General features: G+C 73.2%; 61 protein-coding genes and 2 pseudogenes (1 of these 63 running past the window's edge). 25 read left to right on the top strand and 38 right to left on the bottom strand.

What is annotated here, in order from left to right:
- The 7 genes from BGP03_RS11365 to BGP03_RS11395 all read right to left on the bottom strand — a co-directional run.
- Window positions 1-1,070, bottom strand: a 1,070-nt coding sequence (locus tag BGP03_RS11365; protein WP_299736250.1) for an MSMEG_0565 family glycosyltransferase, incomplete at its 3' end; no start/stop codon positions are given.
- Window positions 1,067-2,617 carry a protein FdrA gene (locus tag BGP03_RS11370; RefSeq protein WP_299736253.1) on the bottom strand — a complete coding sequence of 517 codons (1,551 nt, stop codon included), beginning with the start codon at window positions 2,615-2,617 and terminating at the stop codon, window positions 1,067-1,069. The genes BGP03_RS11365 and BGP03_RS11370, both read right to left, overlap by 4 nt.
- Entirely contained in the window at window positions 2,614-3,582 is a 969-nt protein-coding gene (locus BGP03_RS11375; protein WP_296372092.1) for a carbamate kinase, read from the bottom strand. The genes BGP03_RS11370 and BGP03_RS11375 overlap by 4 nt, the downstream gene beginning before the upstream one ends.
- A gap of 28 nt (window positions 3,583-3,610) precedes the next feature.
- Window positions 3,611-4,096, bottom strand: coding sequence for an MSMEG_0567/Sll0786 family nitrogen starvation N-acetyltransferase (locus BGP03_RS11380; RefSeq protein ID WP_296372093.1), 486 nt, complete (start codon window positions 4,094-4,096; stop codon window positions 3,611-3,613).
- 72 nt (window positions 4,097-4,168) lie between these two features.
- On the bottom strand, window positions 4,169-4,654 hold the full coding sequence (locus BGP03_RS11385) for an MSMEG_0572/Sll0783 family nitrogen starvation response protein (RefSeq protein ID WP_296372096.1): 486 nt from the start codon (window positions 4,652-4,654) through the stop codon (window positions 4,169-4,171).
- A 42-nt stretch (window positions 4,655-4,696) separates the two neighbouring features.
- The gene (locus BGP03_RS11390) at window positions 4,697-4,966 is read right to left on the bottom strand and encodes a hypothetical protein (RefSeq protein WP_296372097.1); all 270 of its coding nucleotides are present in this window, start codon (window positions 4,964-4,966) and stop codon (window positions 4,697-4,699) included.
- 3 nt (window positions 4,967-4,969) lie between these two features.
- The gene (locus BGP03_RS11395; protein WP_296372099.1) at window positions 4,970-6,322 is read right to left on the bottom strand and encodes an FAD-dependent oxidoreductase; all 1,353 of its coding nucleotides are present in this window, start codon (window positions 6,320-6,322) and stop codon (window positions 4,970-4,972) included.
- A gap of 82 nt (window positions 6,323-6,404) precedes the next feature.
- On the opposite strand from BGP03_RS11395, the gene BGP03_RS11400 reads away from it, so the two are divergent.
- The 3 genes and pseudogenes from BGP03_RS11400 (at window position 6,405) to BGP03_RS11410 (ending at window position 8,387) form a co-directional block, all read left to right on the top strand.
- Complete coding sequence (locus BGP03_RS11400; protein WP_296372101.1) at window positions 6,405-7,811, top strand: DUF1116 domain-containing protein; 1,407 nt, start codon at window positions 6,405-6,407, stop codon at window positions 7,809-7,811.
- A 375-nt stretch (window positions 7,812-8,186) separates the two neighbouring features.
- Window positions 8,187-8,231: pseudogene (locus BGP03_RS11405) on the top strand (hypothetical protein); the annotation flags it as partial.
- A gap of 15 nt (window positions 8,232-8,246) precedes the next feature.
- Window positions 8,247-8,387 (top strand): hypothetical protein, encoded by a 141-nt coding sequence (locus BGP03_RS11410; protein ID WP_298799833.1) that lies wholly within the window; start codon window positions 8,247-8,249, stop codon window positions 8,385-8,387.
- A gap of 121 nt (window positions 8,388-8,508) precedes the next feature.
- Here the strand turns inward: BGP03_RS11410 and BGP03_RS11415 are convergent, their stop codons facing one another.
- Window positions 8,509-9,147, bottom strand: a complete 639-nt coding sequence (locus BGP03_RS11415; RefSeq protein ID WP_298799834.1) for a carboxymuconolactone decarboxylase family protein — start codon at window positions 9,145-9,147, stop codon at window positions 8,509-8,511.
- Window positions 9,148-9,152: 5 nt separating this feature from the next.
- A complete protein-coding gene (locus BGP03_RS11420) occupies window positions 9,153-9,725 on the bottom strand; it encodes a VOC family protein (RefSeq protein WP_296372107.1) in 573 nt (190 codons plus the stop codon).
- A 108-nt stretch (window positions 9,726-9,833) separates the two neighbouring features.
- Here BGP03_RS11420 and BGP03_RS11425 point away from each other — a divergent pair, with 108 nt between their 5' ends.
- The 7 genes from BGP03_RS11425 to BGP03_RS11455 all read left to right on the top strand — a co-directional run bounded on the left by BGP03_RS11425 (window position 9,834) and on the right by BGP03_RS11455 (window position 13,365).
- Window positions 9,834-10,121, top strand: coding sequence for a hypothetical protein (locus tag BGP03_RS11425; protein ID WP_298799836.1), 288 nt, complete (start codon window positions 9,834-9,836; stop codon window positions 10,119-10,121).
- Window positions 10,122-10,160: 39 nt separating this feature from the next.
- Window positions 10,161-10,442 carry a hypothetical protein gene (locus BGP03_RS11430; RefSeq protein ID WP_298799837.1) on the top strand — a complete coding sequence of 94 codons (282 nt, stop codon included), beginning with the start codon at window positions 10,161-10,163 and terminating at the stop codon, window positions 10,440-10,442.
- A 34-nt stretch (window positions 10,443-10,476) separates the two neighbouring features.
- On the top strand, window positions 10,477-10,800 hold the full coding sequence (locus BGP03_RS11435) for a DUF4235 domain-containing protein (RefSeq protein WP_296372111.1): 324 nt from the start codon (window positions 10,477-10,479) through the stop codon (window positions 10,798-10,800).
- 29 nt (window positions 10,801-10,829) lie between these two features.
- A complete protein-coding gene (locus BGP03_RS11440) occupies window positions 10,830-11,276 on the top strand; it encodes a phage holin family protein (protein WP_296372113.1) in 447 nt (148 codons plus the stop codon).
- A complete protein-coding gene (locus tag BGP03_RS11445; protein WP_296372115.1) occupies window positions 11,273-11,563 on the top strand; it encodes a DUF3618 domain-containing protein in 291 nt (96 codons plus the stop codon). Before BGP03_RS11440 ends, BGP03_RS11445 begins: the two co-directional genes overlap by 4 nt.
- A gap of 217 nt (window positions 11,564-11,780) precedes the next feature.
- Window positions 11,781-12,650: a Rieske 2Fe-2S domain-containing protein gene (locus BGP03_RS11450; RefSeq protein ID WP_296372117.1), complete on the top strand. Its 870-nt coding sequence runs from the start codon at window positions 11,781-11,783 to the stop codon at window positions 12,648-12,650.
- A 58-nt stretch (window positions 12,651-12,708) separates the two neighbouring features.
- The gene (locus tag BGP03_RS11455; protein WP_298799841.1) at window positions 12,709-13,365 is read left to right on the top strand and encodes an HAD family hydrolase; all 657 of its coding nucleotides are present in this window, start codon (window positions 12,709-12,711) and stop codon (window positions 13,363-13,365) included.
- A gap of 199 nt (window positions 13,366-13,564) precedes the next feature.
- Here BGP03_RS11455 and BGP03_RS11460 read toward each other — a convergent pair whose 3' ends face one another.
- The 6 genes from BGP03_RS11460 to BGP03_RS11485 all read right to left on the bottom strand — a co-directional run bounded on the left by BGP03_RS11460 (window position 13,565) and on the right by BGP03_RS11485 (window position 19,594).
- A complete protein-coding gene (locus BGP03_RS11460; protein WP_298799838.1) occupies window positions 13,565-13,771 on the bottom strand; it encodes a DUF2945 domain-containing protein in 207 nt (68 codons plus the stop codon).
- Between the two features lie 39 nt (window positions 13,772-13,810).
- Entirely contained in the window at window positions 13,811-14,818 is a 1,008-nt protein-coding gene (locus BGP03_RS11465; protein WP_299736259.1) for a sugar phosphate isomerase/epimerase family protein, read from the bottom strand.
- Window positions 14,818-15,987: a Gfo/Idh/MocA family oxidoreductase gene (locus tag BGP03_RS11470; RefSeq protein WP_298797841.1), complete on the bottom strand. Its 1,170-nt coding sequence runs from the start codon at window positions 15,985-15,987 to the stop codon at window positions 14,818-14,820. Before BGP03_RS11470 ends, BGP03_RS11465 begins: the two co-directional genes overlap by 1 nt.
- Window positions 15,984-17,030: a substrate-binding domain-containing protein gene (locus BGP03_RS11475; protein WP_298797839.1), complete on the bottom strand. Its 1,047-nt coding sequence runs from the start codon at window positions 17,028-17,030 to the stop codon at window positions 15,984-15,986. Before BGP03_RS11475 ends, BGP03_RS11470 begins: the two co-directional genes overlap by 4 nt.
- Window positions 17,031-17,058: 28 nt before the next feature.
- Window positions 17,059-18,003 (bottom strand): ABC transporter permease, encoded by a 945-nt coding sequence (locus BGP03_RS11480; protein ID WP_296372189.1) that lies wholly within the window; start codon window positions 18,001-18,003, stop codon window positions 17,059-17,061.
- Between the two features lie 79 nt (window positions 18,004-18,082).
- Complete coding sequence (locus tag BGP03_RS11485) at window positions 18,083-19,594, bottom strand: sugar ABC transporter ATP-binding protein (protein ID WP_298797837.1); 1,512 nt, start codon at window positions 19,592-19,594, stop codon at window positions 18,083-18,085.
- An 87-nt stretch (window positions 19,595-19,681) separates the two neighbouring features.
- On the opposite strand from BGP03_RS11485, the gene BGP03_RS11490 reads away from it, so the two are divergent.
- A complete protein-coding gene (locus tag BGP03_RS11490) occupies window positions 19,682-20,896 on the top strand; it encodes an ROK family protein (RefSeq protein ID WP_296372135.1) in 1,215 nt (404 codons plus the stop codon).
- A 16-nt stretch (window positions 20,897-20,912) separates the two neighbouring features.
- Here BGP03_RS11490 and BGP03_RS11495 read toward each other — a convergent pair whose 3' ends face one another.
- Both BGP03_RS11495 and BGP03_RS11500 read right to left on the bottom strand, forming a co-directional pair.
- Window positions 20,913-22,106, bottom strand: a complete 1,194-nt coding sequence (locus BGP03_RS11495; RefSeq protein ID WP_296372137.1) for an AI-2E family transporter — start codon at window positions 22,104-22,106, stop codon at window positions 20,913-20,915.
- A gap of 134 nt (window positions 22,107-22,240) precedes the next feature.
- Window positions 22,241-23,095, bottom strand: coding sequence for an SMP-30/gluconolactonase/LRE family protein (locus BGP03_RS11500; protein ID WP_298797834.1), 855 nt, complete (start codon window positions 23,093-23,095; stop codon window positions 22,241-22,243).
- A 143-nt stretch (window positions 23,096-23,238) separates the two neighbouring features.
- Between BGP03_RS11500 and BGP03_RS11505 the strand changes: the two genes are divergently transcribed.
- Window positions 23,239-24,204, top strand: a complete 966-nt coding sequence (locus BGP03_RS11505; RefSeq protein WP_296372140.1) for a YihY/virulence factor BrkB family protein — start codon at window positions 23,239-23,241, stop codon at window positions 24,202-24,204.
- A 111-nt stretch (window positions 24,205-24,315) separates the two neighbouring features.
- On the opposite strand, the gene paaK is transcribed toward BGP03_RS11505, so the two are convergent.
- The 3 genes and pseudogenes from paaK to BGP03_RS11520 all read right to left on the bottom strand — a co-directional run bounded on the left by paaK (window position 24,316) and on the right by BGP03_RS11520 (window position 29,022).
- Window positions 24,316-25,575: a phenylacetate--CoA ligase PaaK gene (gene paaK, locus BGP03_RS11510; RefSeq protein WP_298797843.1), complete on the bottom strand. Its 1,260-nt coding sequence runs from the start codon at window positions 25,573-25,575 to the stop codon at window positions 24,316-24,318.
- Between the two features lie 86 nt (window positions 25,576-25,661).
- The gene (gene paaZ, locus BGP03_RS11515; protein WP_298795397.1) at window positions 25,662-27,728 is read right to left on the bottom strand and encodes a phenylacetic acid degradation bifunctional protein PaaZ; all 2,067 of its coding nucleotides are present in this window, start codon (window positions 27,726-27,728) and stop codon (window positions 25,662-25,664) included.
- A 45-nt stretch (window positions 27,729-27,773) separates the two neighbouring features.
- Window positions 27,774-29,022, bottom strand: a pseudogene (locus BGP03_RS11520) (acetyl-CoA C-acyltransferase).
- 126 nt (window positions 29,023-29,148) lie between these two features.
- Here BGP03_RS11520 and BGP03_RS11525 point away from each other — a divergent pair.
- From BGP03_RS11525 to paaE, 7 genes are all read left to right on the top strand, one after another.
- The gene (locus BGP03_RS11525; protein WP_298795395.1) at window positions 29,149-29,931 is read left to right on the top strand and encodes an enoyl-CoA hydratase-related protein; all 783 of its coding nucleotides are present in this window, start codon (window positions 29,149-29,151) and stop codon (window positions 29,929-29,931) included.
- A 127-nt stretch (window positions 29,932-30,058) separates the two neighbouring features.
- Window positions 30,059-30,604, top strand: a complete 546-nt coding sequence (locus BGP03_RS11530) for a TetR/AcrR family transcriptional regulator (RefSeq protein ID WP_296372193.1) — start codon at window positions 30,059-30,061, stop codon at window positions 30,602-30,604.
- An 84-nt stretch (window positions 30,605-30,688) separates the two neighbouring features.
- Window positions 30,689-31,666, top strand: coding sequence for a 1,2-phenylacetyl-CoA epoxidase subunit PaaA (paaA, locus tag BGP03_RS11535; protein WP_298795390.1), 978 nt, complete (start codon window positions 30,689-30,691; stop codon window positions 31,664-31,666).
- Complete coding sequence (gene paaB, locus BGP03_RS11540) at window positions 31,663-32,028, top strand: 1,2-phenylacetyl-CoA epoxidase subunit PaaB (protein WP_296372148.1); 366 nt, start codon at window positions 31,663-31,665, stop codon at window positions 32,026-32,028. Before paaA ends, paaB begins: the two co-directional genes overlap by 4 nt.
- A gap of 32 nt (window positions 32,029-32,060) precedes the next feature.
- The gene (gene paaC, locus BGP03_RS11545) at window positions 32,061-32,960 is read left to right on the top strand and encodes a 1,2-phenylacetyl-CoA epoxidase subunit PaaC (RefSeq protein WP_296372149.1); all 900 of its coding nucleotides are present in this window, start codon (window positions 32,061-32,063) and stop codon (window positions 32,958-32,960) included.
- A 5-nt stretch (window positions 32,961-32,965) separates the two neighbouring features.
- Window positions 32,966-33,469, top strand: coding sequence for a 1,2-phenylacetyl-CoA epoxidase subunit PaaD (gene paaD, locus BGP03_RS11550; RefSeq protein WP_296372151.1), 504 nt, complete (start codon window positions 32,966-32,968; stop codon window positions 33,467-33,469).
- A complete protein-coding gene (gene paaE / locus BGP03_RS11555; protein ID WP_298795388.1) occupies window positions 33,469-34,614 on the top strand; it encodes a 1,2-phenylacetyl-CoA epoxidase subunit PaaE in 1,146 nt (381 codons plus the stop codon). Before paaD ends, paaE begins: the two co-directional genes overlap by 1 nt.
- Before the next feature lie 38 nt (window positions 34,615-34,652).
- On the opposite strand, the gene BGP03_RS11560 is transcribed toward paaE, so the two are convergent.
- The 7 genes from BGP03_RS11560 to BGP03_RS11590 form a co-directional block, all read right to left on the bottom strand.
- Window positions 34,653-35,285 carry a hypothetical protein gene (locus BGP03_RS11560; RefSeq protein WP_296372157.1) on the bottom strand — a complete coding sequence of 211 codons (633 nt, stop codon included), beginning with the start codon at window positions 35,283-35,285 and terminating at the stop codon, window positions 34,653-34,655.
- Between the two features lie 48 nt (window positions 35,286-35,333).
- A complete protein-coding gene (locus tag BGP03_RS11565) occupies window positions 35,334-35,756 on the bottom strand; it encodes a VOC family protein (protein WP_298795387.1) in 423 nt (140 codons plus the stop codon).
- 104 nt (window positions 35,757-35,860) lie between these two features.
- Window positions 35,861-37,564: a GMC family oxidoreductase gene (locus BGP03_RS11570; protein ID WP_298795386.1), complete on the bottom strand. Its 1,704-nt coding sequence runs from the start codon at window positions 37,562-37,564 to the stop codon at window positions 35,861-35,863.
- A 70-nt stretch (window positions 37,565-37,634) separates the two neighbouring features.
- Window positions 37,635-38,285 (bottom strand): gluconate 2-dehydrogenase subunit 3 family protein, encoded by a 651-nt coding sequence (locus BGP03_RS11575; RefSeq protein ID WP_296372162.1) that lies wholly within the window; start codon window positions 38,283-38,285, stop codon window positions 37,635-37,637.
- A 31-nt stretch (window positions 38,286-38,316) separates the two neighbouring features.
- Window positions 38,317-39,840 carry an aldehyde dehydrogenase family protein gene (locus tag BGP03_RS11580; RefSeq protein ID WP_296372163.1) on the bottom strand — a complete coding sequence of 508 codons (1,524 nt, stop codon included), beginning with the start codon at window positions 39,838-39,840 and terminating at the stop codon, window positions 38,317-38,319.
- Window positions 39,837-41,243, bottom strand: coding sequence for an AMP-binding protein (locus BGP03_RS11585; RefSeq protein WP_298795393.1), 1,407 nt, complete (start codon window positions 41,241-41,243; stop codon window positions 39,837-39,839). Before BGP03_RS11585 ends, BGP03_RS11580 begins: the two co-directional genes overlap by 4 nt.
- Window positions 41,244-41,312: 69 nt before the next feature.
- Window positions 41,313-43,028, bottom strand: a complete 1,716-nt coding sequence (locus tag BGP03_RS11590; RefSeq protein WP_298795385.1) for a thiamine pyrophosphate-binding protein — start codon at window positions 43,026-43,028, stop codon at window positions 41,313-41,315.
- Between the two features lie 126 nt (window positions 43,029-43,154).
- On the opposite strand from BGP03_RS11590, the gene BGP03_RS11595 reads away from it, so the two are divergent.
- The gene (locus BGP03_RS11595) at window positions 43,155-43,817 is read left to right on the top strand and encodes a GntR family transcriptional regulator (RefSeq protein WP_296372165.1); all 663 of its coding nucleotides are present in this window, start codon (window positions 43,155-43,157) and stop codon (window positions 43,815-43,817) included.
- Between the two features lie 57 nt (window positions 43,818-43,874).
- Window positions 43,875-44,294 (top strand): zinc-binding dehydrogenase, encoded by a 420-nt coding sequence (locus BGP03_RS11600; RefSeq protein ID WP_299736267.1) that lies wholly within the window; start codon window positions 43,875-43,877, stop codon window positions 44,292-44,294.
- 122 nt (window positions 44,295-44,416) lie between these two features.
- On the opposite strand, the gene BGP03_RS11605 is transcribed toward BGP03_RS11600, so the two are convergent.
- A complete protein-coding gene (locus tag BGP03_RS11605) occupies window positions 44,417-45,316 on the bottom strand; it encodes a hypothetical protein (protein ID WP_296372167.1) in 900 nt (299 codons plus the stop codon).
- Window positions 45,317-45,327: 11 nt separating this feature from the next.
- Window positions 45,328-47,112: a hypothetical protein gene (locus tag BGP03_RS11610; RefSeq protein WP_298795383.1), complete on the bottom strand. Its 1,785-nt coding sequence runs from the start codon at window positions 47,110-47,112 to the stop codon at window positions 45,328-45,330.
- A gap of 197 nt (window positions 47,113-47,309) precedes the next feature.
- Here BGP03_RS11610 and BGP03_RS11615 point away from each other — a divergent pair, with 197 nt between their 5' ends.
- Window positions 47,310-47,945, top strand: coding sequence for a VOC family protein (locus BGP03_RS11615; RefSeq protein WP_298795382.1), 636 nt, complete (start codon window positions 47,310-47,312; stop codon window positions 47,943-47,945).
- Window positions 47,946-47,960: 15 nt separating this feature from the next.
- Here BGP03_RS11615 and BGP03_RS11620 read toward each other — a convergent pair whose 3' ends face one another.
- Together BGP03_RS11620 and BGP03_RS11625 are read right to left on the bottom strand one after the other, a co-directional pair.
- Complete coding sequence (locus BGP03_RS11620; RefSeq protein WP_296372170.1) at window positions 47,961-48,371, bottom strand: hypothetical protein; 411 nt, start codon at window positions 48,369-48,371, stop codon at window positions 47,961-47,963.
- Between the two features lie 75 nt (window positions 48,372-48,446).
- Window positions 48,447-48,686 carry a hypothetical protein gene (locus BGP03_RS11625; protein WP_298795381.1) on the bottom strand — a complete coding sequence of 80 codons (240 nt, stop codon included), beginning with the start codon at window positions 48,684-48,686 and terminating at the stop codon, window positions 48,447-48,449.
- 118 nt (window positions 48,687-48,804) lie between these two features.
- Here BGP03_RS11625 and BGP03_RS11630 point away from each other — a divergent pair, with 118 nt between their 5' ends.
- On the top strand, window positions 48,805-49,206 hold the full coding sequence (locus BGP03_RS11630) for a MarR family winged helix-turn-helix transcriptional regulator (RefSeq protein ID WP_298795380.1): 402 nt from the start codon (window positions 48,805-48,807) through the stop codon (window positions 49,204-49,206).
- Window positions 49,207-49,333: 127 nt separating this feature from the next.
- Complete coding sequence (locus BGP03_RS11635; RefSeq protein ID WP_296372173.1) at window positions 49,334-49,471, top strand: hypothetical protein; 138 nt, start codon at window positions 49,334-49,336, stop codon at window positions 49,469-49,471.
- A gap of 32 nt (window positions 49,472-49,503) precedes the next feature.
- On the opposite strand, the gene BGP03_RS11640 is transcribed toward BGP03_RS11635, so the two are convergent.
- The 7 genes from BGP03_RS11640 to BGP03_RS11670 all read right to left on the bottom strand — a co-directional run bounded on the left by BGP03_RS11640 (window position 49,504) and on the right by BGP03_RS11670 (window position 53,058).
- Entirely contained in the window at window positions 49,504-49,668 is a 165-nt protein-coding gene (locus BGP03_RS11640) for a hypothetical protein (protein WP_296372174.1), read from the bottom strand.
- A 38-nt stretch (window positions 49,669-49,706) separates the two neighbouring features.
- Entirely contained in the window at window positions 49,707-50,075 is a 369-nt protein-coding gene (locus tag BGP03_RS11645) for an ATP-binding protein (RefSeq protein ID WP_296372175.1), read from the bottom strand.
- 214 nt (window positions 50,076-50,289) lie between these two features.
- Entirely contained in the window at window positions 50,290-50,406 is a 117-nt protein-coding gene (locus BGP03_RS11650) for an ATP-grasp fold amidoligase family protein (protein WP_296372197.1), read from the bottom strand.
- Between the two features lie 175 nt (window positions 50,407-50,581).
- Window positions 50,582-50,908 carry a hypothetical protein gene (locus BGP03_RS11655; RefSeq protein WP_296372176.1) on the bottom strand — a complete coding sequence of 109 codons (327 nt, stop codon included), beginning with the start codon at window positions 50,906-50,908 and terminating at the stop codon, window positions 50,582-50,584.
- Entirely contained in the window at window positions 50,905-51,309 is a 405-nt protein-coding gene (locus tag BGP03_RS11660) for a hypothetical protein (protein ID WP_298795379.1), read from the bottom strand. Before BGP03_RS11660 ends, BGP03_RS11655 begins: the two co-directional genes overlap by 4 nt.
- Window positions 51,310-52,145: 836 nt before the next feature.
- Window positions 52,146-52,376 carry a hypothetical protein gene (locus BGP03_RS11665; protein ID WP_296377453.1) on the bottom strand — a complete coding sequence of 77 codons (231 nt, stop codon included), beginning with the start codon at window positions 52,374-52,376 and terminating at the stop codon, window positions 52,146-52,148.
- 151 nt (window positions 52,377-52,527) lie between these two features.
- A complete protein-coding gene (locus tag BGP03_RS11670) occupies window positions 52,528-53,058 on the bottom strand; it encodes a DUF6328 family protein (RefSeq protein ID WP_296377454.1) in 531 nt (176 codons plus the stop codon).
- A gap of 376 nt (window positions 53,059-53,434) precedes the next feature.
- Here BGP03_RS11670 and BGP03_RS11675 point away from each other — a divergent pair, with 376 nt between their 5' ends.
- Window positions 53,435-54,774 carry the start of a SpoIIE family protein phosphatase gene (locus tag BGP03_RS11675; RefSeq protein ID WP_298795374.1) on the top strand. Its footprint extends 3,556 nt past the window's final position, so the window shows 1,340 of its 4,896 coding nt (coding positions 1-1,340); the start codon lies at window positions 53,435-53,437; its stop codon lies beyond the right edge, outside the window.

The following is a 54,774-nucleotide window of genomic DNA, read 5'->3' on the forward strand; positions in this document are numbered from 1 at the left end:
CCGGTCACCAGCCGCTCACGCAGCGCCGCGTCGTGCACCAGCGACCGCATGGCCCGGGCGAGCGCCACGTCGTCGGCCACCGGGGGCAGCAGGGCGCTCACCCCGTCCTCGAGGTACTCACCGAACACCGGCAGGTCCGACGCGATCACGGGCAGCCCGGCGGCCATCGCCTCCAGCACGGCCAGGCCCCAGCCCTCCTTCACCGACGGGAAGCACAGGGCGTCGGCGCTGTGGTACCAGCACGCGAGCTGCTCCTCGGTCACGGTACCGGCCAGCACCACGTCGCGGCCCAGCGTCAGCCCGAGCCCGGGGAGCTCGGCCAGCGCGGCGGCGCGGTAGGCGGCGTAGTCCTGGAACGAGTGCCCGCCGACCACGGCCAGCATCGCGTCGACGCCCTCGCGGCGCAGCCGGGCCAGCGCGTGGAAGGCGTGGACACTGCCCTTGCGCGGCTCGACGCCGCCGACGCCGAGGAACACGAACCGGCCCTCGGCGCCGATGCCGTCGCGCAGCCCGGCCCGCGCCCCGTCCGCGGGGGCGGGCAGGCGGTCCGGGTCCACGCCGTTGTGCACGACCTCGGCCCGGCGGCCGTACTCGTCGCGCACGATCCGCCGCCACTGCTCGCTGACCACCAGCACGACATCGGGTTCGAGCACGGCCTGGCGCTGGCAGTCCACGAGCGCCTGCGTGGTGAAGTCGTCGACGTGGTGGACGGTGCGCACCACGGTGACCGGGGTGCCGGCGTCGCGGACGCGGACGGCCGCACGGGCCGCGATGCAGTCCTGGGCGTGCACCACGTCGAACCCGCCCGCCATCCCGGCGAGGCCGCCCGCGAGGGTGTCGATCGCCGCGAACACCCGCTCGCCGAGCGTCGTACCGATCTTCGACGGGCCGGGCAGGATCGTGTGCGGCACGGTCGTGGGCCGGAACAGCCCGGCCGCCGGGTCGCCCAGGGCCACGAGCCGGACGTCGGCGCCCTGGCGGTGCAGCTCCTCGGCCAGGCTCAGGGCGTGCACGAACCCGCCGCGCGGCGCGGTGGAGTGGGTCACGATCGCGACGCGCTGCGGCCTCACGGGGTGCCGACCGCGATCTCGGGCCTGCGGGTGGCCAGCGCGGCGGCGACCAGCGACGCCTGGGCGGCGGTCTCCGTGACCAGGCAGCCCGCGTCCGCGAACGCCCGGCGCTGGCGGTCGAGCCCCTGGGGGTCCCCCTCGGTGCCCAGCACGTAGACGACGACGGCGGGCCCGTCGCGGCCGATCTCACGGCACACCGGGGCCAGCTCCGCCGCGGGGTCGGCGTGCGCGCCGTGGCCCAGCACGACGTCGAGGATGATCGCGGCCACGTCGGGCGCGGCCCCCTGCTCGCGCAGCAGCTCGATCCGCGCCTCCGGGTCGATCATGGGGTGCGGACGGCCCTTCGTGTACTCCTCCTCACCCAGGTCGAGACAGGTGTGGGCACCGTCGGGGGCCGGGAGGCCCAGCTCCTTCGCGAGGGGGGTGTTGGAGTGCACCGGGCCCAGCACGTCGGCCAGGATCACGAGCGACTCGTAGCAGAGGGTGCCGCCGGAGAACAGGCCGCGCACCAGGGTGCGGCGGGGGTCCAGTGCGCCGGCGCGTTCGCGCACCCGTTCCAGGAGCCCCTGGGTGAGGTCGGGGACGGTGCCGCCCGCCGCGGTGACGGCTGCGGCGGCGCCGGCCTGCAGGGTGCGGGTGACGGTCACGCCGTCGGGGACGTCGAAACCGTCGCCGATCCCGATCAGGGCCGCCACCAGGGGTTTCCCCGCGGCGGCCGCCACCACCTCGTGCGCCACCGCGGGGTCCGGGGGCTTGGACACGAGCAGGATGATGTCCGTCGCGTCGTCGGCCACCAGGGCGCGCACCGCGGCGAGGGCCATCCGGCCGCCGACGGCCGCGGTGAGGTCACGGCCGCCCAGCCCGATCACGTGCGAGACGCCGACACCCCACCGGTCGACCAGCGCCGCGGCCTCCTGCGCGCCGGTGCCCGCGGCGGCCACCACGGCGATCCGGCCGGGACGGACGACGTTGGCGAACCCGAGGCAGACGTGTCCGAGCATCGCGGTGCCCGCGCCGGGGCCCATCACCAGCCGGCCCAGCCGGTTCGCCCGGTCCTTGAGCTCGATCTCGTCCTCGACGGACACGTTGTCGCTGAACAGCAGCACGTCGAGCCCGGCCGAGAGCGCCTTGTGCGCCTCCAGCGCCGCGTAGTCGCCGGGGACGGAGATCACGGCGACGTTGCTGCCCTCCTGCCGGGCGACGGCCTCGCCGAGCGTCCGCGCCGGTTTCTCCGCGACCGCACCGCCCGGGCCGGCGTCGTGCGCGGCGAACATCGCGGTCTCACCGGCCTCGCGGGCCGCGCCGACCACGTCGTCGGACCCGGCGCGGATCGCGACGAACAGGTCGTTGGCCCCGGCCCCGTCGAGCGGCGCGAGGTCGAAGCCCTCCGCCGCGAGCGTCTCCAGGTTGCCCGGCGTCGCCATCGCCGCCGACGCCCAGTCGACCCCGTCGACGGCGCGCAGCGACCGCGTCCCCGACAGCTGGACGACGGAGTCCACGTAGGTGTCGCGGTAGAGGGTGACCGAGTGGATCACGGGGTGGATCACGGGGTGGCTCCTACGTGGTTCGCGGACACGATGCGGGTGCCCGCCTCGGCGGGATCACCGGGTTCGAGCGAGGTGCGTACCCGGCCGGCGTCGGTGATCACGGCGGTGGTGCCGCCCTCGTCGAGGAAGTCGACGGCGGCGCGGATCTTCGGCCCCATGCTGCCCTCGGGGAACTGGCCGGCCCGCGCGTGCGCCCTGGCCTCGTCCGCCGTCATCACGGTGATCTCCCGCGCCCGGTCGGTGCCGTAGTCGAGCAGCACCCGGGGCACGTCGGTGACGAGCACGAGGGCCTCGGCGCCCAGCGCGCTGGCCAGCCGTTGGGCGGCCAGGTCCTTGTCGATCACGGCGTCGACGCCGCGGTAGGCCGGGCCGTCGGCCAGCACGGGCACGCCGCCCCCGCCGGCGGCGACCACGACCGAGCCGTGGTCGATCAGCGCACGGATCGCGTCGAGCTCGACGATCCCGCGCGGCAGCGGGGAGGCCACGAGCCGCCGGTAGCCCCGGCCGGCGTCCTCCCCGACCGTCCAGCCCAGCTCGTCGGCGCGGCGCCGCGCCTCGTCGGCGGTCATGAAGGGCCCCACCGGTTTGGTGGGTCGGTCGAAGGCCGGGTCGTCCGGGGCCACGACCACGTGGGTCACCACCGAGACCACCCCCGGCAGCGTCCCGCCCGCGGCGCGGTGCAGCGCGAGGGCCAGCAGCGAGCCCAGCTGGCCCTCGGTCATCGCCACCAGCCACGACAGGGGCAGCGCCGGCACCCGGTCACACGCCTCCTGCTGCTGGATCGCGAGGTTGCCCACCTGCGGGCCGTTGCCGTGGACGATCACGACCCGCCAGCCCGCGGCGCGCAGCGAGCACACGGCGACCGCGAGGCGCTCGGCGTTCTCCTCCTGTTCGGCGGCGGTGCCCGCCTGTCCGTTGCGGGTGATCGCGTTGCCCCCGAGGGCGACGACGGCGGTCCTGGGCACGGGTCGCCCCTTCTGCGGGTAGGACGGGTCAGGCCGTCAGGTCGATGTCCATCAGGACGTGGGGCAGCCCGAGGTAGGGCTCGGGCGGGCCGAGTTCGTTCCAGCCCATCCGGCGGAAGAACACCCGGTTGGCCACCTGGACGTGGGCGATCATGCGGCGTCCGCCGTGGGCGGCGGCCGTCGCGACGGCGAAGCGGGTGAGCGGGCCGCCGACGTGGCGGCTGCGGAACTCCGGCAGCACGGCGAGCCGGTCGCCCTGCCAGTCGCCGGAGGGATCGGCGGGGTCGAGCGGGAACAGCCGCACGGCGCCGGCGGGGATCCCGGCGCACCGGCCGAGGACGTGGAAGGTGGTGGCGGCGATGTCGTGCGCGTCGCGGTCGGACGCCCGGAACACGCGCTGCTCCCGGACGAAGACGGCGTGCCGGACGGCGTGGTGGGCGGCCGTCTCCGCGTCGTCCCGCACGATCCCGCACCACACGCTCGGCGCGACGGGGGCGACGTCGATGTCGGTCATCGTGCCTCCCGGCATCGGTGGGCCACGCGGCGGACGGGCCCGTGGGCCCGTCCCGCCGCCCGGCCGGTTCGGCTAGAGCGTCCAGGTCTGGAGCACGAGGGCGCCTTCGCGACGGGCCGTCAGGGTGGCGTCGAGCACGTCGAGCGGGTGCATCGCCTTGACGCCGTCGATGAGGTCCGTCTCGCGCATGCCGTAGAGCGCGGCCATGGCGAAGCGGCAGGCGTAGACCTTCCCGCCCTCCTTCATGAACGTCGAGAGCTGGTTGTTGAAGTTCATGTGCCCGGGGAACGCCTCGGAGCCGACGGTCGGGAAGCCCCGGGTGGCCGACGCCATCAGCACGCCCGGCCCGTAGAGCACCAGGCTGGTGTCGAAGCCCTTCCGGTTGATCCGGGTGGCCGTCAGCATGTTGACGAAACCGACCGAGCCCTCGAAGGGCACGGTGTGCATGAAGATGTAGGCCTTCTCGCCCTCGTTGGCCTGGATGTCGTCGAACAGCTTCTCCTCGTAGTCGACGATGGCGTCACCCTGGTGGGGCCGGTCGCCGATGATCTGAGCCACGGTGTTCTCCTTCTTCCGGTTGCGCTGCGTGGTGGTCGGGGGTCAGACCGCCGGCCCCTGCGGGCGGGGCGGCGGCGCCCACGTCTTGCGGTGGCTGCCGGGCATCGCGCGCATGATGCGGCTGCGCAGCGGCCAGGGCAGCACGCCGTAGGTGGGCGCGAAGACCTTCAGCCAGAAGATCTCCTTCACCCCCCGGGGGGCCCGCGGCGCGGGTGTCCCCTGGGCCTTCGCCAGCTTCTGGTGCGCGGCGATGAGCAGGTAGTGCTCGGAGTTGGAGCGGAGCCAGCCGAAGAACCCCGGTGATGTGGCCACCGGTCAGCCCTTCTTCCTGGCTGCTTCGGCGACCCCGTTGGTGGCGGCCACGACGATCGGCTCGTTCAATGCCCCGATCGCGGGCGAGTACACGTTCTCCATGGTCGAGAGGTCGTGCAGGGTCATCCCGAAGCGGATCGCCTGGGCGAGGAAGTCGGCGCGCTCCTTGATGCCCTCGCCGCCGCCGACCATCTGCGCACCGATGAGCCGCAGGGTGCCCGGCTCGGCGAGCAGCTTGACCTTCACCTTCTGCACGCCCGGGTAGTAGCGGGCCCGGGAGATGCCCTCGGCCACGCCGAGCACGTAGGGGATGCCCAGCGCGGTGGCCGTGGCCTCCCCGAACGAGGCCCCGCCGATCACCCACTTGCCGGCGGGGGTCCCCCACGGCACGTAGACGGCGCGGTAGGCGCGCTCGCCCCCACCGGCGTTGACGCCCGCGGTCTTGCCCTGCGCGTAGGCGTGCGATCCGGTGAGCCCCTGCAGCGGGGTGCGGGTGAGCCCGTGCGGGATCTCCACCGCGTCGCCCGCGGCCCAGACGTCGGGCGCGGAGGTCTTCATGCGCTCGTCGACGATGAGCCCGCCGGTGGACCCGACCTTGATGCCGGCCGCCTCGGCGAGCGCGTTGTTGGGCGTCTTGTGGGTGGAGATCACCACGAGATCGGCGGGGATCTCGCCGCCCGAGGTGCGCACGGCCCGGACCTGGCCCTTGTCGTCGCCGACGAACGCCTCGAGCGTGGTGTTGAAGTGCAGGTGCACGCCCAGTTCGCGCCAGGAGTCCTCGACCGGCGCCATGATGTCGGGGTCGGCCATCATCGCCAGCGCGTACGGGTTGGGATCGATCAGGTGGGTCTCGACGCCGCGGTGCGCGAGCGCGGTGACCATCTCGATGCCGAGCGGGCCGGCCTCGACCACCACCGCGCTCTTCGTCTCCGAGATGACCTTGTCCCACTCCATCGCCCGGCGGATGTTCTTGACGAAGTACAGACCGCCGAGGTCGCCGCCGGGCACGCCGGGGTCGGCGTAGTTCCAGCCGGTGGCAATGATCAGCTGGTCGTACCGGACGACGCCCTCACCGCTGACGGTCACGGTGTGGGCCGCCGTGTCGATCGCCGTCACCGTGGTCTCGTAGTGCACGTCGATGCCGGCGTCGACGTAGGCCTGCTTGCCCGCGAGGAACAGCCGCTCGAAGTCGGGGATCTCGCCGCCGTGCACGTACGGGATGCCGCACGGGCTGTAGGCGACGTCCTCGTTCTCGGTGTAGACGACGACGTCCGCGCCGGGGTCGGCGGCCTTGACGCCACCGGCGGAGCCCAGACCCGCGGCACCGCCACCGATGATCACTGTCTTGCGCGGCACGTCGGTCCACCTCCATCGACTTCACTATGGGACAGAAATATCTCCTATAGTTGATGGAGTGTCAATCCGAGAGGACCTGCCGATGACTCCCCTGGTGCTGCCCGACTCCGTCCGGGTCGTGAACGTCGGGCTGCCGATGTTCGCGACCGCGGTCCGCGACCAGGGCGGCTCCGTCGAACAGGTGGACTGGCGGGTGCCCGCCGACGGCGACCGGGACGCGGTCCGCGCGCTGCGCGTCGTGCTGGGTGACGCCGCGGCCGGGATCGACGAGGCCAACGCCGAGGTCGTCCGCCGGCTCGACCAGGGGATCCCCCAGCTCACGGGCATCGCCACGGCCCGCGACGCGGTGCCCGGGTTCGAGGGTCGGATGCTGCTGCACTGCGGCCCGCCGCTGCCGTTCGCGGAGCACTGCGACCCGCTGCGCCGCTCGATGCAGGCGGCCACCGTCGCGGAGGGTTGGGCCCCGGACGTCGCGCAGGCGCGCGTCCTGCTGGAGAGCGGGGCCGTGGCCCTGGACGCCGCCCACCACCACGACACCGTCGTCCCGATGGCCACCGCGCTCGGGCCGTCGCAGCCCGTACTGGTGGTCGACAACCGCGAGGGCGGGACCCGCGCCTACTCGGCGATCAACCAGGGGCCCGGCGAGGTGGCCTGGTTCGGCCGCGACACCGACGCCGCGATCGCCCGCCTGCGGTTCCTCGTCGACGTCGCCGGCCCCGCCATCGCCGCGATCCTCGACCAGGCCGGGCCCCTCGACATCCTGGCCGTCGCCACCCAGGGCATCACCATGGGCGACGACCTCCACATGCGCACCCAGGCCGCCACCAACCTGCTGACCCGCACGTGGCTGCCCCACATCACCGCACTCCCCGACGCGATCCGCACCCCGTTCGGCGGCTACCTGGCGGGCAACCACCTGTTCTTCCTCAACCTGGCGATGGCCGCGGCCAAGTCGCTGCAGATGTGGGCCGAGCAGGTCAGCGGCTCCAGCATCGTCACCACGATGTCGCGCAACGGCACGACGTTCGGGATCAAGCTCGCCGGGTCGGGCCGCTGGCACATCACGGAGGCACCCCCGGTCGGCGAGGCGCTCTACTACTCCGGGTACGGACCGGACGACAGCGCCCGCGACATCGGGGACAGCGCCGTGCTGGAGCTGACCGGCATGGGCGGACCCGCCGCCGGCGGATCCGCCGCCGTGGCCGCCTTCCTGGGCGGCACCATGGCCGACGCCCGGGCCGCGACCGAGGGCTTCCAGGCCATCTGCGCCGGCCGGAGCAGCCGGTTCACCCTCCCCCCGATGGACTTCGTGGGCACCCCGCTCGGGGTGGACGTGCGCAAGGTCGTGGAACTGGGCATCACCCCGAAGGTCACCACCGGGATCCTGCACGCCACGGCGGGGACGGGGCAGGTCGGAGCGGGGGTGGCGGCCGCTCCGCTCGCGTGCTTCGTGAGCGCGCTCGGGGAGCTGGCCGCCTCGAGGAGCTAGGGTCGGCCCGCTCTCCACCACCGGCCGGTTCGAGCTGCTGCGGATCGTCCTCTCCCGACGGAGGTTCCGTGTCCGACATCCCGGTCAGTGACGCCGACCTGTTCGACGACGAGGCGCGCCTCGACCCGTACCCGATCTACGCGGAGCTGCGGGACCGGGGCCCGGTCGTGCTCATGGCCCGCCACGGCCACTACGCGCTGCCGCGCTACGCCGACGTGCGCACCGCGCTGATGGACTGGCGCACCTTCTCCTCGGCCAGGAGCGTGTTCGTCGACGAGATCGACGGCGTCGCGCTCGGGAAGGGCAGCCGGGTGGCCCTGCTCTACGGCTCGGCCAACCGACGAGCGCAAGTACCCCGACCCGGACCGCTTCGACATCACCCGCAAGCCGTCGGACCACCTCGCCTTCGGCCGTGGCGAGCACGTCTGCGTCGGCATGCACCTGGCCCGGCTGGAGATGAGCGCACTGCTCGAACGCCTCGCCGACCGTGTGGCCCGCTTCGAGATCGTCAGCGAGGAGCCGCTGATCAACAACGGGTTGCGCGGCTTCAAGCATCTCGAGGTGACGATCTCCTGACACCGTCGGTCCCGGCCGTGACCCGTCGATCCATGCGCGCACCGCCGCCGGTCGGTGACGGCGCCCGGGACCGCGGCCCGGTGGGGCGGCCGCGGGTGGGCGCGGGTTCCCGCCCGTCGCGTCAGCCGCCCGCGAGGTCGGAGGCGATGTCGCGGGTTCCGTAGCCCTCGGGCGCGGCGACCTCGACGACGGGATCGGGGCGGTTGTCGTACTCCAGCTGCAAGGCCCGGCTCATCGTCGCGTGCATGTCGTACATGCAGGTGATGTAGGTCAGCTGCAGCACCTGGGAGTCGGTGAGGTGGCTGCGCAGGACCGCGACGACCTCGTCGGGCACTCGACCGCCCTGCAACACCAGCCCGTCGGTGTAGGCGAGCACCGCGCGCTCCAGCGGTGAGAAGCAGTCCGCGGTGCTCCACGCGGGCACGGCGGCGATCTTCTCCTCCGCCACCTCGAGGGCGCGCATCTGCTTGCAGTGCTGGGAGAACACGAACTGGCTGCCCCGCGCCCACCCGGCCCGGCACTGGCCCAGCTCGCGCAGCACCGGGTCGACATCGGAGGCGCGGTAGAGCGCGAACCCGGCGACGGCGTGCCGGAACACCTCCGGCGACTGGGCGAACACCGTCCACCAGTCACCCGGCGTGCCCGTCGCCGTGCCGTGGTCGACGGCCGGGTCCCGGTCGGGGGCGAACAGCCGGTCGTAGAAGTGCAGGATCCGCTCGTCGGTGACCTCGGCCCGGGGCACCTCGCGCAGGCGCGGCACGCCCGTCAGCCCCGTGCCGCGGCGGACACGTGGCGGTCCGCGGCCGTGCGCGGCTCGTGGGACACGTCGGCGTCGGTGAACGCCCTCGTCCAGCACGCGAACTCCAGCAGCTCGCCGTCGGGGCCCTGGAAGTAGAACGACCGCACGTACACGCCCTCGTGGAACCGCCGCGCCACCGTCGACGGGCTGTTGTCGTGGTCGAGGATCGGGCTGACGTCGACGCCCTTCGCCGCCAGCCGTTCCCGATAGGCCTCGAACTCCTCGACCGGCACGTGGAACGCCACGTGGTTCATCGAGCCGACGGCGCTGACGATGTCGCCCTCCCCCGGACGCACGGCGGGCGCGGAGACACCGGGCACCCCGTCCGGCGCGTCGGGGAACCAGAAGAACGCGACGCAGTCGCCACCGCCGCAGTCGAAGAAGAAGTGCTGGCCCCCGCCCGGGATCTCGATGGTCTTGATCAGCGGCATGCCGAGCACGCCGGAGTAGAACTCCACGGTGGCCCGCATGTCGGAGCACACCAGGGCGAGGTGGTTGATGCCGCCGAGGCGGAACTCGGTGTTGGCAGGCACGGTCATGAGCATCTCCTCTGCAGAACCGACCTGACCGTCCTATCAAGTGAAACGGCCCGTGCACAGTCGGCATCCGCGGGCCTGCGGTGGAACAGCTCCCGCGGCGGACTCACCGTGGCCAACGCCGGGTGGGCCCGCTGGGCCCCGGTCAACTTCGCCGCGATCGCCGCGCACCTCGTCGGCGGGGCCGGCGTGCTCGACGCGAACAAGGGCCGGGTCGCCACCCAGCGCGGCGTGGGAGCGTCCACCATCGCGAAGCTGGCCCTGACCGGTGCCGCTCTCGGCTTCACCGCCTACAGCGGCGCACAGGGCAAGAAGCTGCAGGACGCCGGCTCGGTCCGGAAATCGCACCGTCCCAACCACGTGACGCGTCACCGGGTTGGCGAGGGCCCGGCGGGGTAGTCACGTGGTGTCCGTTCCCCCGATCGACGAGGAGACCCCGTGTTCGAGAAGTTGCAGGAGAAGCTCACCCGCACCCGCCCCGACCGTGAGGACGACGTCGCCGGGGACGCCGGACTGGCCCAGTCCCGCGACGTCGGAGGAGCCGGTGACGGTGCGGGCGACGCCGGGTCGACGACGGGTACCGGCACGAGCGAGGAGTTCGTCGGGCGGGTCGCGGGCCAGGACGACGGGGCCGAACGGCTGTCCGGGGCCGAGGCCCGGGCGTTCGGCGCCGACGCGGAGCCCGATCTGCCGTCGCACAGCGACGGTGACGCCCGCTGAGGTATACGGGCCGGCGTGGCGGGTAGCCGTAGCCATGACCACGACACGAACGCCCACCGCCGAACCGGAGATCAGCCCACAGGTCACGAAGGCGGCCACGATCGCCTACAAGCCGTTCGGGCTGCTGTTCAGCGTCCTGGGCGGGGCCCTGGCCAACGTCGCGTTCGGGCAGATCTGGAAGCGCGTCTCGAACGCGCCCACCCCGCCCAACGCCACCGACGAGGCCTACAGCACCCGGGAGGTGCTGCTGGCCGCCGTCCTGCAGGGCGCCCTGTTCGGCCTGATCAAGTCGGCGGTCGACCGCGCCGGCATGCGCGGTGTCCAGCGGCTCCTGCGCAGCAGGGGCCCGCGGGCATGAGCGCGGCGAAACCGGGTACAGGACCCGACATGACCTCATCGACACACGATGCCGACCTCCGCCCGGCCACCGACCCGGCGGCCGGGCCACCGTCCGACGCCTCGACCGGTGAGCTGCTGACACGGCTGTCCTCCCAGGTGACCGCACTGGTCAAGGGCGAACTCGAACTGGCGCGCGCGGAGCTCACCACCAAGGGGAAGCGGGCGGGCGTCGGCGCCGGGCTCGCGGGTGCCGGAGGTGTCGTCGCGCTGTACGGCGTGGGCGCGCTGGTGGCGGCGGCCGTGGCCGCCCTCGCGCTCGTGCTGCCGGTGTGGCTCTCGGCGGTGATCGTCGCCGTCGTGCTGTTCGTCATCGCCGGGGTGCTCGCGCTCGTCGGGCGCAGCAGCCTGCGCAAGGCGGTGCCGCCGGTTCCCGAGGCCGCGGTGGAGAACGTCCAGGAGGACGTCAGCGTGGTGAAGGAGGCGGTCCGGCGATGACCGGGGCGCAGGAGCAGCGGTCCCCCGGGGAGCTGCGCGCCGATCTCGGCGAGCTGCGCGCGGATCTCGGCGAGACCGTCGAGGAGCTCGCCCACCGCGCCGACGTTCCGGCCAGGGCGAAGGAGAAGAGAGACGAGGTCGTCGGGCGCGTCCAGGAACAGGCGGCCACCGCCCGCACGATGGTCGCCGGGAAGGCCCCGTTCCTGGAGGACCCGAAGGTCCTGGCCGGGATCGGGGCGGTCCTCGTCGCGCTGCTGGTGGTGCTGCGCCGGCGGCGTCGAGCCTGAGCGGACCCGACGGGTGCCCCCTCCGCGGAGGGGGCACCCGTCGGCTACCGGGGAGCGGGCAGCACCTCGTCCGCCCGGGTGCGGAAGAACGTCTCGTCGGTGACGAGCGCAGAGGTCTCGATGTGGTTGTCCTCCCTGCACGGCGGTCACCCGGTCCGGCACCAGGAAATCGCAGATCCGGTGTTTGGGCAGGCGCTCGGGCGAGCATCCCCCGACCATGACGATCCTGGACGCGCTCACCGACCGCCTCGAACGCGCCGAGTCGCTCGACGGCCCCGCGGGCGCCGCACGCGACGCGGTGGCCACGGTCCTCACCAACCAGACGGTCAAGGACGCGCTGCACGGCGTCTGGCTGGGCCACGCCCTGCACCCGGCGCTGGCCTCGCTCACCCTCGGGTCGTTCACCTCGGCGGCCCTGCTCGACGCGATCGGCGCCGGTCGCCGCGAGTCCAGTGCGCTGATCACCGCCGGGTTGCTCGCCGCCGCGCCCACGGCCGCCGCGGGATGGGCCGACTACGCCGACGGCCACGAGGAGCAGCAACGCGTCGGCATCGTCCACGCCGCCGGCAACGCCACCGCCGTCGCCCTGTTCGCGACCGCGCTGATCCAGCGCTCCCGCGGTGGGAACGGCCGGCTGGCCTCCGTTCTCGGCGGCACCGTCGCGGGCGCCGCCGCCTGGCTCGGCGGACACCTCGCCTACCGCCAGACACTGGGCCCCAACCAGGCCGAGGCCGTACCACACACCGGCCCCGGCGACTGGCAGTCCCTCGGCGCGCTCGGGGATCTGCCCGACGGGGAAGCCGTCCGGCGCCGGGCCGGTGACGCCGAGGTGCTCGTCGTGCGCCGCGGTGCCGAGGTGTCCGTGCTGTCGGACCGCTGCCCGCACCTGTCCGCGCCGATGCACGAGGGCGAGCTCGACTGCGGCGCCGCGCAGATCACCTGCCCCTGGCACGGCAGCGTGTTCGGCCTCGACGGCTCCGTCGTGCACGGGCCCGCCACCGCGCCGCTGCCCGGCTTCGCCACGCGGGTGGTCGACGGCCTCGTCGAGGCGCGGGTGCTCACCTACCCCGGCGTCCCGGCGAGCTGACCCGGTGACGGAGATCGACACCGACCGGATCGACACCGACCGGATCGACACCGACCGGATCGACACCGCCGTGTTCGATGTCGACGGCACGCTCGTCGACACCAACTACCACCACGCCCTGGCCTGGTACCGGGCCTTCCGCCACTTCGGGATCGTCCTGCCCGTGTGGCGGCTGCACCGGGCCATCGGCATGGGCGGCGACCAGCTCGTGGCCGCCGTCGCCGGGGACGCCGTCGAGGCCGAGCACGGCGACGACCTGCGCTCGGCGTGGGGCGAGGAGTTCGGGCCACTGCTGGGCGAGGTCCGACCCTTCGACGGCGTGCAGGACCTCCTGACCGATGTGCGCGAGCGCGGTCTGACCGTCGTGCTGGCCAGCTCCGGCTCACCCGAGCACGTGGACGCCTACCTGGACCTGTTCGACGGCCGCTCCCTGGCCGCCGCCTGGACCACCAGCGAGGACGTCGACCGCACCAAACCCCAGCCCGACGTCCTGCAGGCCGCGGTGGACAAGGTCGACGGCCACCGGGCGGTCGTCGTCGGCGACTCCGTCTGGGACTTCGACGCCGCCGGCCGCGCCGGATACCCCGGTTACGCCATCCGCACGGGCGGGTTCTCCGTCGAGGAGCTGGAGCACGCCGGCGCACAGGAGGTCTTCGACTCGATCACCGACCTGGGCGACGCCCTGGACCGCACGCGGTTGTCGGGGAGGCGCTGAGATGCCTCAGGACGAGATGCCCCCGGACTCGGTCGGCCCCCCTACTACGCGGCGTTCCGCGACCTCGAGCGCACCGTGCGCGAGTCCACGATGGACGGTCGACGGCACGTGTTCGAGGCCGAGATGAAGCAACGCCGGCGCACCAGGGGGCGACCCGGCCACGGGGCCACTCCCGACGGCTGACCCCGTTCCCGACCGGTCACAGCTTCTGCAGCGCGTCCGGCCTGTGGACGGCCTCGCCCCCGCTCTTGTCACTGCGCACGAGGTACTGGGGCTCGTCCTCGCTCGCCCGCACGGTCCGCCCTCCGGCCTCGGTGTCGGAGGTGATCTTCTCCAGCACCTCGCCCTCGGCGTGCCCGCCGTGGCTGCGCCAGCTGACCCGGTCGCCCTTGCCGAACTCGCTCATGTGCGGTGGGTACCCGGACATCCGGCGGCGAACCGCCGGTCAGCCGCCGCTGCTGAACGCCGCGTCGAACGCCGCCGACGGCGGGTCGAACGCCATACGGCGCACGAACTCCAGCGCCTCCGGGGCCCCGACGAGCCGGTCCATGCCCGCGTCCTCCCACTCGACCGAGATCGGGCCGGAGTAGCCGATGCTGTTGAGCATCCGGAAACAGGCCTCCCAGGGCACGTCGCCGTGGCCGGTGGAGACGAAGTCCCAGCCCCGCCGCGGGTCGGCCCAGGCCAGGTGCGACCCCATCCGGCCGTTGCGGCCGTTGCCGACCTGGCGCTTCGCGTCCTTGCAGTCCACGTGGTAGATCCGGTCCCGGAAGTCCCAGAGGAACCCGACCGGGTCGAGGTCCTGCCAGACGAAGTGGCTGGGGTCCCAGTTCAGCCCGAACGCCGGGCGGTGCCCGATCGCCTCCATCGCGGCGACCGTCGTCCAGTAGTCGTAGGCGATCTCGCTGGGGTGCACCTCGTGCGCGAACCGGACGCCGACCTCGTCGAACACGTCGAGGATCGGGTTCCAGCGGTCGGCGAAGTCGCGGTAGCCCTCGTCCACCATGGACTGCGGCACCGGCGGGAACATCGCCACGGTCTTCCAGATCTTGGACCCGGTGAACCCGATGACCGTGTCGACGCCCAGTGCCGCCGCCGCGCGCGCCGTCACCTGCATCGCCTCGGCCGCGCGCCGGCGCACGCCTTCGGGGTCGCCGTCGCCCCACACCCGCGCCGGCAGGATGTCCTGGTGGCGCTGGTCGATGGGGTCGTCGCACACGGCCTGGCCGGTGAGGTGGTTGGAGATCGCGTACACCGACAGCCCGTGCTTCTCGAGGACGTCGCGGCGGCCCTGCACGTAGGAGTCGTCCTCCACCGCGGCCCAGGGGTCGAAGTGGTCGCCCCAGCAGGCGATCTCGAGGCCGTCGTAGCCCCACTCGCCCGCGAGCCGCGCCACCTCCTCGAACGGCAGGTCGGCCCACTGGCCGGTAAACAATGTCACGGGCCGGGCCATCAGTGGACCTCCTCGATCGCGTGCCAGCTGCTGCCGTTCTCCGCGGACCGCGCCACCGCGTCCAGCACGAGCTGCACCTGCAGCCCGTCGGCGAACGACGGGGTCGGGTCGGTGCCCGCGGCGAGGTCGCGCACCAGGTCGACGACCTCGTGGGTGAACGTGTGCTCGTAGCCCAGCCCGTGCCCCGGCGGCCACCACGCGCCGACGTAGGGGTGGGTGGGCTCGGTGACGAGGATCCGGCGGAACCCCGCGGTGTCGGGATCGTCGGACCCGTTGAAGAACGACAGCTCGTTCATGGCCTCGAAGTCGAACACGAGCGAGCCGGCGCTGCCGTTGACCTCCAGGCGCAGCGCGTTCTTGCGCCCGGTCGCGAACCGGGTGGCCTCGAAGCTCGCCACCGCTCCCCGTGAGAACCGCCCGAGGAACAACGCGGCGTCGTCGACGTCGACGGTGCCCCGCCCCGCCCCGCCGGACGCGGACAGGCCGCTGGACTCCCCGACCAGCGGCCGCTCCCGCACGAACGTCTCCGTCAGCGCGGAGACGCCGGTCAGGAGGTCGCCGGTGACGAACTGGGCCATGTCGACGATGTGCGCGCCGATGTCGCCCAGGGCGCCCGAGCCGGCCCGGCCCTTCTGCAGCCGCCAGACCAACGGGAACTCCGGGTCGACGATCCAGTCCTGCAGGTAGGTCGCGCGGACGTGGCGAACGGTGCCGATCCGGCCCTGCTCCACCAGCCGCCGCGCCAGCGCCACGGCCGGTACGCGCCGGTAGTTGAACGCCACCATGCTCCGCACGCCCCGGGCACGGGCCCGCTCCGCGGCGGCGACCATGGCCCGCGCCTCGTCGACGCTGTTGGCCAGCGGCTTCTCACACAGCACGTGCTTGCCGGCGTCGAGCGCGGCGACGGCGATCTCGGCGTGGGTGTCACCGGGCGTGCAGATGTCGACGAGCTGCACGTCGTCGCGGGTGAGCAGGGCCTTCCAGTCGGTCTCCACGTCGCGCCACCCGAGCTTCTCCGCCGCCGCGGTGGCCGCTATGGCGTCCCGGCCGCAGAGCACGGCCATGTCCGGGGCGAGCGGCAGGTCGAAGAACCGGCCCGCCGTCCGCCACGCCTGGGAGTGGGCCGCGCCCATGAAGGCGTAGCCCACCATCCCGACACCCAGGGTCATGATTCGAAGCCCAACGGCAGGTAGGTGTCGACGTTCTCCTTCGTGACGGTGGCCGAGGCGAGCGTGATGGAGGTCGGCACCTCCTTCTCGACGAGGTCGCCCATCCCGCGGTTCTGCGCCACGAGCCGCGCCAGCGAGACCGCCGAGGACGCCATCGTGGGGGCGTAGGTGACGGTGGCCTTGAGCACGGTGTTGTCGGCCTTGATGTCGCGCATGGCGTTGGCCGAGCCGGCGCCGCCGACCATGAAGAACTCGCTGCGGTTCGCCTGCTTGATCGCGGCCAGCACACCGATCCCCTGGTCGTCGTCGTGGTTCCACAGTGCGTCGAGCTTCGGGGCGGCCTGCATCAGGTTCGCGGTGACGCGCTGGCCGCCCTGCGCGGTGAAGTCGGCCGCCTGCCGCGGCCCGACCTTGTACCCGAACGACGCCAGCGCGTCGGAGAAGCCCTTGCTGCGCGACTGGGTCAGCGGCAGGTTGTCGATGCCCGCGATCTCCCCGATCACCGGGTTGGTCACTCCCCTGGCCTTCAGCTGCTCACCGATGTACGTGCCGGCGCTGACGCCCATGCCGTAGTTGTCGCCGCCGATCCAGGTCCGGTAGGCCAGCGGCGTGTCGAAGACCCGGTCGAGGTTGATCACCGGGATGCCCGCCTGCATGGCCGCACGGCCCACGGAGGTGAGCTGGCTGCCGTCGTTGGGCAGGATCACCAGCGCGCTGACCTTCTTGTTGATCAGCGTCTGGACGGCGGCGATCTGCTGCGTGACGTCGTTGGTCGGGTTCACGGCCTCGAACGTGACGTCCGGGTACTGCTTGGCCTGGGCGGCCGCGTTGTTCGCGATCGCCGCGATCCAGCCGTGGTCGGCCGCCGGCGCGGAGAACCCGATCGTGACGGCGGCGCCGGCCGCGGCGTTGTCGCCCGCCGCGGCGGCCACGTTCGCCCCGGACGCGCCGGGGGCGGCGTTGCTGGTGCAGGCCGACAGCGCGACGGTGGCACCGACGACCCCGGCCCCGATCAGGAACCGGCGGCGCTGAAGATCGGACATGGAGAGCTCCTTCGTGGGAGATCGGGGATCAGGGAGAGGTACGACGGGCCCGGATCTGGATCAGCACCGCGATCACGATGATCACGCCCTTGGCGATGTTCTGGACGTCGGTGTCGAGGTTGTTGAGCACGAACAGGTTCGTGATCGTCGTGAAGACGAGGACGCCGAGGATCGAGCCGATCAGCGTGCCGCGGCCGCCGGTGAGCAGCGTGCCGCCGATGATCACGGCGGCGATCGCGTCCAGCTCGTAGAGGGTGCCGTGGGTGCTCGACCCCGTGGTGGTCAGCGACGCGATCATGATCGCGGCGATGCCGCAGCAGAGACCGGACACCACGTAGAGCAGAACGGTGTGGCGGCGGACGTCGAGCCCGGCCAGGCGGGCGGCCTCGGCGTTGCCGCCGATGGCGAACGTGCGGCGCCCGAACGTCGTGCGGTTGAGCACCACCCACCCGACGGCCACGACCGCCGCGAAGACGAACACCAGCAGCGGGATGCCCAGCAGCCGGGTGGTGGCGATGGCGCCGATCGTCGGGTCGGTGACGATCTGGCTGCGCCGCCCCGAGATCCGCTCGGCCAGGCCCTGGGCGGAGATCAGCATGGCGAGGGTGACGATGAACGGGACGATGCGGCCGTAGGCGATGAGCAGGCCGTTGACCAGCCCGCCGCCCATGCCCACGAGCAGCGCGCAGAGGATCATCACGACCGGGCCGAACGACTGCGTCGCCACCGTGGTGGCCCAGACCGACGCGAGCGCCATCAGCTTGCCCACCGACAGGTCGATCCCGCCGCCGATGATCACGAACGTGACCCCGACGGTGATCACCCCGATGATCGACGCGGACGTCAGGATCGTCAGCAGGTTCGAGGCCGTGGCGAACGTGTCGGCGGTGCCCACACCCACGACGGCGAGGATCACCAGCACCGCGACGAGCCCGAGGTTGCGCCCGGCCCCGCTGTCGAGCAGGCGGTGCAGCGCCGAGGGCCGCGGGGCCGCGCCCGCGGCCTCGACCCTGCTCCGCTCGTCGGCGGCCGGTGCGGTCGTGACCTGGTGTTCAGACACGCGCCTCTCCCTCCATCACCAGGTCCAGGACCCGGCCCTCGTCGAGCTCGTCGCTCGCGGACGTGTGCACGACGCGGCCCTCCCGGACGACGAGCACCCGGTCCGCGAGCCCGAGCACCTCCGGCACCTCGCTGGACACGAGCACGACGGCGACCCCCTGCCCGGCCAGGCGCCGGACCAGCGCGTAGATCTCGCTGCGGGCGCCCACGTCGACGCCGCGGGTGGGCTCGTCGAGCAGCAGGACGTCGCAGCCGCGCAGCAGCCAGCGGGCCAGCACGACCTTCTGCTGGTTGCCGCCCGACAGCGTCGCCGTGCCGCGGGTCGCGTCGGCGGGCCGCACGTCGAGCTGCGCGGTGACGGCGGACGCGGCGTCGAGCTCGGCGTCGCGGCGCAGGAACCCCCCGCGAGCGAAGCGCGACAACACGGGCAGCGAGACGTTGCGGTACACGGGCTCGCCCATCAGCAGCCCCTGGCTCTTGCGCTCCTCCGGGCACAGCCCCATCCCGGCCCGGACCGCTGCCGGGACCGAGCCCCGCCGCAGCTGCGTCCCACGGACCCGGACGGTCCCGGCGGTGGCGCGGCGCGCGCCGAACACGGTCTCGAGGATCTCCGAGCGACCCGAGCCGACGAGCCCGGCCAGCCCGACCACCTCGCCCGCGCGCACGGTGAACGACACGTCGGCGAACTCGCCCGTGCGGGACAGGGCCTCGACCTCCAGCACCACCCCGGAGTCCTCCGGTGCGGCGCGGGAGGGGAAGACGTACTCGATGGACCGGCCGGTCATCAACCGGATGACGTCGGCGGTGGGGGTGGTGGCGGCGGGCAGGTTGCGGGCCACCGTGCGGCCGTCCTTCAGGACGGTGACGCGATCGCCGATCGCGCGGATCTCCTCGAGCCGGTGGGAGATGTAGACGACGGACACGCCCTCGGCGGTCAGCTCCCGGATCACCCGGAACAGGTTCCGGACCTCCTCGGGGTCGAGCACGGCCGACGGCTCGTCCATCACGATCAGGCGGGCGTCGCGGGCCAGCGCCCGGGCCATGCCGACCACCTGCTGCCCCGCTGCGGAGAGCCGGCCCAGCTCGCGGCGCGGCGGGATCTCGGGGTGCCCGAGCCGGCGCAGCAGCGCGCGGGCGAGCTCCTCGGCGTCACGGGGGCGGGTGAAGCCGAACCGGGCGGGCTCGTGCCCGAGCACCACGTTCTCGGCGACCGACAGGCCCGGCACCAGGTCGAGCTCCTGGTGGATCGTGGCGATCCCGGCGCCGTCGGCGGCGTGCGGCGTGGCGAACGAGACCTCGGCGCCGTCGAGGACGATCGAGCCGGCGTCGGGGCGGTGCGCCCCGCCGAGCACCTTGATCAGCGTCGACTTCCCGGCCCCGTTCTGGCCGAGCAGGCAGTGCACCTCGCCGACCGCGACGTCGAGGTCGACACCGTCCAGCGCCCGGACCCCGGGGAAGGTCTTGACGATGCCCCGCATGGTGAGCAGTGCGACCGGCTCCGTCATGGCCAGCAACATAGGAGCGTTGACCAATGACGTACAACGTCCTGATAATGTCGTTTCAGGTCAGAATTCCGACGATATCGAGCCGTGATGCCACTGCCGTCCCCGCTTCCCCCCTTGCGCCTCACCGCACCCGCGCTGTCCGGGCGCACGGACCCCGCCGTCACGCTCAGCACCGTGGCGCGGCTCGTGGCCTCGGGCACCGCCGTGAGCAAGGCCGACCTCGTCCCGGTCACCGGGCTGGCCCGCACGACCGTGAGCGCGGCCGTCGACGAGCTGGTGTCCCGCGGCGTCCTCCGCCCGGACGGCACGCGGCCCACCCCCGGCCGCGGGCGTCCGGCCGACCGGCTGTCGCTGTCACCGCGGGGTGGGCACGTCCTGCTCGCCGACGTCGGCGCGACCGGCGCCCATCTCGCGGTCGTCGACCTGAGCCAGCAGGTGCTCGGGCACACCCACGTCGACGTCGACGTCAAGGACGGGCCGGAGGTCGTCCTCGCGGCGGTGGTGGACTCGCTGGCCACGCTGCGGGCGGGCGCGCCGGTGGCTCCGGTCCGCGCCGTCGTCATCGGGCTTCCGGGGCCCGTCGACGGCCAGCTCGGCACGCCCGTGCGGCCGCCGATCATGCCCGGCTGGCACGCCTACCCCGTGTCGGCGCGGCTGCGGGAGATCTTCGACTGCCCGGTGATCCTCGAGAACGACGTCAACCTCCGCGCCCTCGGCGAGGCCCGTGCCCTGCCCGACGACCAGGCCCCGCTGCTGTTCGTCAAGGTCGGCACCGGGATCGGCGGCGGGTTGATCACCCGCGAGGGCGCGCTGCACCACGGCGCCGACGGCGCCGCGGGCGACATCGGGCACATCCGGGTCCGGGGGGCGCCGGACGTCGTGTGCATCTGCGGGAACGTCGGCTGCATCGAGGCGGTCGCCTCGGCCGACGCGATCGCGCGGCGGCTGGGCACGGGGGCCGACACCGTCACGGTCGCGGAGGTCCGCGCCCGCATCGGCCGGGCCGACCCGGCCGCGCTGGCCCTCGTGCGGGAGGCGGCCGGGCTGATCGGCGAGGTGGTGGCCACCCTCGTGCACTTCTACAACCCGGCCCGCGTGACCCTGGGCGGATCGGTCACCGCGGCCAGCGACGAACTGCTCGCCGGTGTGCGCAGCGTCGTCTACCAGCGGGCGCTGCCGCTGGCCACCCGCAACCTGGTGCTCGCCAACAGCGTGCTCGGGGAGTACGCGGGGGTGGCCGGGGCGATGGTGCTCGGGATCGAACAGGCGCTCTCGGCCTCCGACATCGGCGGGCTCCTGTGAGCGGCAGGGCCGCCGGTCACGTGCTGTCCAGACGCGGCACGAGGACCTCCCGCACGACGAGCAGGACCGCCGCCGCCACGGGGATGGCCACCACCGCGCCGATGACGCCCAGCAGCACGGCGCCCAGCAGCAGGGCGATCAGCGTGAGCAGGGCGGGCACGTGCACGGCCCGGCCGATGATCCGCGGGGTCAGGACGTAGTCCTCGACGACCCGGTACGCCACGAAGAACCCCGCGGTGGCCAGCCCGACCCCCAGCGAACCGCTCAACGCGACCAGGGTGACCACCACCCCCGCCACCGAGGTGCCCACGACCGGGATCACGTCCAGCAGCATCACCATCACGGCCAGCAGCAGCGGGAACGACACTCCCAGCAGCAGCATCCACACCAGCGAGGACGCCCCGGCGATCACCGACAGCACCAGGATGCCCAGCACGTAGGAGCCGACCTTCGCGAACACCTCGTCACCGATCAGGATCACCCGGGGCCGCCGCGACCGCGGCACCAGCCGGTAGAGCCCGCGCCGGATCCGCGGCAGGTCGGCCAGGAAGTAGATCGTCAACACGGTCACGACCACCGTGTCCGCCAGCACCCCCAGCACCACCTCCCCGGCCCCGAGCACGCCGTTGAGGACGTTGCTGGTGACCCCGCTGCCGGTGGCGGCGCCGAGGGTGTTGCGGATGATCTCGACGACGCCGAAGCGCTGGTTCAACGCGCCCAGGGTCGTGTTGCGGTCCTGGATTGCCTGCAGGTAGTCCGGGATCTGCATCGCGAACGCGGTGGCCTGGGCCACCACCTGGGGGATGGCGACCGAGAGGAACCCACCGACCGCCCCGAGCAGCGTCAGCACCACACCCGCCACCGCGACCGGGCGCAGGACGCCGCGCCGCGCCAGCCGCGAGACGGCCGGCTCCAGGCCGATCGCGATGAACAGCGCCAGCCCGATCAGCACGAGCGTCTGCCGCGCGGTGACGACCAGTTCCGCGACCAGCACCGTGACGGCGACCCCCGCGGCGCCCGCCATCCCGACGAAGAACGGCGAGCGGCGGTTCATCGGGCGTCCGAGCCGGCCCAGCGGTTCCGCCTCCGTGCTGAGCGTGGCCGCTGCCGCCTCGGCCGCGGCGACCGGACCCTCCTCCTCGTCGCGGTGGGGCTGGGCGACCAGGCGGTGGTGGCCGTCGGCTGCGTCGCCGTCCGGGATGGTGGTCATGATCGCTCCGCAGCAGAGGGTGCAGGCCGTCGAGGGATGGGCCGCGACCGGTAGTGAACACCAGCCCGCGTCGCTCGGCCGGGTGAACGCCGCGCGCCGCGCCCCGTTCCACCGCCCGCGGCCCGCCGTCCGGCTCAGCCGCCGAACTCCACCACGGGCAGCCCCCGGACTCCGGGCTCCACCACGAACAGCGCCCCCGCCAGGAGCTGGTCGGCCGGGTCGAGACCCTGCCGGGACGTGGTGACGTAGAGCCGGTCCAGCCCGGGGCCGGCGAACGTGCACGCCGTGACCTGCGTGACCGGCAGCTCCACGACGGCGTCGAGCACGCCGTCGGCCGTGTAGCGGTGCACGGCCGACCCGCCCCACAGGGCCACCCAGACGCCGCCCTCGGCGTCGACGGTGAGCCCGTCGGGGAACCCGGGGCCGTCGGGGAGCGTGACGAACGGGCGGCGGGCGGCCGGGCCCGCGTCGAGGTCGAAGACGTCGATCCGCCGCGTCGGGGTGTCGACGTGGTGCACGCGCCGCCCGTCGGGGGTGACGCCGAACCCGTTGGAGATCGTGAGGCCGTCCAGGATGCGCCCGGCCGTGAGGTCGGGCGCCAGGCGGTAGAGCGCACCCGCGCCGGTGCTCTCGTCGTAGGCCATCGACCCGCACCAGAACGCGCCGTCGGGTGTGCAGCCGCCGTCGTTCATGCGCACGCCGGGGTCGTCCCAGAGGTCGCCGAGGTGCCGTTCGACGCGCAGGTCGGCGTCGAGCAGGACGAACCCGCGCTCGTCGGCCAGCACCGTACCGCCACCGCGGCGGGGCCGGAAGGCGGCCGCGACGGTGCCGACGTGGGTGCGCCGGACCACCTCGCCGTCGAGCTCGAGGACGTCGCCGGCGAGCATGTCGACCCAGCGCACCCCGCGGTAGGACGGGTGCCAGACCGGCCCCTCGCCGTGCGTGGCGACCGGGCCGGTGACGGGCACGGCGGTGAGGACGCGAACCATGATCAGACGGTAGCGGGCGCGAGGCTAGGGGGCGGGCTCGGCCCGGTGGTCCGCCGCGGCCGGGCACCACGCGGGAAGATCGTGCTGGCCGAGACGGTACGGCGCGAGGTGTCGCCCCGGGCGCACCGGGTACCTGACCCGACATGACCAGCACACCCACCACCGAGCGGCACCCCGGAGACCGGGCCCGCAGCCCTACCGAGATACCGGCCCGCGGCTGGTGGCAGGTGACCCGCCGCGCGGTCACCGAGAGCGGCGCCGACAACGTGCCCATGCTCGCCGGCGGCGTCGCCTACTTCGCCTTCCTCGCCGTGTTCCCGGCCCTCATCGCCGCGGTCACCCTCTACGGCCTGATCGCCGACCCCGCGACGGTGGCGCGGCAGGTCGAGTCCCTGGCCGCGACGCTGCCGCAGGAGACCCAGCCCCTGATCGCCGACCAGCTCACCGCCGTCGTCTCCGGCAGCGGGAGCGCGCTGGGGATCGGGCTCGTCGTGTCCGTGCTGGCGGCCCTGTGGTCGGCCTCGAGCGGCACCGGCAACCTGATCAAGGCGGTGAACCTCGCCTACGACGAGCAGGAGACCCGCGGCTTCCTCAAGACCCGCGGCCTCGCGCTGCTGCTCACGCTGGGCGCCATCGTCTTCGTCCTGCTGACGCTGGCGCTGGTGGCCGTCGTGCCCCCGCTGCTCGACGCCCTTCAGCTCGGTGTGCTCGGCACCGTGCTCGCCGAGGTGGTGCGCTGGGTGCTGCTCGTGGCGCTCGTCGTCGGCGCGCTGGCCGTGGTGTACCGGGTGGCCCCCGACCGCGACGCGCCCCGGTTCGCCTGGGTCAGCACCGGCTCGGTCGTCGCGGCCGTCCTGTGGATCATCGGCAGCGCCGGGTTCAGCCTCTACGTCGACAACTTCGGCAGCTACAACACGACCTACGGAGCGCTCGCCGGCGTGGTCGTGCTCCTGCTCTGGCTCTACCTGACCAGCTACATCGTGCTGCTGGGCGCGGAGATCAACGCCGAGGCCGAGCGCCAGACCGGTCGCGACACCACCCACGGGCCGGAGGCCCCGATGGGCGAGCGCCACGCCACCGCCGCCGACGAGATCGCGACCGGGCCGTAACGGCGGGCGCGCGCCGACCACCAGCACCGAGGGGCCGTGGGCGGCGGTTCGACGCCTCGCCGCCCGCCCATCGGTTCGCCTCCTCCGACCCGACGACATGGCGGTGCGGCGTCACGTCGTGCGGCGGTCCAGGAGCCGCTGCAGCTTGCCGATCGAGCGTTCCAGGGTGTCCGGGTCGACGACCTCGCAGGTCACCGAGATCCCGACCGACTGCTTCACGGCATGCACCAGCTCGGCGGCGGCCCCGTCGCGCCGCTCGGCCGGGGTGTCCGTGCGGGCCTCGACCCGCACCCCGAGCGCGTCCATCCGGCCCCTGGTGGTCAGCACGAGCTGGAAGTGCGGCGACAGGCCGGGCGTGCGGAGCACGATCTCCTCGATCTGGGTCGGGAACACGTTCACCCCCCGCAGGATGATCATGTCGTCGGTCCGGCCGGTGACCTTGGCCATCCGCCGCATCGACGGACGCGCGGTACCCGGCAGCAACGTCGTCAGGTCCCGGGTGCGGTACCGGATGATCGGCAACGCCTCCTTGGTGAGCGAGGTGAACAGCAGCTCGCCCTCCTCGCCGTCGGGCAGCGGTGTGCCGTCCAGCGGGTCGACGACCTCGGGCAGGAAGTGGTCCTCCCAGATGTGCAGGCCGTCCTTGGCCTCGACGCACTCCTGGGACACACCCGGGCCCATCACCTCGGACAGGCCGTAGATGTCCACCGCGTGCATGTCCATGCGCTCCTCGATCTCGGAGCGCATCTGCTCGGTCCACGGCTCGGCACCGAAGATGCCCACCTTCAGCGACGTCGACGTCGGGTCGATGCCCTGGCGCTCGAACTCGTCGAGCAGGGTGAGCATGTAGCTCGGGGTCACCATGATCACGTCGGGCTCGAAGTCGCCGATCAGCTGCACCTGCCGCGGGGTCATGCCGCCGGAGACCGGGATCGCCGTGGCGCCGAGCTTCTCGATGCCGTAGTGCGCGCCCAGGCCGCCGGTGAACAGCCCGTAGCCGTACGCGTTGTGCACCTTGTGACCCGCCCGCCCGCCGGCCGCGCGGATCGACCGGGCGATCAGCCCGGCCCAGCGCTCGATGTCGCCCTCGGTGTAGCCGACGACGGTCGGCCGCCCCGTGGTGCCGGACGAGGCGTGGATGCGCCGCACCTGGTCCTGGCGGACGGCGAACATGCCGAAGGGGTAGTTCTCCCGCAGGTCGGCCTTGCTGGTGGTGGGGAACCGGGCGATGTCGGCGAGCTCGCGGCAGTCGTCCGGGTGGACGCCGTGGGCGTCGAAGGCCCGCCTGTAGTGCGGGACGTTGTCGTAGGCGTGCCGCAGCGTCCACTGCAGACGCTGCAGCTGCAGCTCCCGCAGCTCGTCGACCGACATCCGCTCGGCCGGGTCCAGGAGGTCGGCGGGCGGTGCGTCACCCAGCCGCTTCGGGATCGTCGGGGTGGTCGGGGGGGTCACAGCCGTCATCCTCCGTCTACGTCGGTCGTCCGGTCGGTGCCGGGGCTCTCCTGCTTCGCGACGAGGGTGAGGACGTCGTAGCGGGCGACCGACTCACCGTCCTGACGGGTGACGTCGGCGTCCCAGCGGACCTCGCCGTAGCCGGCGGAGTCGCGCGGGGTGAGCTGCTTGCAGGTCAGCGTCACGGTCAGCGCGTCACCGAACTTCACCGGTGTCAGGAACCGCAGGTTGTCGACGCCGAAGTTGGCCAGCACCGGCCCGGGATCGGGATCGACGAACAGCCCGGCCGCCAGCGACACGATGAGGTAGCCGTGGGCGACGCGCTCGCCGAACAGCGGGTTCGCTGCGGCGGCCTCGGCGTCCATGTGGGCGTAGAACGTGTCGCCGGTGAACTCGGCGAAGTGCTCCACGTCCTCCTGGCTGACGGTGCGGGGGCCGGCGACGATCGTGTCGCCGGGGCGCAGCTCCTCGAGGTGCTTGCGGAACGGATGAACGTCGGTCTCGCGGCGCTCGGCACCCGCCACCCAGCGGCCGGTGATCGCGGCGAGCGTGTCCGGGTCGCCCTGGATCGCGGTGCGCTGCATGTGGTGCAGCACCCCGCGGATGCCACCCATCTCCTCGCCGCCGCCCGCGCGGCCGGGCCCGCCGTGCACGAGCTGCGGCATCGGCGAGCCGTGACCCGTCGACTCCTTCGCGTCCCGGGCGTTGAGCACGAGCAGCCGCCCGTGCCACGGCGCGACGCCGAGCACGACCTCGCGGGCCCACGCGGTGTCGGCGGTGACGATGGAGCCGGCCAGGCTGCCCTGGCCGCGGGCGGCGTAGTCGATCAGCTGCGCCGTGGACGAGTACGGCAGGATCGTCGAGACCGGGCCGAAGGCCTCCACCTCGTGCGGTTCGGCCCGCTCCGGGTCCCCCACCAGCAGGATGGGCGAGACGAACGCGCCGCGGTCGGCGTCGGCGTCGACCACGTCGACCGTGTCGGGATCGCCGAACACGATGCGCCCGGCGTCGGCGAGGGCCTTCACGCTGCGGCGCACCTCCTCGCGCTGCTCCAGGCTCGCCAGCGCCCCCATCCGGACGCCGTCGGTACCGGGGTTGCCGACGGTGACCTTCGCCAGCCGCGCCGACACGGCCTCGACCACCGCGTCCACCTGCTCCGCCGGTACGAACGCACGCCGGATCGCGGTGCACTTCTGCCCGGCCTTCACCGTCATCTCGGTGGTCAGGCCCTTGACGAAGAGGTCGAACTCGTCGGTGCCGGGCACGGCGTCCGGGCCGAGCGCGGAGAGGTTGAGCGAGTCGGCCTCGGCGGAGAACCGCACCGCGTTGCGGACGATCGCGGGATGCGCCCGCAGGGTCTGCGCCGTGGACGCCGAACCGGTGAACGACACCAGGTCCTGGCCGGTGAGGTGGTCGAACAGGTCCCCGACCGAGCCCGCGACGAACTGCCACGCGCCGTCGGGCAGCAACCCGGAGCCGACGATCAGCTCCGTGAGCTTCGCGGTGAGGAACGCGGTGGGGCTGGCCGGCTTGACGATGCTCGGGACGCCGGCGAGGAACGCGGGCGCGAACTTCTCCAGCGGACCCCACACGGGGAAGTTGAACGCGTTGACCTGCACCGCGACGCCGTGCAGCGGGGTGCAGACGTGCTGGCCGAGAAACGTGCCACCGCGGCCGAGCGGCTCGACGGCCCCCTCGACGTAGACGGTGTCGTTGGGCAGCTCGCGCTTCGCCTTCGACGCGTAGGCGAGCAGCACGCCGATGCCGCCGTCGACGTCGAACTTCGAGTCCCCGAGCGTGGCACCGGTCTGCGCGGAGACGGCGTAGAGCTCGTCGCGGTGCTCGCGCAGGTGCCCGCCGAGGGCCTTGAGCAGGGCCGCACGCTGGTGGAACGTCAGCTCGCGCAGCGCGGGCCCGCCGACGGTGCGGCCGTACTGCAGCGCCCCTGCGAAGTCGACACCGTCGGAGGAGATCCGGGCGATCTCCTCGCCGGTGACCGCGTCGTGCAGCGGCCGGCCCTCGGCGGTGGAGGTGTGCCAGTCGCCGAGGACATGGCTGCGCAGGGTGGGGATGCTCATGGGCTCTCCTCGTCGTCGGGGATGGGTCGTCGGGGATGGTCAGACACGTTCGATGAGCAGCGCGACGCCCTGGCCCACGCCGACGCAGAGCGTCGCGAGGCCCCGGCGTCCGCCCTCGCGGTGCAGGCGGTGGGCGAGCGTGACGGTGATGCGGGCGCCGGAGCACCCCAGCGGGTGGCCGAGCGCGATGGCCCCGCCGTCGGCGTTGACGACGTCGGGATCGAGGCCGAGCCGCCGCACGCACGCGATGCTCTGCGCGGCGAAGGCCTCGTTGAGCTCGACGGCGTCGAGGTCGCCCACCGACCAGCCCGCCCGCGCCAGCGCCTTGTGCGTGGCGGGCACCGGGCCCAGACCCATGACGTGCGGGGCGACGCCGGCGCTGGCGCCGACCACGATCCGCGCGACCGGCGTCAACCCGTGCTCCCGCACGGCCCGCTCGCTCGCGACGACCAGCGCGGCCGCCCCGTCCGACAGCGGTGAGGCGTTGCCCGCGGTGACCACACCGTCGGTGCGGAAGACCGGCCGCAGCCGGCCCAGCGACCCGGTCGACGCGTCGGGGCGCGGGCCCTCGTCGGCGGTGACGACCACCGGGTCACCCCTGCGCTGCGGGACCGTCGCTGCGGGACCGTCACCGCCACGAGCTCGGCGTCCAACCGGCCGTCCTTCGCGGCGGCGCTGGCGCGGGCGTGGCTGCGCACCGCGAACTCGTCGCACTCGGCGCGGGTGATGCCGTCGAGCGCGGCGACCTCCTCGGCCGTCTCCCCCATCGACAGCGTCACCGGGCCCGCGGTCTCGGTGTGCACCGGCGGCGCGGCCTCGTCGAGGTCGCGGAAGCGCGGGTTGGTGAAGCGCCAGCCCAGGGAGGTGTCGGCGACCTCGCCGGGCTTCGCCCACGGCGTGCCGGGCTTGGCCATCACCCAGGGCGCGCGCGTCATGACTCGACCCCACCGGCCACGACGACGTCGGCCTCGCCGGCGCGGATCGACTGCGCGGCGTTCGCGACGGCGGTCAGGCCGCTCGCGCAGAGGCGGTTGACGGTGTAGCCGGGCACCGTCGACGGCAGGCCGGCCAGCAGCACCGCCATCCGCGCGACGTCGCGGTTGTCCTCGCCGGCCTGGTTCGCGGCCCCGAGCACGACCTCGTCGACCGCGTCGCCCGGCACCCCCGCCCGGCGGACGGCCTCGGCCACCACGAGGGCGGCGAGGTCGTCGGGGCGGACGCCGGAGAGGGCACCGCCGTACTTGCCCTGCGGGGTGCGGACCCCGCTCACCAGATACACGTCGGTCATTCAGAGCCGTCCCAGCTGTCGCCCGGCGAACGATCGTTCGGTTGTCGGGGAGGCTAGCATGACCGCGTGGAGACGAACAGTGCCGGAGGCACCGCAGCCAGCTCGACGCACGCCGATCCGGCGGTCCTGGTCACCGCCGACGAGAAGGACCCGGCCGTCGCGATCGTGACACTGAACCGGCCGGCGAAGCGCAACGCGCTCACGATCGAGCTGAAGGAAGCGTTGCTCGCCGCCCTGGAGGGGGTCGCCACGGACGCGGGCGTGCGCGCCGTGGTGCTGGCCGGTTCGGGCAAGTCGTTCTGCGTCGGACAGGACCTCGGCGAGCACGTGCAGGCCCTCGAAGCGGACGCGTCCACGTCGTTCGACACCGTCGGGAGGCACTACAACCCGATCGTCGCGACGATCGCCACGATGCCGAAGCCCGTGATCGCCGCGATCAACGGTGGCGCGGTCGGTGCGGGCCTGGGCTTCGCGCTGGCCTGCGACCTGCGGGTGGCGGCGGAGACGGCCACGTTCGCCACGGCGTTCGCCGCCATCGGGCTGACCGCCGACTCCGGCCTCTCGGCGAGCCTCGTCCACTCCCTGGGCGCGGCGCGGGCCACCGAGCTGCTGCTGCTGGGTGAGTCCTTCGACGCCACGCAGGCGCTGGCCTCCGGCCTGGTGCGGGCCGTGGTGCCGGCCGAGCAGGTGCTGGACACGGCGCTGGAGCTCGCCCGCCGGCTCGCCGCCGGGCCGACCCTCGCCTACGCCGAGATCAAGAAGGCGGTCGCGATCGGCGCGGTGTCCCCGCTCGACACCGTGCTCGAGGCGGAGGGCGCCGCGCAGGCACGGCTGGGCGTCACGACGGACCACAAGGAGGCCGTCGAGGCGTTCCTGGCCAAGCGGCGGCCCACGTTCGAGGGCCGGTGACCGTGGACGGACCGTTCGGGCGGACGCCGTGAGCGCCGCACCGGCCGAGCCCCCGACGTCCCCGGTCCGCACCCGGCGGGCCCGCGGCGAGGCCGGCGCCCGGCGCCCGGTCTACGACGCGTCGTCGCTGCTCGCCGTGGCCGTGGCCGAGTTCAACACCCGCGGCTACGACGCCACCAGCATGGAGGACCTCTCCCGCGCGGCCGGCATCACGAAGTCGTCGTTCTACCACCACGTCAGCGGCAAGGAGGAGCTGCTCAAGGCCGCGCTCGAGCGCGCGCTGGACGGCCTGTTCGGCATCCTCGAGGAACCGGCGGCGCAGGACGGCCCGGCCCTGCTGCGGCTCCAGCACATCATCCGCCGCCAGGTCGAGGTCCTGACCTCGGAGCTGCCCTACGTCACGCTGCTGCTGCGCGTGCGCGGCAACACCGAGACCGAGCGGTGGGCGCTGGCCCGCCGCCGCGCGTTCGACGCGTCGATCGCCTCGCTGGTGGCCGACGCCGTGGCCGACGGCGAGGTCCGGGCAGGAGTCGAACCGTCGCTGGCCGCCCGTCTGCTCTCGGGCACGGTCAACTCGATCATCGAGTGGTACCGGCCCGGCCGCCCCGGCGCGGACGACCTGCCCGACGAGATCGTCCGGATCGTGTCCGTGGGCATCATCCCGCCGTCCTGAGCAGATCCCGGTCGGCCGTGGTTGCGCCCGGCCGGGCAGTGCGTCATCATCAGACGAACGAACATTCGGTTACGGAGGAGTCCCATGACGGTGACCGAGGACCGAACCGGTCCTGAGCTCGACCTGGAAGCCGGTTTCGACCGGACGATCGGGGCCGACCAGCGCGTGGAGCCGCGGGACTGGATGCCCGAGGCCTACCGCAAGACGCTGATCCGCCAGATCGCCCAGCACGCGCACTCGGAGATCATCGGCATGCAGCCGGAGGGCAACTGGATCCTCCGTGCCCCGTCACTGCGCCGCAAGGCGATCCTGCTCGCGAAGGTGCAGGACGAGGCCGGCCACGGCATGTACCTCTACGCCGCGGCCGAGACGCTCGGCGTCGACCGTGAGGAGCTCACCGAGAAGCTGATCTCCTCGAAGCAGAAGTACTCCTCGATCTTCAACTACCCCACGCTGAGCTACGCCGACATCGGCGTCATCGGCTGGCTCGTCGACGGTGCGGCCATCTGCAACCAGGTGCCGCTGTGCCGCTGCTCCTACGGCCCGTACGCGCGGGCGATGGTCCGCATCTGCAAGGAGGAGTCGTTCCACCAGCGTCAGGGCTTCGAGCTGCTGCTGGCGATGGTGAACGGCACCGACGCGCAGAAGGCGATGGTGCAGGAGTCGGTCGACCGCTGGTGGTGGCCGTCGCTGATGATGTTCGGCCCGCCCGACGACGACTCCCCCAACTCCGCGCAGTCGATGGCCTGGGGGATCAAGCGCCACACCAACGACGAGCTGCGCCAGCGCTTCGTCGACATGTCCGTGCCGCAGGCCGCGGCGCTGGGGGTCACGCTGCCCGATCCCGAACTGGTCTGGAACGAGGACCGGAAGTCCCACGACTACGGCGAGCCCGACTGGGCCGAGTTCAAGGCCGTCATCGCGGGCTCCGGGCCGGCCAACGCCCAGCGCGTCGCCCACCGCCGCCGCGCCCACGAGAACGGCGCCTGGGTGCGCGAGGCCGCACAGGCGTACGCCGACAAGCAGGCGGCCCGCGCGCGGGAGCAGGAGGTGCCGGCATGAGCGAGGAGGTCACCGCCGAAGGCGGGCACGGCGCCGTGCCGACCACCGGCGTCGAGACCGGGTTGGGTGAGAAGCCCTCCCGGCGCACCTGGCCGCTCTACGAGGTGTTCGTGCGCGGCAAGCGCGGCCTCAACCACGTGCACGTCGGGTCGCTGCACGCCGCCGACGACGAGATGGCCCTGCACAACGCCCGCGACGTCTACACGCGCCGCAACGAGGGCGTGAGCATCTGGGTGGTCCGCGCCGACGCGATCACCGCGTCGAGCCCGGCGGAGAAGGACCCGTTCTTCGCACCGGCCGGTGACAAGGTCTACCGCCACCCCACCTTCTACGCGATCCCGGACGAGGTGCCGCACCTGTGAACGTCCACCACACCGAGGTCGAGGGGCACGCTGTGACGGACACCGATGGGACCAACGCCTACCAGTCGCTGTCGGAGACCACCGGCCACGACGACCCGCGCTGGGCGTTCGGCACCGGCATCGTCGAGGAGGCCGGTGCGGAGATCACCTCACCGGTACCCGACGGCGTCGACCCGGCCGACCTCGCCGCCTACTGCCTGATGCTCGGCGACGACGCGCTGGTCTACAGCCACCGCCTGTCGGAATGGGTCAGCAACGCCCCGGAGCTGGAGGAGGAGGTCGCGCTGGCCAACACCGCGCTCGACCTCCTCGGCCAGGCCCGCGTGCTGCTCGCCCGCTCGGCCCACCTGACCGGCGGTGACGAGGACTCGCTGGCCTTCCTGCGCACCGACGCGCAGTTCCGCAACGTCGGCCTCGCCGAGCTCTCCGACGACCTCGACTTCGCCCGCGCCGTCGGCCGGATGCTGATCTTCTCGACCTGGCGCCTCGCGCTGCTCGACCGGCTCGTCGGCTCGGCCGACCCGGTGATCGCCGCGGTGGCGGCCAAGGGCGTCAAGGAGCTGACCTACCACCGCGACTACGCGGCCCGCTGGACGCTGCGCCTGGGCGACGGCACCGACGAGTCGCACGCACGGATGCAGGCGGCGCTGGACGCGCTGTGGCCCTACGTCGGGGAGCTGTTCCGCACCTCCGACGAGGAGCGGCGGCTGGTCGAGGCCGGTGTGGCAGTGGATCCGGCGCTGACGCGCGAGGAGGTCGACGCGGTGCTCGACCAGGTCATCACGAAGGCCACGCTGACGCGGCCCGACAAGCCGGCCATCGGCACGATCGGCGGGCGCAGCGGGCGCCAGGGCGTGCACACCGAGCACCTCGGACACGCGCTCGCGGAGATGCAGAGCCTGGCCCGCCAGCACCCGGGCACGACGTGGTGACCGACATGGTGATCGACGTGGCGACCGCGCGCGAGGTCGTCGCCGGGGTCGTCGACCCGGAGATGCCGATGCTCACCCTCGACGACCTGGGGGTCGTGCGCGGCGTCGACGTCGAGGGCGACGCGGTGCTCGTCACGATCACACCGACCTACTCGGGGTGCCCCGCGATCGAGGAGATGCGCCACGACCTGCGCGCGTCGCTGACCCGCGCCGGGTTCGCCCGCGTGGAGGTCCGCACCGTCCTCTCCCCCGCCTGGAGCACCGACTGGATCAGCGACGACGGCCGCCGCAAGCTCGCCGAGGCCGGCATCGCGCCCCCCGGCCGGGCGGCACCGCGGGTCGCCGGCCCCGTCCCGCTGACGCTCACCCCGCCGTCGGCCGCGGTGCGCTGCCCGCACTGCGGCGCGCCCGCCACCGACGAGCTGTCCCGCTTCGGGCCCACGGCGTGCACGGCCCTGCGCCGCTGCCCGTCGTGCCGGGAGCCCTTCGAGCACATGAAGGAGATCTGATGACGGCCGCCACCGAGGTCGGCACCTCGGACATCACCTCGGACATCACCTCGGACATCACCTCGGACATCACCGAGCCGCGCACCGGCGGGTTCCACCCGCTGCGGGTCGCGTCCGTCGAGCGCCTCTGCGACGACGCGGTCGCCGTGACCTTCGACGTCCCGGAGTCGCTGAAGCAGGCCTACGCCTTCAGCCCCGGCCAGTACCTGACGCTGCGCACGGTCACCGACGACGGCGAGGAGCGCCGCTCGTACTCGATCTGCGCGCCGTCGGGCGCGGCCCCGCGGGTCGGGGTCCGGCGGGTGGCGGGCGGGCTGTTCTCGGAGTGGCTGGTGGACCGGCTGGAGGCGGGCGACGAGATCGAGGTCGGCCCGCCCGCCGGCTCGTTCACCCCGCAGCTGGAGGCGGGCACCCACCACGGGCTGATCGCGGCGGGCTCGGGCATCACCCCCGTGCTGTCCATCGCCGCGTCGCTGCTGGCCGCGCACGACGACACGCACGTCACCCTGATCTACGGCAACCGCCGCACCGACACGGTCATGTTCACCGAGGAGATCGCCGACCTCAAGAACGCCCACGGCCCGCGCCTGCACCTGCTCAACGTGCTCTCGCGCGAGCCCACCGAGGCCGACATCTTCAACGGCCGCCTCGACGCCGACCGGATGCGGACCCTGCTCGGCGCGCTCGTCGACGTCGAGGACACCGACCACTGGTGGCTGTGCGGGCCGCTCGGCATGACCGAGGACGCCGTCACGGTACTCACCGAGCTCGGCGTGGACCGCAAGCGGGTGCACCGCGAGCTGTTCTACGTCGACGAGCCCCCGCCCGAGCTGCACCGCGCCGAGGACGACGACGCACCCGACGGCGACGGCAGCGAGGTGACGATCGTGCTCAACGGCCGGTCCACCCAGCTGACCCTCCCCCGCACCGTCCCGGTGCTCGACGCCGCGCAGAAGGTGCGCGGCGACCTCCCGTTCGCCTGCAAGGGCGGGGTCTGCGGCACCTGCCGGGCGAAGGTCACCGACGGCGACGTCACCATGCGCCGCAACTTCGCCCTCGAGGACGACGAGGTCGCGGCCGGGTTCGTGCTGACCTGCCAGACGCTTCCGGTCTCCGACCGGGTCGTCATCGACTTCGACGTCTGAGAACCCTTCCGGCCCCGCGTCCGCCGGGGTGGGCCGGATCAGGGGGCGCCGAGCACGGCCCGGTCGGCGTCGGTCCACTCCGCCGAGCGCCCCTGGGTGGCGCAGAACATCGACCAGGTCAGGAGCGGGCCCGTCGGGCGGGGTGGACGCGCCCAGTACCCGATCGACGGGTTGTGCCGCCACGCCCCGGTGCCCGGCCCCTTCACCATCACGAGCTCACCCGCGCTCTCCAACCGGCGGAGCGCGCTCCCGAACCGGGCGGTCGACGCCGACGCCTGCCCGCGGCGCGCCCCGAGCAGGACGTGCCCCCGCTCCCGCACGTGCGCGACGAACAGGTCCGGCCGCGCGAGCCGGAACCGGTACTCGACCACCCCGTACTCGACGAACGGCTCACCGGCGTTGACGCAGGCCAGCAGCGGCTCGAGCAGCTCGTCGGTGGCGGCGGCCTCGGAGCCCACGCCGGGACGCGGCGCGGCGGGCGCGCGGGCGCCCGTCGCGCGCGCCGTCGGGGCGACGCGGCCCGACGGCACCTCGGGGGGCGCGACGGACCACGTGTGCGTGCCGGCGCCGTCGTGCTCGCCGGTGCAGGTGTACTCGACCGCGCCGTCGGGCCGGCGCCGAGGTGGCCGGACGTCGTCGAACGAGAAGCACCGGGGGCAGGTGATGATCAACGGAGGGACCTCGCTGGACTCACGTGCCCGAGCCTAGCCTCGACCGGGTCAGCCGGCGTCGGCCCACAGCTCCAGGGCGATGTTGTCCGGGTCGCGGAACTCCAGCAGGCAGCCCAGCCCGATGTCCTTCACGCCGGCGTGGGCGACACCCAGCTCGTCGAGGCGCGCGGCCGCGGCGTCGAGGTCCGCGCGCGAGGGCAGCTTGAAGGCCACGTGGTCGAGGCCGGCGCGGTTCTCGGTGAAGGTGTCGGCGGCGGGGGCTACCGGCCGGAGCCCGAAGAACCCGCCGGGCACCTCGTAGACGACGCCGCCGAAGAGCCACCACAGCTCCTCGCGGGTGGCGTCGTCGGCGTCGGCGGGAAGCTCGAACGCGACGGGCAGGCCGAGGACGTCGTCGTAGAACCGGCGCGACCGCGCGATGTCGGTGACGGTGAGCCGGACGTGGGAGAAGCCGGTGACGGGAAGCGACATGATCGAAGTCTCTCCCATCGACGCGCCGGCGCACACCCACCACTTGGTGAGGGTGCGCCGGCGCGGCGATGCTCAGAGGGCCGGGGGCTCAGAGGGCCGGCGGCTCAGAGGGCAGGGGCCAGGGCGTTGGACGGGGTGGTCGACTGCGCGACGATCTCGGCGAAGTTCTGCTTGATGTACTCCGCCGCGCGGGTCGACATGGCGCCGATGGTGCTGGTCGGGTTGACCGCGCCACCGGTGGTCATCGCGGCCCCGTCGGCGATGAACAGGTTCGGCACCTCCCACGCCTGGTTGTAGCGGTTGACCGTCGAGTCCTCCGGCGTGTTGCCCATCCGCGCGGTGCCCATCAGATGCCAGCCCGGGGGCGGCGAGAGGACGCCGGTGTGGTTGGTCTCGCGGGCCCCGAGGGCGTCGGCGACCTCGGTGATGCGCTCGACGCCGAAGTCGCACAGGCGCCGGTCGTTCTCCGAGACGTTGAACTCGACGTGGGCGGCGGGCAGCCCGCTGGAGTCGGTGACGCTGCGGTCGAGCGTGACCCGGTTCTCCCTGATCGGCAGGTCCTCGCCGAACATGAACACCAGCAGGTGGTAGGCGAAGTGGGAGTCGAAGAACGCCCGGTGGTCCTGGCCCCACGGCGCGACCGCGGCGGTGTGCGTGCCCATCGCGGTGTACGCCGAGCCGAAGCTGCGCCCGACCTGCATCATCAGGCCGTTGACGAACCCCCGGCTGGTGTCGGTGTGGTAGAACTCCTGGCAGGCCAGGGGCGCGCCGAAGGCCCCCTTGAAGCCCTCGATCGGGTCGTCGAACCAGCAGTCCACGAACGCGAACGAGTGGTGCATCAGGTGCGTGCCCACCAGGCCGTTGGCGTTGGCCAGCCCGTCGGGGTGACCCTTCTGCTCCGACATCAGCAGCAGCCGCGGCGTGCCGATCCCGCTCGCGGCCACCACCACGATCTTGGCGCCGACGAAGTGGCTCTCGCCGGTGATCCGGTCGATGTACTCCGCGCCCGTCGCCTTGCCGCCCTTCGCCTCGACGCGGGAGACGCGGGCGTTGATGCGCAGGTCCAGGCCGTTCGCCAGCGCCTTGGGCAGCAGGGCGACGTCCATCCCGGCGAGCGAGCCGCGGGGGCAGCCGCACAGGCAGTTGCCGCAGTTGTTGCAGGGCAGCCGGCCGTCCTTGGCCTCGGTGAGGATGCCGTTGTCGCTGGGCCACCAGTGCCAGCCGAGCTTGTCCAGGCCGCTGGCGAACTTCATCCCGAGCTTGCCCGGGGGCACCGGCTGCTGGCGGGGCGCGCCGGGGCGGTCGGGGTAGGACGGGTCGCCGTGCACGCCGGAGATGCCGACCTCGGCGTCGTTGATGTCGTAGTACGGCGCGAGCTCCTCGTAGCTGATCGGCCAGTCGATGTTGCCGGCCATGTTGCCCAGCTCGGTGCCCTTGCGGAAGTCGATGGGCTTCAGCCGCGGCCAGTGCGCGGCGTAGCGCAGGGTGCTGCCGCCGACCGCGTTCATCAGGTAGGGCGTGGTGAACCCGGTGACCGGGTAGTCCTCGGGGCCCTGGCGCACGTTGGGGTCATACGACCAGCCCCGGTTGCGCTCGATGTCGAACTCCTGGTGGTGGTGCGCGTACTCGGTGGGGTGGATCCAGTCGCCCTGCTCCAGCATGGTGACCTTGAACCCGGCCGCGCACAGACGGTTGGCCATGGCCGAGCCGCTCATGCCCGAGCCGATGATCAGGACGTCGGCCTCTTCGCCGCGCGTGCCGTTGGTGCCGTTGCGGCCGGTGTGGCCGTTCGTGTTCCACCCGCTCATCGCACTGCCTCGCTTCGCTCGGTCGACGCTGCGCGACGGCGCTGTGCCGACGATTCGCTCGCACGCTCGCTCATGACTGCACCCCGTACTCGTCGGCGATGTCGGTGGGCATGGAGACGAAGCGGACGTCCTCGGTGGCGATGAACGTGCCCCGCTTCGGGAACTCCTTGTCCGGCCACGGCTCGACGTCGTAGCCGTAGGGCAGCGGCGGGCCGTGGTAGTCGCGGCCGGCCGGCAGGTTCTTCCGGATCGCCGCGGTGACCTCGGCGCGGGCGTAGTAGCCGTAGTAGACCAGCGACCGCAGCTGCTCGAAGAACGTGGCGTCGTCCTCCGCGCCCTTCTCCAGCGCCGTCAGCGCCGCGATCTGCTGCGACGGCACGGCGTCGAGGAACGCCGGGCCGAGCCGGTTGAGCTGGTCCTTGAACGGGTGCTCGGCCGCGAGCGGGTAGTACTTCACCTCGTGGCTCGCCGGCGTCACGTAGCGGGCGACGAACTCGACGATCTCCACCTCGCTCGGCGCGGGGAAGCCGCGGCCCGGCGGGATGATCAGGTCGGCCGCGGTGTCGATCACCGCGCGCTGCTGCTCCGTGAAGCGCACGGGGGGCGAGTAGCCGCCCACCCGCGCCTTCTGCGCCGCCCAGCCCGCACGCGGGTCGGGTTCGGTCGCCTTCGTGCCCATCGGTTCGGGGGCGTGCAGGACGCCGTTGCTCGTGGTGGTCATCGTTGCCCTCCTCGTGGTGGTGGCGTGCGGGTCAGAGCGGGGCGCCTGCCCAGTCGGCGCTCGCCCGCGGGGAGTCGTCGAGGTTGACGCTGACGTGCTTGACCTGGGTGTAGCTCGCGATCGACTCCAGGCCCTCCTCCCGGCCGGTGCCGCTCTGCTTGTAACCGCCGTGCGGGGCCATCGGCAGCTCGCCGAACCAGTCGTTGACCATGACGCCGCCGACCTGGAGCCGCCGTGCCGTGGACAGCGCGCGGGTGATGTCGGAGCACCAGATCGCCGCGAACAGGCCGAAGTCCGAGTCGTTGGCCGCGGCCACCAGCTCGTCCTCGTCGGACCACGTGAACACCGACAGCACCGGGCCGAAGATCTCCTCGCGGGCGATGCGGTCGCTCGGTGAGACGTCGGTGAACACGGTGGGCTCGACGAAGTAGCCGTCGACGTCGGTGCCGGCCGGGCGCCCGCCGCCGTAGAACAGCGTCGCCTCCCGCTTGCCGATCTCGATGTAGGAGCGCACGCGGTCGAACTGCTTCTTCGACACCAGCGGGCCCATCTGGACGCCCTCGTCGAACGGGTCGCCGATCCGCGCCACCCGCAGCCGCTCCACGAGCCGGGCGAGGAACTCGTCGGCGATGTCGCGGTGCAGGAACAGGCGGGTGCCGGCCACGCAGACCTGGCCGGCGTGCGAGCAGAAGCCCTGGACCGCGCCCTCGACGGCGTCGTCGAGGCGGGCGTCGGGGAACACGATGGTCGGGCTCTTGCCGCCGAGCTCCAGGTTGACCTGGGCGATGTGCTCGGCGCCCAGCTTCGCCACCGTCTTCCCGGTCTCGGTGGACCCGGTGAAGGTGATGCCCATGACGTCCGGGTGCGCGGCGAGCGCGGCCCCGGCCTCGGCGCCGTAGCCGGTGACGACGTTGAACACCCCGTCCGGGAACCCGGCCTCGGCCACCAGCTCGGCGTACTTCAACGCGGAGAGCGAGGTGTCCTCCGCCGGCTTGACGACGCAGGTGTTGCCCAGCGCCAGCGCCGGGGCGGTGGAGCGCACGAGGATCAGCAGCGGGTAGTTCCACGGCACGATGTGCGCGGTCACGCCCAGCGGCTCCAGCAGGGTGAACGCGAGCTTGTTGCCGGGCACCTCGATGGTGCGCCCGCCGACCTTGTCGGCCAGGCCCGCCCAGTACTCCAGCCACAGCGGGATCGCCCCGACCAGCTCGCGGGCCTTGTCCAGGTAGTGCCCGGAGTCCAGCGCCTCGAGCTGCGCGAGCTCCTCGGCGTGCTCGGTGACCAGACCGGCGAGCGTGCGCAGCAGGCCCGCTCGGGTGATCGCGTCGGTGAACTGCCACTCGACGGCGACGCGCTTCGCGGCGGCAACCGCGCGGTCGACGTCGGAGGCGTCGGCGCGGGGCACGGCGGCGATGGTGCGGCCGGTGGCCGGGTCGACGGTGGCGAACGTGACGCCGGCGCTCGCCGGGCCCCACCGTCCGTCGATGAACATCTGCGCGTGGTCGACGCGGCGGGTGGCCTGGTCGAAGGTCATCGGTTGCTCGATGGTCGTCATCGGCCCTCCAGGGGTCGGGAACGGGTGTGGGCGCGTTCGTCGATCACGCGGCGGGCCTTGTGCTCGGCGCGTTCGAAGGTGTTCGGGTCGACCGACTCGAAGGTGACGCGCACCCCGAGCAGGGACTGCAGGCCCTCGGCGCCGGCGCGTTCGAACTCGGCGCGGGCGCCGTCGCGCCGGTCGGTCTCGGCGCGGACCACCATCTCGTCCATCGAGCCGGTGCGGGTGACCACGATCCGGTGCTCGCCCGCGTAGCCGGGCACGCCGCGCAGGAAGTTGTCGACCTCGGTCGGGTACACGTTCTCGCCGCGGATGTGGATCATGTCGTCGATCCGCCCGTACACGCCGCGGGGCAGCTTCGGGTAGGTGCGGCCGCAGCCGTTGGTCTCCATCGTCCAGCGCGTGAGGTCGTTGGACGCCAGCCGGATCATCGGCTGCGACGTGCGTTCGAGATGGGTGTAGACCGGGGTGCCCTCGCCGCCGTAGGGCACGGTGCGGAACGTGTCCGGGTCGCACACCTCGTGCCAGACGATGTCCTGCCACAGCAGCATCCCGTCAGGGCTGCCCTCGGTGGCCGACGCCGACATGAACGGCGTCATCTCGGCCATCGTCCCGCAGTCGACGACGCGGGCCCCGAACGCCGAGGAGATCGCGTCGCGCACCGCGGGCACCGACGCCCCGGGCTCGCCGGAGAAGAACATGATGTCGATGCCGAACTCGCGCGGGTCGATCTTCTCCTGCTCGGCCACCTCGGCCAGGCGCAGCGCGTAGGACGGCGTGGCGTAGAAGGCGCGCGGCTTCGTGCGGGCGAGCCAGGTGACGGCGCGGGCGGTCATGCCCTTCGCCCCGGCCCCGAACGGCAGCACCCGGCAGCCCAGCCGCTCGGCGCCGCTCATCGCGCCCCACGAGCCGAGGTACAGGCTGAACAGCGCCGCGACGAACACGGTGTCGCCGGGCCGCACGCCCATCCCCCACAGGATGCGGGCATGGTTGTCGGCGATCACCTGCCAGTCGTCGCGGCCCAGCGCGAACGCCGTCGGCATGCCGGTGGTGCCCGACGTACCGTGGATGTGGTGGATCTGCGACTCGTCGACGCAGAGGTAGTCGCCGAAAGGCGGCGCGTCGTTCTGGGACTGCCGCATCTCCGCCTTGGTCACGACCGGCACCTGCTCGAACGCCTCGAACGAGGTGATGTCGGCGGGTTTGACGTCGGCCGCGTCCCACTTGCGCCGGTAGAACGGCGCGGTGGCGTAGGCGTACTCCATCACCTCGCGCAGGCGCACGAGCACCGCGGCGTCGCGCTCCTCGGGGTCCATGGTCTCGCGGTGCGGGAACCAGTAGGGCGAGTCGGGGTCGGGAAGGTAGCTCTGGTCGTACCGGGCGGGGAACCGCCACTCCTCCATGTCAGGCACAGTCACTCCTCGCTTCGCTCGGCCGTGCGCGGAAATCGGTGCCCCGGCACCGATTTCCGCTCACGAGCGCCTCCGCTCGATCTCGGCGTCGTTCCAGGGCGTCAGGGCCTGGTACTCGGGCACGAACCCGAGGCCCTTGCCGGCGTCCGGCGACGGTGCGTCCTGGGTGGTCACCACGTCGACCACGGCGGGAGCGTTGGCCAGCGCCCGCTTCAGCGCCCCCTCCAGCTCGGCCGGGTCCGTGACGCGTTCGCCGTGCGCGCCGAGGCTCCGCGCCAGCGCGGCGTAGTCGGAGTCGGCGAGCTCGGTGCCCACGACCAGGCCGTAGTTCTCCTGCTGGTCGTAACGCTCGATGTTCCAGGCGCGGTTGTTGGACACGACCACGACGACCTTCGCGCCGTGCCGCGCGGCGGTGTCGATGTCGGTGGCCGTGATGCCGAACGCGCCGTCGCCGGTGACGGCCACGACGGGCCGCTCCGGGTAGGCCAGCGCCGCGGCGATGCCGAACGGCGTCGCGACCCCGAGGCAGCCGAACGCGCCGGCGTCGAGGTAGCGGGCGGCCCGGGTGATGCCGAGGCGGGCGAAGCTCAGCAGGTCGCCACCGTCGGCGATCATCACGGCGTCGTCGAGGGCGAGGGCGTCCAGGGCGGCGAAGATGCGGTTGGGGTGCATGCGGCCGTCGTCGCCCGCGGGGGCGTCGGCCATGGCCGTGCGGTAGTCGGCGGAGCGCTTGCGGTGCTTGGTGCGCAGCTCGTCGCGCCAGGCTGTGTCGGGGGTGTGCCCGTCCAGCGCGGCCGCGAGCGCGGTGAGCGTGGCCGCGGGATCGGCGAGGATCTCCACCTCGCCGCGGCGGTTGTCGATCAGCTCGCTCGCGGTGTCGGCGATCCGCACCACCTTCGCGTTCCTGAACACGGCCGGGGAGCCGAAGGCGAGCTGGAAGTCCAGCTGGCGCCCGACGGTGATCAGCAGGTCGGTGTCGCGCATGACCGCCGAGCGCGCCGAGCCGACCCCGGCGGGGTGGTCGTCGGGCACCAGGCCGCGGCTCTCCTGCGTGTCGAGGTAGGCGGCGCCGCTCGCGTCGAGGAAGCGGACGAGCTCCGCACCGTCCCCGACCCGCGCACCCCGGCCGCTGATCACGGCGGGCCGCTTCGCCGCGCGGACCAGCTCGGCGACGGCCGCCACGTCGTCGGGGTGGGGCTGCGGGCGGCGGCGGGGCTTGGCCCGCAGGTGCTCCACGGTGACCAGCGCCGGCGGCACCTGCTCGCGCAGCACGTCGGTGGGGATCTCGACGTAGACGGGGCCGGGCTCGCCGCGGTCGCCCGCGGCCCGGGCCCACGCCTCGTCCATCTCGCGCAGCACCTGGTCGGCGACGCGCAGCGTGCGCGAGAGCCGGGTGACCGGCGCGAGGATCGCGGTGTGCGGGATGTCCTGCAGCGGGCCCATGTTGGCCTGCGCCCGCGGCGGGCAACCGCCGAACACGAGCACCGGGATCCGGCTGATCGACGCGTTGGCCACCGCGGTCACGGTGTTGGTGACACCGGGGCCCGCCGTGACGAGCGCGACGCCGGTCTCCCCCGTCAGCTCGGAGTGGGCGTGGGCCATGTGCACCGCGGAGCCCTCGTCGCGGACGTCGACGATGCGGACGCCGAGCCGCGCGAGCTGGTCCCAGACGGGCTGGATGTGGCCGCCCTGCAGACCGAAGACCCGGTCCACCCCGTGGTCGCGCAGGAAGCGCGCGACCAGCTCCGCGACGACGACGGGAGCCTGTTCCGACATCCGATCCCTCCTCGGTGAGTGATCCACACCACGTGGTGGCGCTCACCCGAGGGTGCCGCATTCTGAATTCAGAAGTCAACAGCTGGGGAGGAGTCGACCTCCTGCGGATCGCGATAGCGTGTTCGGATGACCGCGCTCCCGATGCCGCCGTCGCGGACCGAGCAGGTCTACGAGGCGATCGTCGACGACATCTGCACCGGACGGCTCACCCCGGGCACCCCGCTGCGCCAGGAACTGCTCGCCGCGCGCTTCAACGTGTCGCGCCAGCCGGTGCAGCAGGCGCTCCTGCTGCTGCGCAACCAGGGGCTCGTGCGCGAGTTCGGCCGCCGCGGGCTGGAGGTGGCGCCGCTGGGGCGGGAGTTCGTCAGCCACCTCTACGACCTGCGGGCCCTCCTCGACGGGCACGCCGCCCTGCTGGCCGCGCAGCGCCGCACCGACGCGTGGCTGGCCGAGGCCGCCGAGATCGTGGCGGCCGGGCAGCAGGCGTTCACCGAGCGCGCCTTCGCGCGCATGATCACCGCGGACGTCGACTTCCACCGCAGCGTCGTCGAGGCCGCCGGCAACCCCCTGCTCACCGAGAGCACCAGCGTGCTGTGGCGCAACGTGCAGCGCGTGATGGGCGAGGTACTGCTCCAGGGCGGCTCCCCCGCCTGGGTCTGGGAGGACCACGCCGCCATCCTCGACGCCGTGAGCCGCCGCGACGGCCCGCGCGCCGAGGAGCTCGCCCGCCGCCACGCCCAGCACGGCGAGCAGCTCATCCTCGACGCGATGCCGACCGACCGGACCTGATCGTCGTCGCTGTCCGGACCGGCTCAGCGGCTTCTCGAGCAGCTCACGGGGCTGGCCGTGCTCGGCGTGGATGAGGGTGCGGCCGGTCTGTGGTTCGCCCTGCGCGACCAGGACCTCACCGAGGCCGTGTTCGCGCTCAGCGCCGGCGTGGGCGCGGCGGCCGTCTTCGACGCGGCCGGGGTCGGCGCGGCGATCGAGCACAGCATCCCGGCGCCGGCCCCGCGCGGGAAGATCGTCGTGGTGGGCATCCACGAGCGACCCTTCGGTTTCAACCCCACCAGCATCCTGCTGCAGGAGGTCGAGGTGATCGGCTCCTTCCTCCACGACGACGCCGACTACGCGGCCGTCATCGCGAACATGGCCGCGGGGCTCTACGACACGACCGGATGGGTGGAGCACACCCCGCTCTCCGGCCTCCTCGACGCGTTCGACGAGCTCCGGGCCGGCCGCAAGATGAAGATCCTCGTCGACCTCTGACCCGCGTACACACCACCGGCGGCCCGGCACCTCGGCCACGACGTCGGTTGTGGCTCCCCGGGTCGGCCGCGCCACGTGCCGCAGTCACATCGGCGTCCGCTCGGCAGGTAGAAGGCGATCCGTCACCGCTCCTCAGCCACGAGCTGGACCGCGAGGGATCCCACCACGTCGCCCTCGCCGTTCCCGGTCACGAGCAGGACCTCGAGCACGACCGCGGTACCGGCGGCAAGGTCGCCGTCGACCTCGGCCAGCAACTGGAAGTCGCGGCGCTCCAGACCCTCCAGGTCGACGGCGGTCGCCGCGACGGTGCCGGGGCCTGCGACTCCCGCTCCGTCCGCGTCGAGGATCCGGACCCGGAAGCCGGTGTCGGCGAGCTCGAGACCGGTCGCCTGCGCCGCGGCCCGGGCCCGGCGTTCGTCGACGGCGCCGGCGCGCAGCTGGAAGGTGGCGGGCTCGGTACGGGGGTTGGCGACGGCGAACCGCGGCAGTGCGGGTGCCCCCGGCGCGGCGGCGACGGCCATGAGGTTGCGCTGGGCCCAGTGCCGGTCGTTGATCGGGTCGGCCGCCTTGCCCGCCCGGTCCTGCGGGTGGGAGACCACGGCGAGCAGGCAGACGTGCGCGGGCGCCGTGGCCGGGATCGTCGCGGTCATCGTGGCGGTGGTGGCCGTCGCCGGGGTGGTCCGGTCGGGTGGGGCGGCGACGGTGGCGGCGGCGAAGAAGGTCGGTTTCGCGAAGCCGACCGTGGGGTCGGCCCAGTAGACGACGACGGTGGCCGCGGCCGCGGCGTTCCCGCCGCCGGAGTTGCGGACCTCGACGGTGACCTCGAGGGGACGGCCGGGGGTGTAGTCGCCGGCGTGGATGGACGGGCAGGCCCAGGACAGCACCTGTGCGGGCAGGCCGCGACGGCTGCCGTCGTCCCAGCTCCCGCCGTCGGTGATCGGATCGGTCCAGTACGGGATGCACAGGTAGGGCCGGGTGTCGGGCTGCTGGTCGTCGCCGCGGCCGGGTTCGTCGGGTCGCATGGTCGTCCGCCTCACTGCTCGCCGTAACCGAGGACGACGACGCCGATCGGGTCGTCGTGCACCGAGCCGTCGGTGGCCCAGCACGGGTGACCCGCACCGCGGTCGGCGTCGAGGTCGAGGTTGTCGGTATCGGCCCGTCCGACGGCGAGCTGGCCGAACAGCTCCAGCGACACCTGCGGGGCGCCCCTTCCGATCTCGGGGATCATCGTGATCGTCGGCGGGGAGCCGGCGGGGTAGGGCACGTCGGCGGCCGGTTGCTCCAGCGGCGAGACCGGGTAGCGGTGGTAGGTCGCGCCGGGATCGGGTTCCTCCCGGTGCGGCCATCCGCCCGGCCGCGGCACCGCGGTGAACTGCCGGTACAGCGGCCCGTCGGTGCGGTCGCCGGGATAGGTCAGGCCGCTCAGGGCGAGGAACGCCGACGCGGAGTCGAGCGCCTCCCACAGCTGGCCCTGCATGTCGTGCAGCATCCCCACCAGCTGCGTCGCCTGCGCGGTGCCGGCGACCGCGGTCAGCTGCTGACCGGTGACCGACACCGTGGTCGGCTGCGTGGGATCGTGCGGGTCGGGCGGGTCCTGCTCCCAGACCTTCTTCAGCAGCATGTTGTCCCAGAAGGTGCACGGCTTCTTCTCCGCCCACTGCACCACGCACTGCACGAAGGCCTGGATGACGTCGACCGCGATCAGTATCGCCACGATGATCCCGCAGACGGTGTTGCCGGAGTTGTCCGACGACGAGGGCTGCTGTGACCCGGGCTGCGGATCACCGCCGAACTGCACCGCCACGCCGCCGCCGTCCTGGCCCACCACGTCGACGTCCTGCGGTCGCAGGGTCGGGGGCGGGTTCTGCGGATCGTCGTAGAGGGCCTCGGCGAACACGGACAACGGCACCGCGGGCGGCGCCGGGACGGTGAACCCGTCGAGCAGGTCGAGGTGCTCGAGCACCCGCCGGTAGCCGAGCGCGAGGTCCGGCACCGGCGGGGCCGCCGCCACGTCGAACGTGCCCGCCAGCGCGGAGGTGGCGAACCCCAGCAAGGCCTCGTCGGGTCCGCCGTCGAGGGTCGCCCGGATGCCGGCCAGTCCGGTCGCCGCGGGATGGTGGCGCTCGAGCCACGTCCCGATCGCGCGCCGGGCCAGCCGGTCGCGGTAGCGGTGCAGCCGGCGCGGCCCGCCCACCCCCTGCCCGACGTAGGCCGCACCGACCGCGTTCGTGCCGTAGGACGCGAGTGCGCCCAGCGCGAACGCGCGCGTGCGGGTGTCCCCCGCGCTCGACCACAGGGTGCGCACGAGGGCGTCGGTCCGCCTCCCGGTGGCCAGGTCCGACCAGTTCCACTGCGCCGACGGCAGGTCGTCCTGCCGGGGGTGGGCCGGCAGGTGCGGGAAGGCCAGCACCTCGCTGCGGAAGGCCAGCACGTCGACCCGGACCAGGTTCAGGTCCGTGACGAACTGCTGGGCCCGCATCGCCGCGTCGTTGAACCGCTGTGCCGCGCCCGGCACGCCCGGTGCCGCCAGTGCCCCCTCCAGGTCGGCCCGGACCGAGCCGAGGTCGGCGTACAGCGCGGTGCCGCGCTGCCACAGTGCGGCCGCGCGGCGGAGCAGGTCCAGCTCGGTGCCGTCCCCCGCCGCCTGCCCGAGGGCCTGGCGCAGCAGCGCTCCCGACAACGCCGCCGCGGGTTCCGCGCCCGCGGCGTCCAACGCCTGGGTGCGGGCCGCGTCGGTCGGCGCGTCGGGCGGGACGACGGTTCCGAGATCGGCCACGAGGTTGGCCAACCCCACCTGCTCGGCGTGGTAATCGGACATGAGGCTGGCCCTCCGTCGGACGGGCCTCGACGAGGCCGTTCGATCATTCAGAGCGGGATCCACCGGATCTGATACGAGGCCCGGCGGCGGTCACCGCCCCCGCCGGACGCCCTCCCCCGCCCGTCACCACGGAGTGACCCGCGGCCTGCGACCCTGTAGCTCGCCCGCCGTCGACCGACCGCGCCGGAAGGACCCCGATGACCATCGACCCGCAGCTCGACCACCTCGTCTACGCGGTGCCCGACCTGGCCGCCGCCGTTTCCGCGTTCGCCGCGGCCACGGGCGTCCACCCGGTCGCCGGCGGGCGGCACCTGGGCCGCGGCACGCGCAACGTCCTCGTCGGCTTCGGTGGCTCCGCCTACCTGGAGATCATCGGCCCGGACGTGGAGCTTCCCGCCGACGACGACGCCACGGTCCCGTTCGGCGTCGACACGCTGACGGCCCCGAAACTCGTCACCTGGGCGGTGCACCCGCCCGACATCGAGGCCGCCGCCCGGGCGTCCGCCGCCGCCGGTGCCGATCTGGGCCCGATCGGGCCGCTGTCGCGCCGGACCCCCGATGGCGACCTGCTCGAGTGGCGGCTCGCCTCGACCGTGCCCGCGCCGCTGGACGGGATCACGCCGTTCCTCATCGACTGGGGCACCACCGCGCACCCGGCCACCGCACCCGGCCTGCCGGCGCTGACCCTCGTGGAGCTGACCGCCACCCACCCCGATCCCGACGCGGTGCCGGCGGTGCTGCGCGCGCTCGACGTCCACCTGCCGGTGGGGCCCGGTCCCGCCGCGCTCACCGCACGGCTCGACACCCCGCGCGGCCCGTTCGTCCTCACCTGAGACGGGGCGCGCCGTTCAGGCCGGGCCGGTGCTGCGCGCCCGACCCGCGGCCACGGCCCAGCGCCAGCTGTCGAGCACGGCGGCCAGCCCGGGCGGGCACACCCGTTCCGCGGCCCCGTCGCCCTCCAGACCGGCGAGCACACCGGGCCAGACCGCTGCGTCGCGGGTCGCGCCGCGGACCCAGTGCAGGCCGACGAGCCGGTTCAGCACCTCGATCCGGCGAGGCCGGTCACCCATCACCACCGCGGTCTCCAGGGCCCGGTCGAGCAGCGCCACCGCGGTGTCGGGCGCCCGGTCGTCGGCCAGCCGGAGGTAGCTGCGGACGACGCAGCGCAGGTCACCGACGGTGCGGAAGGTGGACAGCGCCGCTTCGGCGTGCCCGGCTCCCGCCGGTCCCGGGAGCAGGGCTTCTCCCGCGTCGCCCATCTCGACGGCGGCATCCTCGCCTGGCGCGAGGCGGGCCGCCCGGTAGCGGCACCGGCCGGCTGAGGGGGGCCGCCGCTACCCGTCGGCGGTGGCCGCACGCCAGGCGTCGGCACGTTCCTCGGGGCGACGCAGATCACGGGCGGCCGCGACGCCGTCCTGCTGCTCCGGGGTCGCCGCGCTCCGTGCCACCGCGCCTTCGGCCTCGGCCAGTTCCCGTGCGGCCGCCGCCCCGTCGACGTCGGGAAACGCCTCTGCCAGCTCCTCGATCGCGTGCTCGTCCGGCGCGTACCCGTCGTCGTGTGTGGTCCTGTCCATCTCTCGATCGTCGACCTGTCCGGAGGATCTCGCGAGTCGGTCGGATGTCACCCGGTACCGCCGCGCCCCGGTACGGGCGGCGTTGCGGTCCAGATCGCGTGCGGACGCCGCCGAGACCGTGCGCCGCCTGCACGCCGCGGGGCACGCCGATCTGCGGACCTCGCACGGCTATGTGGTGCAGCACGTCGTCGAAGGGCCGCGGCCGGTCGGCGAGATCGCGACGCGCATGGGGATCACCCAGCAGGCCGTATCGAAGACGGTCGGCGAGCTGGTCGGGATCGGCTACCTCGAACGCACCACCGACCCGGCCGACGCGCGGGTCCGGCTCGTCGGACTCTCCGCGCGGGGGCGCACCGCCGTGACCGCGACCCGGCGGATCCGCGACGAGGTGCAGTCCGAGCTCGCCGCCGTGCTCGGCGAGGAGCGCACGGCGGCCCTGCACGAGACGGCGCTCGCCGCGCTGGAGTGGGCGGGCGGCGGCGACACCATGCGCACCCGCCAGGTGCCGGAATCGACCTGAGCGTGGGCGACGACGAGGTCGTGCACCGCTCACACCCGACGGCCGGCGGTGGCGGGCGGCCGATCCCGAGCTGCCCGAGCAGGTCCGGGCCCGGCTGCTGCACCACCTCGGCACCGCCCGGTCGGCCGTGGGTACCGCGGAGCGGGCCGGCGACGACACGGTGGTGACCGCCGCCCGTGCGCGCGTCGGCGCGGCCAAGCGGGGACTCGGTGAACGCGGCACCCCGTGGTGGGAGCAGGACGCCGAGGCCCGCCGCGCCCGCTGAACCGCGGCATTCGAGCTCGACGGTCCGGGTGATCAGCCGGCCTGAGCCGTCCGGACGACGTCCACGATCGGCGCGGGCGCCGGGACCGTCAACGACGTGTCCTCGAAGCAGAGGACCACCGCGGTGGACCGGGGGTGCCGCCCGGGGCCCATCCCGATCTCGACGCCGGTCCGCTCCAGCCCCGGCCGGCTACGCATGGCGTCGTCGAGCGAGCCGACCGGGAGCGGCCGGGTTCTCAGCAGGGCGAGATCTCGGCCCACACCGTCTTGCCCCGGCCGGCGGGATCGGGCGTGCAGTCCCAGTGGCTCGCCAGGGCGTCCACCATCTGCAACCCCCGACCCCGGGCCGCGAACGGATCGTGGGCACGCAGCAGCGGTGGCGCGTCGCAGTGGTCCCGGACGGCCACCCGCAGCACGTCGGCCCGGCGACTGACCGACACGGTCAACGGGGTACGAGCGTGGTCGACCGCGTTGCTCACCAGCTCGCTCGCCACCATCAGCGCCACGTCGACGTCGTCGTCGGACAGCCCCCAGCAGCACAGGAGCGCCCGCACACGCCGCCTGGCCTCGAAGGCCGCACCGGCGACGGGCTCGAACCTCCACACCACATGCGCTCCGTCCGTAGCAACCGGTCCCGTCCCATGTACGACGTGGGCGGGGTACCCGCCGCTCACGGCGCCAATCGCCACACGGACCAGGGCGGACCGGACGGGACGAGGCCGCGCTCGCCGGCGCCCGTCCGACGGTCACCGGTACCGCCGCGGCACGGTCCACGGTCGGCCGAACTCCTCGTCGAACGCCTCGGGATCGAACAGGCTGTCACCCCCCGGCCGGAAAGCTGGTCAGCTCACCGAACACGACCCGGCCGTCGATGTCGTAGAGATCGACGCGCACGAAGTCGGTACCGGCCCCGAGGCGCTCGGCCACCTGGATCATCTCCGGCACGCAACATCTTGTAGCGCACCTTCTCGCGGAACGTGCAGGGGTTGCGGGTGCGCCACAGACGGACCGCGCGCACGACCCGGCTCCGCTCGCGCCACCGGACGGCACGCACGCCGACCTCACCGTGAACACCCCGTCGGAGCGAGCCTGGCCGCATCACCTGCCCAGGTTACGGCCGCCCCCGGCGGGTCCGGATCGTCAGCGCCGCCGCCTCAACCGGGTCGTGCAGCCGGTGGCGGCCGTTGCCGTCGGGCACGGGCGGTTCATCCCGCACCTCGACGTGTGCGGTCGACGGCACGTCTCTGTCGATCCGCCTGCCGTGCTGCCGGCACTCGCTCGCCTCGAGGGGACTCACTCGTCCACGGGCCAACCAGATGCGGGACGACGCCCGCTCGCGGCGGATCCGCGTGGACCGGAGGCCGATCAGCAGAGCGATCGTCACGGCGACGAGGAACCCGGTGGCGAGGCCGACGACGATCCATCCGCCCGCCGTCATCGAGTGGTCGTCGTGGTCGAGGGCACCAGACGCACGTGTCGGCGGTCCCGAGCGACGATCCCGGCCGCATCTCCGCGACGGGCCAGGATCTCGGCGGCTTCGAGCAGTGCCCAGATGTGGTCCTCGACCGGGCTGTCGGCGTCGAGGTGCATGACCCAGTCACTGCCTGAGGCACTGAGGATCGCGACCGCATCCCGAAGCGGACTGTAGGTGATCGTCAGCTGCGGCCGCTGCGCGTGCGGCTCGGGGTGGACGGAGTGAAGGTGGTCCATGGCATGAGGCGTGACGACGCGCGACGTGAGGCTGTCGCAGGCCGCGGCACGCGGCTCCTCTCGTGTCTCAGCGCGGCACCGGCAGTCGCGGGGTCTCGGCTTAGCCAGCACTGAGCGGATGGGTGTCACAGGAAGTGACGGTCTCATCACGGCGTACGTGGGTGCGTCGAACACCGGCCGTGGGATGTTGCGCGAGAGCCGAGGATTCACTCGAATGGTCCATGCCGAGCACGTCACGGTGTGCCGCTCGTCGATGGTGGTCAGGTGGGCGCGGACCCGGCACGGCCCGGCCGCTGGGACCGGAAGAAGTCCCACACGACCGTCGCGGCCCGCGGGCCGACGGGATCGCGGGGGCTCGAGTTCGTCCACGGCCGTCACTCCGCGGCCGCGTCGAGGATCGCCGTCGCGGCGGCCGCGGCCCGTTCCGCCGCCTCGGCGACGGGCAGCGCACGGAGGTCGGGCGGATGGACCTCCACGCACCACGGCCCGTCGAACCCGTGGCGCGCACCAGCCCGACGACGTCGAGGTCCCCCTCGCCGGCGGTTGGGCGAAGCCGCTGCCGGTGAGGGTGGTCGCCACGCCCGGTTCGCCGCGCCTGCTCGCTGATCCGGGTCCGCCCCAGGACGTCGGCGTTGCTGGCCTCGTCGAGGAGGGCTTCCAGGTAGGCGGGTCGGTCGGCGACGATCGCCGCCGAGACGGCGGCGAACACCGCCTGGTCGATCCCCCGCGGGTTGTCGTCGGTGCGCAGCAGGAACGGCGGGATCGGTGCCAGCAGCACCGCGCCGCGCACCCGCGCCGACCCGTGCGTGCCGAGGTAGCGGACGATCTCGCCGATGCCCATCGAGAACCCGACCAGGCTCACCGCACTCAATCGATAGCCGCCAGATCGAGCGACGGTTCGCGATCTTCGTCAACGGACCCGGAGGAGCACCGACCTGGCCCCGACCTCTCCGCTGCGAACGGGACTAGCGCGGCGCGACGCCCGCGCCGGCCCGCCGGGCAGCCCGACGGTCGTGCCACCGCGCCCGTCGCTCGCCGGCGGCTGTTCGCAACGACGTGGTGCGGACCGCGTCCACGATCGGGACGACGACCGCCATCAACGCCAGGAACCCGAAACAGACGAGCACGAATTCGATCACTTCAGTTGCCCTTTCTCCGCCGTGTTCTCGCGAGTACCCGCAGGTGACGTAGATCACTCCTGGATCCTGCTGACCGCTACCCAGCTTGCGGCGGCGGTTTCCCCTCTCCAGCCGCCCGCCCGGTCCGGCGACCGACGTTCGACAGGCTCCATAGGATGGGCGAGGCGGCCACCAGCGCCCTCGACTCCGGCTTCTCTCTCCGGGGCGGCTACTTGTCGTCGTGGACCTCGTCCGAGCCGGGATCGACGACGCCGCTCGACCGGCGCAGCGCCAGTGGCATCACGCCCCACAGCCCGGCGAACAGCACGAACGCGCAGCCCGCTGCGGCAACTCCGGCCGCCGTCCCGGCGACCGTATCGAAGATCAGCAGCACGACGCCGGTCACCGCGAGACCCAACAACCCCAGCCCACCCACCGCGCATCCCTGCCCCACCGACACGAGCACCTGACGGGCGTGCCGCCGGAACAACAGCCGGTGCATGCCGACCGGGGCGATGAGCAGGCCCGTGGCGGCGACGGACAGCGCCGTCGTCACCAGATAGACGGCCTGCGCATGTCCCGGCAGTGTGGGAAACCGCTGCTGGAACGGCACCGTGAGCAACAACCCGGTGAGCAGCTGGACGCCGGTCTGCGCCACCCGGAGCTCCTGGAGCAGGTCCGCCCAGTTGCGGTCCAGCCGCTCGGTGTCGGTCTCGTCGCGCACCCGACGGTTCCACTCGGCGTCGTCGACGTCAGCCACGGCAGCTCACGCTAGCCCCGAACCACTGCACGCGTGGACGACAAGTACGGAGGATCCCGTACCTCGCGTGGCGCGTTCGTCCCCTCCGTTGCGCACCGGGTCACGCAGAGCGTCACGCGGTAGGCCGTCTCACGAGCAGGCGGCCGGGGCGTCAAGGCACCGTCGTCCTCCAGCCCGCTGACCGCCGAACCCGGGAGCGGGGCCCGTCGAGCGTGCGGGGTCATGCTCCGCCCCATCACCGTCCTGACCGGGGTGGCGCCGGCCGATGCGGCGCCCGGAGCAGCCCTCCTCCACCGCCCAGCACGCGGTCTCCTGATCGCGGCTGGCTGAGGTGGCGACCCGGTGCGCCTGCGGCTAGCGTTCACGGGTCTGGTCCGTGAGACGGAGGTCTGGTGACAGCGAGACCACGGGCGACGCGGCGCTCATGAGCGTGGTGATCCGCGACGCCGTCGAGGGGAACGAGGGCCGGGACCCCCTGTTCGCGGGTGCGGGTGAGCTGGGCGAGGTGATGGCGGCCCGGGACTGGACGACCACGTCCGTCGGGCCCCCGGACACCTGGCCGCCCGAGCTGCGCAGCGTGGTGCGCATCCTGCTGACCTCGAAGTTCTCCATGTGGATGGCGTGGGGGCCGGACCTGACGTTCTTCTACAACGACGCGTACCGGCGCGACACCCTGCGGCAGAAACACCCGTGGGCGTTCGGGCGACCTGCCGATGAGGTCTGGGCCGAGGTCTGGGAGGACATCGGCCCGCGGATCCGGTCGGTGCTCGAGACCGGCGAGGCCACGTGGGACGAGAGCCTGCAGCTTTTCGTGGAACGCAGCGGGTACCTCGAGGAGTCCTACCACACGTTCTCCTACAGCCCCCTGGCCGACGCGGGCGGCACGATCTCGGGCCTGCTCTGCGTGGTCACCGAGACGACGGAGAGGGTGCTGAGCGAGCGGCGACTGCGGATCCTCGGCGAACTCGGCGACATCTCCGCGGTCACCGCGCCGACCGTCGATGAGGCCGCCCGCGCAGCGCTGGCCGTCATGGAACGGGCCGAGTTCGACCTCCCGTTCGCGTCGATCTACCTCACCGACCCGGACGGGCAGACCGCTCGGCGCGCCGGGTTCTACGGGATGGTGGACGACGCGCGGGTCGTCCCGGTCCAGATCGACCAGAGCGTCGACCGGCACGCCTGGTCGGTCCTCTCCGACGGCCGGGCGCAGGTGCTGACCGGCACGGACTCGCCCTGCTGCGGCCTGTTCACACCGACGGGATCCGGCTCCGGGGCGCACGGGACCACGCTGCCGACCACCGTCGTCGCCGTGCCACTGGCCGGAGGAGGCGGCGGGGAGGCGGCGGGGGTGCTGTTCGCCGGCGTCAGCCCGTTCCGCGCCCTGGACACCGAGTACCGGAGGTTCATCGACCTCGCGGCCCGGCAGGTGGCGACCGCCATCGCCGACGCCGCCGCCTTCCAGGCCCAGCGGCGCCGGGCCGACGAGCTGGCCGAGCTGGATCGCGCGAAGACCGAGTTCTTCACCGGGGTCAGCCACGAGCTGCGCACCCCGCTGTCGTTGATCACCGCACCTGCCACGGACAGCCTCGCGGACCGGGCCCACCCGCTACCGGCCGTCCAGCGCGAACGGATCGAGCTGATCGCGCGCAACGGGGGCCGGCTGCGGAAGCTGGTGGACACCATCCTGGACTTCGCGCGCCTCGAAGGTGGGCAGCT

It is taken from the genome of Pseudonocardia sp. 73-21 (assembly GCF_001899645.1).
GTDB lineage: Bacteria > Actinomycetota > Actinomycetes > Mycobacteriales > Pseudonocardiaceae > Pseudonocardia.

Coding starts and splice junctions, on each gene's coding strand:
- BGP03_RS11420 (WP_296372107.1), bottom strand. CDS start 9,725: ATGACCGTGCCTGCCAACACCGAGTTCCGCCTCGGCGGCATCAACCAC.
- BGP03_RS11655 (WP_296372176.1), bottom strand. CDS start 50,908: ATGACGGCGGGCGGATGGATCGTCGTCGGCCTCGCCACCGGGTTCCTC.
- BGP03_RS11570 (WP_298795386.1), bottom strand. CDS start 37,564: ATGAGCGGGTGGAACACGAACGGCCACACCGGCCGCAACGGCACCAAC.
- BGP03_RS11435 (WP_296372111.1), top strand. CDS start 10,477: ATGACCACGACACGAACGCCCACCGCCGAACCGGAGATCAGCCCACAG.
- BGP03_RS11590 (WP_298795385.1), bottom strand. CDS start 43,028: ATGTCGGAACAGGCTCCCGTCGTCGTCGCGGAGCTGGTCGCGCGCTTC.
- BGP03_RS11500 (WP_298797834.1), bottom strand. CDS start 23,095: ATGGTTCGCGTCCTCACCGCCGTGCCCGTCACCGGCCCGGTCGCCACG.
- BGP03_RS11445 (WP_296372115.1), top strand. CDS start 11,273: ATGACCGGGGCGCAGGAGCAGCGGTCCCCCGGGGAGCTGCGCGCCGAT.
- BGP03_RS11475 (WP_298797839.1), bottom strand. CDS start 17,030: ATGTCCGATCTTCAGCGCCGCCGGTTCCTGATCGGGGCCGGGGTCGTC.
- BGP03_RS11620 (WP_296372170.1), bottom strand. CDS start 48,371: ATGGGCGACGCGGGAGAAGCCCTGCTCCCGGGACCGGCGGGAGCCGGG.
- BGP03_RS11450 (WP_296372117.1), top strand. CDS start 11,781: ATGACGATCCTGGACGCGCTCACCGACCGCCTCGAACGCGCCGAGTCG.
- BGP03_RS11615 (WP_298795382.1), top strand. CDS start 47,310: ATGACCATCGACCCGCAGCTCGACCACCTCGTCTACGCGGTGCCCGAC.
- paaK (WP_298797843.1), bottom strand. CDS start 25,575: ATGTCGGTCGACGAGCTGCGGGAGCTGCAGCTGCAGCGTCTGCAGTGG.
- BGP03_RS11490 (WP_296372135.1), top strand. CDS start 19,682: ATGCCACTGCCGTCCCCGCTTCCCCCCTTGCGCCTCACCGCACCCGCG.
- BGP03_RS11565 (WP_298795387.1), bottom strand. CDS start 35,756: ATGTCGCTTCCCGTCACCGGCTTCTCCCACGTCCGGCTCACCGTCACC.
- paaB (WP_296372148.1), top strand. CDS start 31,663: ATGAGCGAGGAGGTCACCGCCGAAGGCGGGCACGGCGCCGTGCCGACC.
- paaA (WP_298795390.1), top strand. CDS start 30,689: ATGACGGTGACCGAGGACCGAACCGGTCCTGAGCTCGACCTGGAAGCC.
- BGP03_RS11595 (WP_296372165.1), top strand. CDS start 43,155: ATGACCGCGCTCCCGATGCCGCCGTCGCGGACCGAGCAGGTCTACGAG.
- BGP03_RS11610 (WP_298795383.1), bottom strand. CDS start 47,112: ATGTCCGATTACCACGCCGAGCAGGTGGGGTTGGCCAACCTCGTGGCC.
- BGP03_RS11650 (WP_296372197.1), bottom strand. CDS start 50,406: ATGATCCAGGTGGCCGAGCGCCTCGGGGCCGGTACCGACTTCGTGCGC.
- paaD (WP_296372151.1), top strand. CDS start 32,966: ATGGTGATCGACGTGGCGACCGCGCGCGAGGTCGTCGCCGGGGTCGTC.
- BGP03_RS11495 (WP_296372137.1), bottom strand. CDS start 22,106: ATGACCACCATCCCGGACGGCGACGCAGCCGACGGCCACCACCGCCTG.
- BGP03_RS11380 (WP_296372093.1), bottom strand. CDS start 4,096: ATGACCGACATCGACGTCGCCCCCGTCGCGCCGAGCGTGTGGTGCGGG.
- BGP03_RS11400 (WP_296372101.1), top strand. CDS start 6,405: ATGACTCCCCTGGTGCTGCCCGACTCCGTCCGGGTCGTGAACGTCGGG.
- BGP03_RS11580 (WP_296372163.1), bottom strand. CDS start 39,840: ATGACGACCATCGAGCAACCGATGACCTTCGACCAGGCCACCCGCCGC.
- BGP03_RS11440 (WP_296372113.1), top strand. CDS start 10,830: ATGACCTCATCGACACACGATGCCGACCTCCGCCCGGCCACCGACCCG.
- BGP03_RS11605 (WP_296372167.1), bottom strand. CDS start 45,316: ATGCGACCCGACGAACCCGGCCGCGGCGACGACCAGCAGCCCGACACC.
- BGP03_RS11410 (WP_298799833.1), top strand. CDS start 8,247: ATGCACCTGGCCCGGCTGGAGATGAGCGCACTGCTCGAACGCCTCGCC.
- BGP03_RS11460 (WP_298799838.1), bottom strand. CDS start 13,771: ATGAGCGAGTTCGGCAAGGGCGACCGGGTCAGCTGGCGCAGCCACGGC.
- BGP03_RS11585 (WP_298795393.1), bottom strand. CDS start 41,243: ATGGAGGAGTGGCGGTTCCCCGCCCGGTACGACCAGAGCTACCTTCCC.
- BGP03_RS11465 (WP_299736259.1), bottom strand. CDS start 14,818: ATGGCCCGGCCCGTGACATTGTTTACCGGCCAGTGGGCCGACCTGCCG.
- BGP03_RS11485 (WP_298797837.1), bottom strand. CDS start 19,594: ATGACGGAGCCGGTCGCACTGCTCACCATGCGGGGCATCGTCAAGACC.
- BGP03_RS11625 (WP_298795381.1), bottom strand. CDS start 48,686: ATGGACAGGACCACACACGACGACGGGTACGCGCCGGACGAGCACGCG.
- BGP03_RS11505 (WP_296372140.1), top strand. CDS start 23,239: ATGACCAGCACACCCACCACCGAGCGGCACCCCGGAGACCGGGCCCGC.
- BGP03_RS11470 (WP_298797841.1), bottom strand. CDS start 15,987: ATGACCCTGGGTGTCGGGATGGTGGGCTACGCCTTCATGGGCGCGGCC.
- paaE (WP_298795388.1), top strand. CDS start 33,469: ATGACGGCCGCCACCGAGGTCGGCACCTCGGACATCACCTCGGACATC.
- BGP03_RS11575 (WP_296372162.1), bottom strand. CDS start 38,285: ATGACCACCACGAGCAACGGCGTCCTGCACGCCCCCGAACCGATGGGC.
- BGP03_RS11640 (WP_296372174.1), bottom strand. CDS start 49,668: ATGCGTAGCCGGCCGGGGCTGGAGCGGACCGGCGTCGAGATCGGGATG.